Origin of the sequence: Spongiibacter marinus (genome assembly GCF_016906995.1) — a bacterium.
GTDB classification, from domain to species: Bacteria; Pseudomonadota; Gammaproteobacteria; order Pseudomonadales; family Spongiibacteraceae; genus Spongiibacter; species Spongiibacter marinus.
This window is the reverse complement of the sequence record NZ_JAFBBD010000001.1, coordinates 226,413-283,409: the sequence shown is the minus strand read 5'-3', so window position 1 is coordinate 283,409 and position 56,997 is coordinate 226,413. Positions and strand designations below refer to the sequence as shown.

Sequence of the window (56,997 nt, the reverse complement as noted above, 5' to 3'; positions counted from 1 at the left end):
GATTCCCGGGAGGTGTTTGGCTAGTTGTGGTTTAACCAGAGGGAAGTGGGTGCAAGCCAATACGATTGTGTCCAGCGCTTTTGCGCTGGGGTGTTGGTGAAATGCGGCTGCCACACTCTGCCAAACGTCAGGGGAATCCTCGTCCTGCCAGAATAACGTTTCCACCGCCGGTGCCAGCGCTTCTGCTCCTACCGATAGCACGGTGCAGTCGCTGGCAAAGGTGTCGATTAGCTCGGCAGTGTAGCGCCGTTTTATGGTGCCGGGCGTGGCGAGCAGGCCAATAACACGGCTTTTGCTTTGCAGGGCGGCAGGCTTAATGGCGGGCACGACACCCACAACAGGAAGGGAGACTTGCTGTCGTAAACTCGGTAGCACGGCAGTGCTGGCGCTGTTGCATGCGACCACCACGATATCGATGCGATGGCGCTGTAGCAAGGTGTGAATACGCTGGAGAATATGTTCTACCAGTGCATCCTCCTGCCACATGCCGTAGGGGAAGCCGCCGCGATCCATCGCGTAGAGCAGGTCAATATCGGGAAGCAAATGGTGGATTTCGGCGCCGATGCTCAGGCTACCGACACCGCTGTCGAACACCAGCACCTGGGGGCGGTGCTCAACACTATTCATTCCCGGGTCACAGCTGTTCAATAATCTTTTCAGCGGCGCTGACATCGACGCCACCGGCTGGCTCGACGGCAATAAAGCTTACGACACCATCTTCTGCAATTAACGCAAAGCGCTGGCTGCGTTTGCCCATGCCGTAGCCACTGGCATCCATTTCCAAGCCCAGTGCGGTGGTGAGTTCTGCGTTGCCGTCGGCAAGCATGAGCAGTTGTTCAGCGTTTTGGCTCTTACCCCAGGCATCCATCACAAAAGCATCGTTGACCGACATGCACACGATGCTGTCGACACCCTTGGCTTTAATCGTGTCGGCGTGCACGACATAGCCAGGTAGGTGGGTGAGGCTGCAGCCGGGGGTGAAGGCACCGGGCACGGCAAACAGCACAACTTTCTTACCGCTAAATATGTCGCCAGTGGTGATGTCCTGGGGGCCCTTTTCGCCCATAACTTTGAGCGTAACGTCGGGGATTTTATCGCCAGCTTGGATGCTCATATCGTTGTCCTTTAACCAGAAAAAAGAGGAGTTTGTGCTGCGCGACAAGTGTAGCAGAGCTAATAGCGTGTCGACATGCACTTGAAATATGCGACGCCAATACCCAGATAATGTTCAACAGCGAAAGCTGAAATTGTGTCGAAGTGTTATTGGAGGTGGTTTTATGAATAGCTATCTGCCCTTCACATTATTTGGAGACCTAAGCCGCAATTTTGATAGCCGCAGTGAGCCGGCTGAAAAGGCGCGTCGTGCGTGGGCGCCCGCTGTGGATATCAGTGAGGCGGACGACGCCTACCTGCTAAGTATGGATGTTCCCGGTATCAGCCGTGAGGCGATTGAGGTCAGCGTTGACAGTGGCGTGCTAACGGTTAAGGGCGAGCGCACTATCGACTATGCCGACACGAAATTGGCGGTAAACGAGCGCTGGCAAGGAGAATTTGTTCGCCGCTTCTCGCTGCCCGATACGGTGGATCAGGAGAAGATCGCTGCCAAGGTAGAAAACGGCGTCCTGGCGCTACACATACCCAAACTTGCGGCGGCCGAACCGCGTCGTATCACTGTTCAATAGGCCCGTTGTTAAGCCCTGCCCTTGCAGGGCTTAATTGCCTGTGCTGGAATCGCAGGGTTTTTAATCACTGAGCCCTCTCCTATGCCCCCCTTTGATAAAGCGTCACTGCGTCGCGAGTGGCAAATATTCCTGCTGGCGCTGGGCTTTTTGAGTCGTATTCCTGTTCCCCAAGACCCTGACTTCAGCCCCGAAAAGCTTGATGGTACAGCGCGCTACTTTCCTCTCGTGGGGCTGCTGATTGGTGGCGTAACGGCGATTGCCTTGCTGGTTTTTTTCGCGTTGTTTAATAACCCGCTGTTGGCGGTGCTGTTGAGTATGGCGGTGGGATTGTTGCTGACGGGCGCCTTTCATGAGGACGGTTTGGCCGACAGCGCCGATGGCTTTGGCGGCGGATGGCGCCGAGATGACGTGCTGCGCATCATGAAAGACTCGCGCATCGGCAGCTATGGCACCGCCGCGTTATTCATGGTGCTGGCCATTAAGGCGGCGAGCTTGGCGGCGATGCCGATCGCCCAAGCGGTTGGCGGAATCCTTATCGCGCAAGTGGTGAGCCGTTGGTTGGCCATCTCCTTTCTGATCGATATGCCCTATGTGAGCGGTGAAGGAAAGTCGAAGCCTCTGGCGACCGCGCTATCACTGCGTGACTGGCTATTGGCAGGGCTGCCTGTTCTGTTGTTATTAGGCTTTGCACAGGCCTCGCAGTGGCTGCTCTTGTTGCTGATTTTGGGGGGCTTTCGGCTGGGTTTTGGGCGGTATTTGTCGCGCCGTATACAAGGGTATACCGGAGATGCGCTGGGGGCGGCGCAGCAACTGAGTGAAATACTCATCTACTTAGTGATCCTACTGTAGTTGTCAGCAGGCAGAGATGTCGCTGAACCACAGCTGAACGGCGACTGTAAATTGTTGTTCCTTTTAGCGGCGCACTTTGTCGGCGCTCGCTGGTCAGAGAAGTATCAGTAAGAGGAGATAACAATGTCTAAGTTCGCAGTTGTTGCCGCTGGTGTTGGTGCGGTTGCGCTGGCCACGGCGGGTGGCTATGGCGGCTACCACTACCTGGAGTCGCAGCCGCGCTATGCGCAGGTATTGTCTGTTGAGCCAATTACCGAAACCTATTTTGTCCCCCGTGAAGAGTGTTACGACGAGGTGGTGCAAGAACAGGCACCGAGCCGCGACAGCAATCAAATAGCCGGCACGGTAGTCGGCGCTGTACTCGGCGCGGTTATCGGTAAGCAAGTGGGTGGCGGGAACGGTAAAAAGCTCGCGACAGTGGCGGGGGCGGCTGCAGGTGGCTACGCGGGCAAGCGTATTCAGGAAGATATGCAGAGCAAGAATGTGCAAACCCGCACAGAGCGCCGCTGCCAAACCTTGCAAGACCCTAAGCAGCGCGTCACTGGCTATGAAGTCAGCTATAGTCTTGATGGTGAGCCGGGCACCGTTACCTTAGCGCAGCGCCCGGGCGAGCAGATTCCTGTTGTTAATGGCGAGCTGGTGCTGGAAAACCCGGAGGGCTAGCTAGCACGTAACGCTGGACGAAATGGCGGAGCGTTTCACGGTCAGCTCTGCAGGTAATCTTTTTCGAAAAAAATGGGAGAGAGTATGAAATTTAATAAATCACGAAAGTTAGCCGCGATCTTTATGAGTGTATTGCTCTCGTGGATGGGCCTGGCCGCGACGACGGCCTCTGCGGCCATGGTCGATACGTCGGTGACGATCAGTGAGTACAGCCTTGCAGAGGACAAGGCGGCGTTGAAGTCGGCGCTCGACCGCGACGATGTTCGCGAGCGCTTGCTTGACCTCGGTATCTCTATCGACGATGTCGATGCCCGCATCGATGCGCTGACGGCAGATGAGCTGGCCAGCCTAAAAGCGAACATGGACGATATGCCCGCCGGTGCTGGTGCGGTGGGTTTACTCGCCTTTGTTGTGCTGGTGTTTTTCATTACCGATGTACTCGGGATTACCGACATCTTTCCCTTTGTGAACGCGGCCAACTAAAGAGCGTTGCGTTCTTTACTTGTTATATGGGCGCTGCTGCTGGTTGCCTGCAGCAGTGTTCCCACACTTCCCCCTGCCACCCTGAATGACTTGGCAGATAGTCGTAAGCTCGATGTTCCCTTCGTTGCTCAGCAGGCCTACTACTGCGGTCCCGCGGCGTTAAGCTCTGTGGCGAATTATCGCGATATTCACATTGATCAGCAGTCTGTCGCTGACATGAGTTTTGTGCCCGAGCGCAAGGGTAGTTTAACGGTCGATATGCAAGCCGCGGGAAGACGCATCGGCTTGTTGCCCTATCCTCTCGCACCAAAATTCGAAGACTTATTAAGAGAGCTCAATGCGGGTAACCCGGTTTTGGTGCTACAAAACCTCGGTTTGAGCTGGTGGCCGCAGTGGCATTATGCGCTGGCAGTGGGTTATGACCTCAGGTCCAGTACCCTGCTCCTGCACTCTGGCGAGAAGGCATATTATCGGCTGGATTTCGCAACGTTTGCTGCAACATGGGCGCGGGCAGAACACTGGGCGAGAGTGCTGGTTCCGGCATCGGTGATGCCGGTCACGGCAATGCCTGTTTCCTATTTGAAGAGTGCCCACGCCTTTGAGGAAACCGGTGATACTAAGCGTGCGATGGACTTTTATCAGCGCGCGGTAAATGAATGGCCAGGCAGCGTGTTGGCATGGCTGGCCCTGGCCAATGCCGCCTATACTCAGGGTGATTTCGCTGGTGCGATAAATAGCTATGAGCGTGCACTTACGATTGCGCCAGAACGCGCGCCAGTCTGGAATAACTATGCCTACGCCCTGCATGCGCAGGGTTGCTCGCAGCTCGCCCTTGATGCCCTGGAACGCGCATTGGCCTTAGCGCCGCAGGACGAAAATATTGCGGATAGTCGCAATGATTTACTGCAGCGGCCAGGGGGCAGCGCCCTGCGCGGGAGCTGCCCGGAGCGGCTCCCGCAATAGCCGCTACAAGCGTTTGCCCTTGCCCTGTTTTGCTTGAGCAAAGAGCGCTGCCATCGTGCCGCCGGGGGCGTTTTGCTGTTTTTTCTGCTGCTGTTTGACGTCGCGATTACTGCGTTCAGGTCGGCGGCCGCCCCTGCCCTCGGCTTGGTGATCGCTGGCCTGATCGCTCAGGCGCATGGACAGGGCAATACGCTTACGCGCGGCATCAACATCCATGACCTTCACTTTCACGATATCGCCGGCCTTCACAACACTGTGAGGGTCTTTTACAAAACTCTCTGAAAGCGCAGAAATATGGACCAAGCCATCTTGATGAACGCCAATATCCACAAAGGCGCCAAAGTTAGTCACATTGGTTACTACGCCTTCCAGCACCATATCGGCTTCAAGGTCAGAGATCTTTTCAATGCCATCTTTGAATTCGGCGGTTTTGAATTCTGGCCGCGGGTCGCGGCCCGGTTTATCCAGCTCGTTAATAATATCGCTGACGGTGGGGATACCGAAGCTGTCGTCGGCGTATTCGGCGGCGTTGAGGCTTTTCAAGAAGCGACTGTCACCGATCAGGTTACTGACCTCTCGGCCGCAGCGCTGCACAATTTTTTCCACTACGGAGTAAGACTCTGGGTGAACCGCAGAGCTGTCCAGCGGGTTTTCACCGCCCATTACGCGTAAAAAGCCGGCGGCTTGCTCAAAGGTTTTGGCCCCAAAGCGAGAGACTTCCATCAGCTGCGCGCGGTTGCGGAAGGCACCATGCTGGTTGCGGTAGTCGACAATATTCGCCGATATCGATTGATTGAGACCCGACACCCGCGACAACAGCGCAGGTGATGCGGTGTTCACGTCCACGCCGACGGCGTTAACACAGTCCTCAACGACGGCTTCCAGGCTGCGAGACAGCGCCGTTTGCGAGACATCGTGTTGATACTGGCCAACACCAATGGACTTGGGATCTATCTTCACCAGTTCGGCCAGCGGATCCTGCAATCGTCGGGCGATAGAAATGGCCCCGCGGATGGTTACGTCCAGGTCGGGGAATTCCCGCGCCGCGTACTCCGATGCGGAATAGATCGACGCCCCTGACTCGTTGACCATGATACTGGTACAGCCCAGTTCGGGGTGGGCGGAAAGCAGGTCTTTAACAAAGCGCTCGGTCTCGCGACTGGCGGTGCCGTTACCGATGGCGATCAATTCTATATTGTGAGTTTTAATCATCGCGAGCAGGCTGGCAGCGGCCTCTGCTTGTCGATTTTGCGGTGGGTTCGGGAAAATCGCGCCGTGATCCAATACCTTGCCGGTGGCGTCAACCGCTGCGACTTTAACACCTGTACGCAGGCCGGGGTCGAGCCCGATGGTCGCACGTGGCCCCGCTGGTGCGGCGAGTAGAAGGTCTTTTAAGTTTCTGGCAAACACTTCAATGGCACCGGCGTCGGCTTGCTCTCGAAGCCGGCCAAGCAGATCGGTCTCAAGGTGGGTGTAGAGTTTGATTCGCCAGGTCCAGCGCAGTACTTCCCGTAGCCAACTGTCGGCGGGGCGACCTTGATCCTGTAGGGACAGGTGTTCTGCCAGCATCAGTTCACAAGGGTGAATTTTGGCATCTGGCTCACCCGCGACCAAGCTCAGCGCCAGAATGCCCTCATTGCGGCCGCGGAACATGGCCAAAGCGCGATGAGAGGGGGCACTTTTTAGCGGCTCGCTGTGCGCGAAATAGTCGCGAAATTTTGCGCCCTCTTCTTCTTTGCCAGCCATTACCGTGCTACTCAGCTGCGCGTTTTCCCAAAGGTAGCTACGCAGCTTGGCGATCAAGTTGGCGTCTTCGCTGAAGCGCTCCATAAGAATATATTTGGCACCGTCTAGCACGGCTTTGCTGTCGGCAAGACCCTGCTCGGCGTCGATGTAAGCGACTGCCTCAGTGTTAGGGTCGAGGTTTGGGTTGTCGAACAGGGCATTGGCCAGCGGTTCCAGGCCAGCCTCTATGGCAATTTGGCCCTTGGTGCGGCGTTTGGGTTTGTAGGGGAGATAGAGGTCTTCGAGCCGATTCTTGCTATCTGCCGCCAGAATGTCTGCCTCAAGTTCGGCGCTGAGTTTGCCCTGCTCGCGTATGCTGTTAAGAATACTGTCGCGGCGCTCTTCCATTTCGCGAAGGTAGCCTAAGCGGCTCTCCAGCTCGCGCATTTGGCTATCGTCGAGCCCGCCGGTGACTTCTTTTCGGTAACGAGAAATAAAGGGGACCGTGGCGCCGTCATCAAGCAGGTTAACAGCGGCGCTAACCTGTGATTCTTTTACGCCCAATTCCTGGGCAATACGACTCGAAATTGCTTGCATAATGTGTGGCCTGATACCGCGTAAAAACGCCACATTATGCAGAAACTTCGCGCTCGCGGCGAGGTTTTAGGCGTCTTTGGTTAATACGTCGAAAAGGGTGCAGCACTCGTCGTAGAAGTAGCGGAAGTCCGCCGTGAGATAGGGGGCAACCAGCGACATAAGATGAAAGACGCCTCGGTGGATGGTGATCTCGTCGGCGCAATTTTTCTCTCTCAGGCTGTTGTAGTTTAGCCAGAATGTGAGATTGAGTACGACGTTGTCGCAGAGGCGCGAAAGTGGCGTACCGGTGGTGTCCAGAATTCCTGCGGCGACCAGCTCTTCGGCAACGGCTTCGGCAGCTTGTAATTTTAGATTGAGTAGTTTGCGGAAGCGACGGTCGATATCGGGGTAGCGCTGTAAAATATCGTTGAGGTTGCGGTATAAATAACGGTGCTTAAACAGTTGCTCAAAAACAATATACAGATAAAACCAAGCGTCTTGGGGGCTTAGGCTTTTTTGCAGCGGGGCTTGCAGAATATCGCTGAGCTCTAGCTCAAAGGCAGAGAACAGCTCTTCGATAATTTCTTCTTTGCCGTGGAAGTGGTAGTAGAGATTGCCGGGGCTGATGTCCAGCTCATTGGCGATATCGACGGTGGTGACGTTGGCTTCGCCCTCGTCATTGAACAGGGCCAAGCTTGCCAGCAGGATTTTTTCGCGGGTTTTCATCCCTGAGTTAACCACCCATATTCATCGACAGGGCGTTAAAGTGACACGCCTGTGGGCGCTTGTCCAGAGACGACGCGACCCGCTAAAAAGCGGGTCGCGAAGGGCTTACTCGGCAGCTTTCTTTGCAGCGGCCTTTTTCGCGGGCGCTTTTTTGGCTGCAGTTTTCTTCGCGGCAGCTTTCTTAGCGGGGGCCGCCTTTGCTGGCGCTTTGCTGGCCTTGCTCAGTGCATCGACTTTCTTGCTCAGCGCATCCAGTTTTTTCTCGAGACGCTCGAGGTCGTCGGCGCTGGCAGTGTGACCAAAGCCCAGGCTTGCGCGCATTTTGCTGATGCGCTCTTCAATGGAAATAGTCTTGCCAATATTGCTGGCTTCGCCCAGTTTTTCGCGAGCTTGCACTTCCAGTTTGTTGCCCTTGTCGACCAACTCTTTGAACAGGCGTGGGCTGTCTTTGCTTGCTTTTTCGTAGACTTCTTGTGCTTCGTCGTAGGCGCGGCCGTATGCACCAAGGCCAGCCAGCCAAATGCTTTTTGCCAGTTCACTGGCTTGAGAAGAAACGTCTTTCAGGCTTTTCTTGCTGTCGTTGCTCATAAGATTCTCCAATGTGCGAAACGTTTTTGCGCAGCAGTGAGAGTGGAGCTCCGCACTGATGCAAAAAAGCACGATGACCAAGTTGGCGCATCGTGCAAAGCATAGTTAGGGTAAGGACCTAGGGGGGTAGGCGGTCAAAGTGACCGCCAAAATGCTCAATTACGATGCAGCAGCTTCTGTTGCTACAGCATCTTCACTCTTGCGAGAAACCAAGCCTTTTACCTTTTCGAGGTTGCTTTCCAGGCTTTCACGCAGCTCTTTAATACGCACGTCTACAGCTTCGCTTTTTACTGACTCAAGCTTGGCAGTCGCTTCGGTTTTTGTTTCGTTGATCTTGGCAACAACTTGCTCTTTGCTTTCTTCAAACTTGGCAATGGCGCTGCTTTGTACTTGCTCGCCACGGCTTACCAGGCCTTCAAAAATTTCGTTGCGCTTTGCGTACAGATCTTTGTACTTAGCTTCAGTTGCCTTGATTTTTTCTTCGGTCAATTTAGCCAGCTCTTGGCTTTGCTCAAACGCTTTACCAGCCAAGCCCAGTTGAGCCAAAAATACATCTTTGGCAACAGTGTTTGCTTTCTCAACGAAGTTAGTTTTTGCGTCGCTCATAGTACGTTCCTCTCTTGGGGGATGCCCCGTAATGTGTGTTATCAGCGACGGCGCAAACTGCTGGCCGCCGGTCTCGCTGTATGGGGTGAACGTTACGCATAAAAATTAGAAAGGGCATACTAAAGTGCACGTTTCCAAACATTGTGTCGCAGAGGGTCGAATTATCTCATGGCCGGCAGGAGGTGACGGAAAGGATTGCCAGTGCCGCCGAATATTGTTTAGATAATATGACAGGGTCGCTGTTACGAACCCGAATAATAAGAGAGAAAAAGATGGAAACTAGCACTAATGCTGCGGCCTCACGCAGTACCGCGAAAGAGTTGCGTTCTCTTGCAGAGATTTTTTCGGCAGTCTCCATGCGCGGTTTTCACCGCCATTTATCTTCAGGCGACGGTCACCCAGTGGTGATTGCGCCGTCATTTATGACCAGCGATGTCGCAACCTCGGTAATGCGACGAGCTTTGCGTCAAGCTGGGTTCGATGCCTATGGTTGGGAGCAGGGGCTGAATACAGGGCTGCGCGAGCAGGTTTACCTGAATTTCGAGCGCCATGTAAAGGATTTGGCGAGCCGCTATGGGCGTAAAGTCAGTCTGGTGGGTTGGAGCCTGGGTGGCATATATGCTCGCAGCCTTGCCCAGCGGAATCCCGACTTTATTCGCCAGGTGGTGACACTGGGCTCGCCGGTAAATATTCCGGAAATGCGCGGTGTATCCGGCCCTGTGTTGAAGTTATACGAAATGCTTAACCCTGGGGCGATGGATGACCCCATGCTGAATTGGCGGGAGGAGTGGTGCAGTGCGCCGCCAGTGCCTTCTACGGCGATGTATAGCGCCAGTGACGGTATTGTGGATTGGAAGTACTGCGTTCATCAGGAACCGGGCGAACAGAGCGAAAATTTACGGGTACCAGCGAGCCATATGGGGATGACCCATAATTTGGCAGTGCTGTATGCCTTGGCCGACCGTCTCTCTCAACGAGAGGGTCAGTGGCGGCCTTTTGAATTGACGGGCCTGCGCCGCCGGTTATTCCACGTGAGTGAGCACTTGGCCGTCGCGTAGTGCGCTAACAGAGAAGTGCCGCAGTGACGGGCGGTTTCAGTACGAAACCGTCGCGCATAAAAAAGGGCAGCCCTTGGGCTGCCCTTTTTGCTATCCGGCTATTATTCGCTTAGCTTTTCGGGCCAGCGGCTACGATAGCGTCAGAGACGTCAAACTTGGTGATGTTCTCTTGGAACAGTTTCGCCAATTTGCTGGCTTCCTGGTCGTAGGCTGCTTCGTCGCCCCACGCCTTGCGTGGGTTGATGTATTTGTCGTCTACGCCCGGAATTGCCTTGGGGATAGTCAGGTTCAGAATATCCAGTTGCTCGGTTTCTGCGCCGATCAACGCGCCACTTTGTGCCGCGGCAACCACAGCGCGAGTCACTGGGATGGGGAAGCGCGAACCGGTGCCGCCAGCAGCGCCTGAGCCGCCAGTCCAGCCGGTGTTGATCAGGTAAACCTGAGAGTCGAAGTCTTCAATGCGCTTCATCAACAGCTCGGCGTATTCGCCTGCGGGACGCGGCATGAAGGGCGCACCAAAGCACGTGGAGAAAGTGGGGTGGATACCTGCTTCTGCGCCCAGCTCAGTTGAGCCAACGCGGGCGGTGTAGCCGCTCAGGAAGTGGAAAGCCGCCGCTTCTTTGGACAGGATAGAGATCGGAGGTAAAACGCCTGACACGTCACAAGTCAGGAAGATAACGGTTTTCGGTTCGCCGGCGGCATTCTCGATAACGCGTTTTTCAACGTTTTCCAGTGGGTAACAGCAGCGGCCGTTTTCCGTCAGGCTTGTGTCGTCGTAGTCTGCGGTGCGGCTGTTTTGGTCGATTACTACGTTTTCAACGATGGCGCCGAAGCGGATGGCGTCCCAGATGATGGGCTCGTTCTTCTGGCTCAGGTTGATGGTTTTAGCGTAGCAGCCGCCTTCAATATTGAATACTGAGCCCTTCGCCCAGCCGTGCTCGTCGTCGCCGATCAGGTAGCAGCTAGGGTCGGCAGACAGGGTGGTTTTACCCGTGCCAGACAGGCCAAAGAATAAGGTGGTGTTGCCTTGCTCATCGACGTTCGCTGAGCAGTGCATTGGCATAACGTCTTTCTCTGGCAGCAGGAAGTTTTGCACAGAGAACATGGCTTTCTTCATTTCACCGGCGTAACGCATGCCTGCCAGCAGTACTTTGCGCTGGGCGAAATTGATGATGACGCAGCCGTCAGAGTTAGTGCCGTCGCGCTCGGGGTCGCATACAAAGCCCGCGCAGTTCAGAATTGTCCACTCTTCCTTGGCTTTTGGGTTGTACTTCTCAGGGCGTACAAACATGTTGCGACCAAACAGGCCTTGCCAAGCGGTTTGCGTGTTAACGACAACGGGAATGTAGTGATCTTCGTGGGCGCCAACGTGCAAGTTAGAAACGAAGCGATCGTGGTCGGCGAGGTAGTCTTCTACACGGCTCCACAGCGCATCAAATTTGGCGGCGTCGAAGGGGCGGTTAACGCTGCCCCAATCGATGCTGTCAGCCGTTGATGGCTCTTGAACAACAAAGCGGTCACCGGGAGAACGGCCGGTACGCTTGCCAGTGGTTACCACCAGCGCGCCTGTGTCGGCCAGTTGGCCTTCGCCGCGGGCCAGCGCTTGCTCGATTAATTGGGCGGGGGTTAAATCTTTATAAACAGTTGTTTCAGCACTCATTCTCGGTATTCCTGTCACGTCGTCCCTGGGGACATTAGGAGGTCACAGTTGATCGGGGTAAACCCCCCGCGCGGGTGGCCAGATTTTAAGGCGGCTATTATTGCAAAAATCGCCAAGCGGCGCTAACCCTGATCGCCGCCGATCTGCGGCGATTTTGGTTTTTTTTCACTCAATGTCGAGTGTTGGGCGCTGGGTCACCAAAGAGATTGGCAATATCCCCGGTGTTAAAGTGGAATTGGCGGTGGCAGAACTCGCAGTGGCTATCTATTTTTCCCTGCTCGCTGAGAATGCTCTCCAGCTCTTCTCGACCCAGAGAAACCAGTGCAGATTCCATGCGTTGCTGGCTGCAGCTACAGACGAATTTTAGCGACTTGGGCTCGAATACCCGCACCGTTTCTTGGTGGTACAGGCGGTGCAGCAAGCGGTCTGCGCTGAGTGTCAGTAGCTCTTCTTGTTGAACGGTATCGGCCAGGGTGGTGAGGTGCTGCCAAACGGCGGCATCACTTTGTTGCTCCGGCAGCTCTTGTAGCAGGATGCCCGCGGCGGTTTCGCCATCGGCGGATAGCCACAAGCGGGTGGCCAATTGCTCGCTCTGGCGGAAGTAGGCCTCTATACACGCGCCGAGATTCGCGCCATCTAAGCTGACAATTCCTTGATAACGTTGCCCTTTTTCAGGGTCGATAGTGATGGCTAGCTGGCCGTTGCCCAGCAGGCTATGAAAGTCCTCGCCGATCGCCTGGCCGGCGTCGCGAGCAATGCCGCGAATATCGCCGTTGGAATTTGCCTCGGCCATAATGAGTGGGACTTGACCGTCCCCGCGAACCTGCAGAATCAGGCTGCCGCGAAATTTAATGGTGACACTCAGCAGGGCTGCGGCAACCAAGAATTCCCCCAGCAAAGCCGCGACGGCTGGCGGGTAGTGGTGGTTTTCCAGCATCTCGCGATAGCTTTGCTGGATCTGGATATGCACGCCTCGCACATCACTGCCGTCGAAAATGAAGCGGTGAACTTGATCACTCATAAGGGGCTGTTTAGTCCTGTTGTTCGCGGAATCGATGAATTTGGCGGCGCTGTTTCTTATTGGGGCGCTCGCTGCGCAGCACCCCCGCTGCAGCCCCCAGCGCTTTCCGGTCGGCCGCATTCTGCTGGCGCTTGGCGATACTGGCGTCGGTTTCGCGGTAGAGTAAGGCGGCTTCGGGCGCGCCACGCCGCTGGTCGGAGATAGCGATAATCTCTACTTCGCGCTCGTCCCAGCCGGTGCGCAGCGTTAGCATGCCGCCCACTTCTACTTCCTTGCTTACCTTGCAGCGGGCGCCATTATAATGCACTTTGCCGCCCTCTATGGCCTGTTTTGCGATGCTGCGGGTTTTGTAGAAACGGGCGGCCCACAGCCACTTATCCAGGCGAAGGCGTTGTATGTCTTTGCTCAATCTCGGTCTCGCGGTGGTATTGGCAGAATTTCGTCAAAATGCTCAATAGCGGGGTAGCATAACCCCTGGCGCAGGGGCGCGCGACTGTCGGGGCGCTTCATGGTAATTAAGTGGCGTATACCGTGGCGAGCGGCAGAGTCTAACACGGTGGCGGTATCGTCAATCAGTAGGCTGCGAGCGGGCTCGTAATGCCAGTGTTGGGCGAGCTTTTGCCAGAAGGTGTCGTCCTCCTTGGGCAGGGCGAGTTCGTGAGAGGTAATGATGCGCTGAACCCACTGACCAAGGCCGGTTTTTTCCAGCTTGATATCGAGGCCGCCCTGGTGGGCATTGGTGACCAGCCAAACATCCCGGCCGCTGCGTTGCAGGGCATTCAAAAATCGTTCTGTGCTGGGGTGCATGCGAATCAGGTGGCTAATTTCGCGTTTGAGCGCAGTGATGTCGAGCTGAAGCTCTTCAGACCAGTAGTCGAGGCAGTACCAGTTCAGTGAGCCGCGCTCAGCCATGATGCGCGCGATCAGTTCTTCGCTAACGGTTTGGAGGTCGCCGCCATGAATCTCGGTGTACCGGCGGGGGAGGTGCTGTGTCCAGAAAAAATTGTCGTAGTGCAGGTCGAGTAGTGTGCCGTCCATGTCTAACAGAACGGTGTCGACGTCTTGCCAGTTAATCATAGTGCCGCGCCCTAATTGCGCGGCGAAAACTAGCGCGCCGCGTTGACTCGCATTGCCTGGTGGCTAATGGCATCTTTCATATCAATGGTTTCAGCGTAGTTCACATTGAGCCACCACTCATCGCGGTTGCTACGGAATTGATCGATAGGGCGGCCGCGATGCTTATTTTCGCTGAAGATAGAGTTTGTGCTGTTCGCTGCTGTTGCCATCACTGTGTCCTCTGCTGTGCGCTTAAGTAGTTGCGCTGTTCGAGTGTTAACCATAGTGATAGCGGCTCGGCAGCAGTATAGGGAAAAGCCCGTAATCAGTGAAGTGCTGTAGAAAAATGTGCGCTGTGCACGGTGTTAGCACACGTTGCCTTGGTTGATGTGTCACCGCTTATCGGTGTTGATAATCACGTGAATTGCTGAGCCTAAGCGCGAGCGGTGTTGGCGCTGGCGTCGATGAATTCCGCGTAGTCCACGCTCAGCCACCATTCGCTGTGGTTGAGGCCTAGGCGAGAAAGGCGGCGGGCGGCGGCCCGAGGTCGGAAAATGCTGTCGGTGTCTTTTTTTGCCGATAATTGCGCGTTGGAGCGGCGCTTTAAAAATTGCGTTGCCATGGTAGCCCCCAGTGATTCGGTATTTTTAATACTGGAGTGACTGTAGCAATGTCATATCTTCCTGCGTATACGCAATAGTCGGTAGCGGCATTTACCTAGGGCCTGTTAACAGGCCTGGCCGCTACCGACGATCACTTCCGTACATGCTGGCTAAGCAGATTGGTTGCCGGATGGGATGTCTTTGAATGCCATGCCCTTATCCGCTCTTGGCTCCTGAGGCATGCCTAATACCTGTTCGGCAATGATATTGCGCATGACTTCATCGGTACCACCCGCTAGGCGAATACCGGGAGAGAACAGGGCGGTTTTCTGGAAGTGGGCCTGCTGCGGCGCGAAGTCGGGGTTCATCACCGGGCCGCTTTCACCGAGCAATTGCAGGGCATAGTTGGCAATGTCTTGATTCATCACGGCACCGACCAGTTTTCCGAGCGCGGCTTCGGCGCCGGGCATTCCCCCTTTGGCCACAGCGGTGAGCATGCGGTTGGTGGAGGCCTTGATCCCGGCGTGCTGGCAGTACCAATCGGCCAAGTGCTCGCGCACAGAGGGGTTGTCGGATACTGGCTCGCCGTCTATCTGCAGCGTTTTGACTAATTGCAGGAGCTCTGGGAAACCGTCCGGCTGGACGCCGGAGATCGCCAGGCGTTCGTTCATGAGCACTAACAGCGCAGCGCCCCAGCCGCCGCCAATCTCGCCGAGCCGCTGGCTGTCTGGAATCTCAGCGTCATTGAAAAATACTTCATTAAAATGCGCGTCGCCATCCATTTGCTTGATGGGTTTAACGTCCACACCGGGCTGGCGCATATCGATGTAAAACATTGTCATGCCACGGTATTTAGACACCTCGGTATCGGTGCGGCACAAAATAACACCGTAGTCCGAGTGCTGGGCGCCAGAGGTCCAGATTTTCTGGCCGTTTACTACCCATTTGTCACCTTGCTTGACTGCACTGGTGCGCAGCCCGGCGACGTCGGAACCGGCACTCGGTTCTGAAAACATTTGGCACCAAACATCTTCAGCGCTGGCCATTCTTGGTAGCAAGTGCTGTTTTTGCTGCTCGCTGGCGAAGTGCATAATCGCCGGGCCACAGTTGCCTATGCCAATAACAAAGTAGCCATCGGGCTCGGCATAATTGGCCACTTCTTGAGACCAAATCACTTTGTGGATCTGGCTCAAGCCGGCGCCGCCATACTCTTTAGGCCAGTCGAGACAGGCAAATCCCGCGTCGGCCACTTTTTTGTACCAGCGTTTGGCATCGTCATAGCGTTCGGCCTGGGAGGGGCGACCCGCGCCGCTTTGTTTTGGGCGCGCATTGGCAGTGAGCCATTGGCGTACTTCTGCGCGAAATGCTGCTTGTTCGGGGGTATCTTTGAAGTCCATTGTCAGCTCCGGTGCTTAAGCAGTTAGCAGTTGTTCGGTGAGGCGGTTTTTCCAGACGGGGGCGCTGCCGATAACGCTTGAGAGTAGCTGGGCGCGTCGGTAGTAAAGGTGGCAGTCAAACTCCCAGGTAAACCCCATGCCGCCGTGGGCCTGAATGTTCTCTTTGCTGCACAAGTAGTAGGCGTTTATCGCGCTGACGCGAGCGGTGGCGGCGGCCAGAGGCAATTCACGTTCGCCATCGGTCATGGCCCACGCCCCATAGTAGGCGTTGGATTTCGCCAGCTCCTTTGCCACAAACATATCAGCGAGCTTGTGTTTAATCGCCTGAAAGGAGGCAACTTGGCGACCAAATGCGTAGCGGCCTTCGGTATAGGTTTTTGCCATATCAATTACGGCTTCACAGCCACCTATTTGCTCAAAGCTGAGCAGTACGGCGGCGCGATCAAGTAGCTGTTGATAGCAATGGGAGAAACCTTCGCCATTGCCCAACGGCTCAGAGGGGGCGTCGGTAAATTGAAGTGTGGCCATTGCCTGACTGGGGTCGATTGTCGGCTGGACTTGGCGTTGTATGGCACTGTTGTTGAGGTCTGCCTTATAAAAGGCCATGCGGCCGGCGTCATCGCGCGCAGCAACAATGGCGAAATCAGCGGCGTGGCCGTGCAAAACAGCCTGAGCCGTGCCGTTCAAGATGGCGTCGCTAGCCGTAACGGTATTTATCGCGCCGTGGTTGATACTGCGCGTTTCGGGCAGGGCAACACAGGCTATGGCGTCGCCGCTGGCCAACTGAGGAAGCCATTCAGCCTTCTGGGTGTCGCTGGCGCAGAGTTTTACCGCTTCGGTGGCAAGGTAGACTGAGGCGGTAAAGGGCAGTGGTGCCACTGCGCGACCCAGCTCCTGGGCGATGACGCACAGCTCCAGGTAGCCCATGCCGAGCCCCCCGAATTCTTCGTCGATCGCGATGGCGGGCCAGCCAAGCTCGGCCACCTGTTTCCACAGTGTTTCGTCATAGGCTCTCGCGTGCTCAAGGGCCTGTCGCGCGCGGTCTGGCGGGCATTCTCGGCTCAATACGAGACGAGCTTGGTCCTGAATGGTTTTTTGGTCGTCGGAAAAATCAAAATTCATAGATCGGCTCCTACTATTTTTATCTAATACGGCCGTATTAGTTTGTTGGATTCGCGTGCGCAATGCAGCAGTGATATGAGCCAACTAACTATAGAAGAGCGAGAAATAAAAAACGGCCACTAGAAGCTAGCGGCCGTTTAGATAAAGCGGGGGGAGCTGAGATTAGAAGCGCAGTGCGCGCATGCTGGCGTGGAATTCAGCTTTGCTAACAGGGTGCTGACGGTAAATCAGTGCCAAGCGTCCAGTTAGCGGCACGAGGTCATCAATGCTCAGACTCTTGCCGGTTTGCGCATTGTAGTTGCGCAGCGGCTCGATGAGCAGTTCGCGCCACAGGCGGTCGGACTCATCGTTGTCGATGTGCGGCATGATCTCTGCGGAATTGCGGCCGCTGGTGATTTCCAGGCGGTTGTCCTCGGCGGGGCGGTAGTTGGCAGTAAACCAAATACACTCTTCCAGCATACGAGGGAAATCCTCTTTGTATTCTGCAACGACATCCTTGAGCTGTTCGAACATGCGATTGCGCTCAATATCGGCAAGCGAAGAGATGATGTCGGATTTGCCGGTGAAGTAGCGATAAACCGTCCGCCGCGTCACGTTGGCGACATTGGCAATGTCTTCGATGGTTGTAGACTTAACGCCTTTCGCTGCAAAGCAGCTTACGGCCGCCTCAAGCAGGAGTTTCTTGCCGGTTACCAGATCATCTACTCGGGCGCCATTGCCCCAACGTTTGTTCGTTTTCATACTTACCACGCTCTGAATTTACAACACGGTTCTTACAGCTTGTTTGTGTGTCACTATGCTAGCACGCTGTAATCTTGCAGATGATCAGAAAAAGGCCCAATCGACTAAGGGATTATACGTATAGCCTGTGAAGTAGTGATCATTTTGGTGCAAAACGGCCCTGCTTGCCTCTCTATATCCCGTTGGATGCGCGGCGTGACAGCAACGATCTGGCTCGGCATAATGCCGCTCATCACTGAAGAGGATACCTGTGCATGCCATACGCGACGATAACTGGATGGGGTAAATGCGTTCCCCCCGCTGTGCTGAGTAATGAAGACCTGACAACCTTCCTCGATACGTCTGATGAGTGGATCTCGACGCGTACCGGGATCAAAGAGCGCAGAATCTCTCATGTGTCCACCGCGACTCTGGCAAGCATGGCGGCAAAGCGCGCCCTGGCCGCCGCCGACCTCGACCCTGCCGAGCTGGACATGATCATTATGGGAACCGCTTGCCCGGATACGCTGATTCCGAATTCGGGGTCGTTCGTGCAGGACAGTATCGGCGCGACCAATGCGGCGGTTTTTGACCTCAATGCGGCCTGCACGGGTTTTGTTTATGGTCTAAGTGTGGGCACGGCCATGATCCGTTCTGGTGCAATGAAGAAAGTACTGGTAATCGGCGCGGATCGAATCCCCTATTTCCTCGACTACAGTATGCGCGATGTAGCGGTGCTGTTTGGCGACGGTGCGGGCGCAGTCATCCTTGAAGCAGGTGAAGAAGAAAGCGGCATGCTTGCGGAGCGTTTGGGTTGCGATGGCGACGCGCGCGATATTCTGTCGGCGCGTGATTCCGGTACCGTTCGTGAGCGCTTTGCCGGTATCGATGGTTATTACGATATCAATTTCGAGGGGCCGGAAATATTTAAACGCGCGGTGCGCGGCATGGGCCAAGCGGTAACGGACGTACTTGATAAGTGCGGGCTGGCTGCTGAAGACGTGGATGTTCTGGTCCCGCATCAGGCGAATATTCGTATTATCGAAACGCTGATGAAGCGTTTGAAGGCGCCGGAAGAAAAGGTCATCGTTAATATTGAAAAATATGGCAACACTTCTGCCGCGACGGTGCCGATTGCGTTGTGTGAAGCGCTTGAGCAGGGCCGCATCAAGCCCGGCGACCACATTTTGACAGCCGCCTTTGGTGCAGGTCTAACCTGGGGGGCGGCACTCATTAAATGGGGTGATCGCGTGACGCCGCTGCGTGAATGCGAAGAAGATCTGCCGCCCTGCGATAAAACAGCGTTGGAGCTGCTGAAACCCTGGATTGACGGCAGCAATGCTGCAGCAGCCAAAAAAGCAGCCGAGGTAGATAGCTAACAGGCGCTGGCCAACCACTGTTTTACCCGCTGTACCGCGAAGGTGGCGCTGCGTAGCGCCCCTTCCGCATTGCCTCCAACGCAGTAATCCCCCGCCAATGCTATTTTCAAGCTGTCGTCAGCACGCTGTGAGTCGCTGATAACTGCTGTTTCCGGTCTGGCGAAACGCCAGCGCTGTATGTCGCTGTGTAGCAGTGGTGGCGTGGGCGCTATCGATGCCAGCTCGGTCATCACTCTATCGATAATTTCGTTATCGCTGCGTTGTTCAAAGTGGTGGCTGGCATCGTCGGTCAGCTCGATGGAATAGCAGTGCTGATGGTCCCGCCCTGGCGCGGACGACAAGCAAACAATTCGGCGCAGTATCGCGTGCGATTCAATATCGATTATTTCGCTCGGCGCCCACGCACCGTCAAATTGAACAATCACCGTCCAGCCCGCTTGCCAGGGTGTTTCGGCAATGGTGAGAGAGCTGGTTGTGGGTATCAGGTCTCGCGCCTGGGGGGCGGGGGTGGCGAGAATCACTGCCGAAAAATCACCGAGATCCTCCCCTTTGTCATCGCGCAATGACAGCGTTGTTGATGTTGGGTGAATGGCGGCTACTCGTTGCCCCCGGCGAACCTCAATGCCGTCAGCCAGAGCATGGCATAGTCGGTTGTTGCTGCCCGCAGCCGTGTAGTGTGTTTGCGTCGCTTGAGGCAGTAATTTACCGTCGCGCCACTGCGCGGTGGTATATGGTTGGGCGCTGATGGCGTCCCTAGGGAAGTATTGCAACTGCTCTGGCGTCAGGGCAAGTAAGGGGGCGCCGATATCAACGTTACCCCAGGGGTGCCTGCGCCGGGCGAGTCGCCCGCCCAGGCCGCGCGACTTTTCAAAGACGGCGACGGGTAGGCCGCACTCATTGAGCATTTTTGCGCAAAGCAGGCCGCTCAATCCGGCGCCGATGATGGCTACGGGGCTCAATGGGGCTTCTCAAGCACGAATTGATAAACATCTATCGAGCCCGCGCGAAAGCCGCCTTCGCAATAGCCAAGATAGTATTGCCACATGCGTTTAAAGCGTTGATCAAACCCCAGCGGGACGATGTCTTCCCAGCGCGCATTAAACGCCGTCGCCCAGTGCGCCAGGGTTTTGGCATATGACAGGCCGAAGGGCAGCTCGCTTTTTACGTCGAAGCCCGCTTTGCTGGCATGGGAGCGGAAGATGTCAGGGCTGGGCAGCATCCCTCCAGGGAAGATGTAGCGCTGGATAAAATCCGGGTTGTCGCGGTAGCCTTCGAAACGTTTTTCTTCAATGGTGATCACCTGTATTGCCGCTCTGCCGCCTGGTTTGAGTCGGGCATACAGGGTGTCGAAATAGGTTGGCCAGTACTGTTCACCGACAGCCTCAAGCATTTCTATGGAAACAATGTGGTCGTATTGATCGCGGGTGTCGCGGTAATCGGTGAGGCTAAATTTGGCTCGGCTGCTAAGGCCGGCGTCCGCGATACGTTGCCGGGCATAGCTCAGCTGTTCTTTGGATAGGGTGATGCCGTGGAGGGAGACATCCTGTTGTTGGCAGAGTTGTTCGGCAAAGCCGCCCCAGCCGCAGCCCACTTCCAAAACGCGGTCGCCACTTTGCACCGCCAGTTCGTCAATTAAACGCTGATATTTTCGGTGCTGGGCGCTGCGCAAATCATCAATGCCCTCGTCGAATAGTGCTGACGAGTAGGTCATGCTGTCGTCCAGCCAGTGGCGATAAAAGTGATTGCCCAGGTCATAGTGGTAGGCAATATTGCGCTTGCTGCCGCGCTTATTGTTGGCGTTACGCCGGTGTTGCAGGCGTTGCAGCCACTGCTTGGTTTTGCCGCTCGCCAGCATATCGCCGAAGTGTTCCTCGTTGACCACGATCCACTCCACTAGCGCAGCCAGGTTGGGGCAATCCCAATCGCCATCCATATAGGCTTCGCTCCATCCGACAGAGCCGCCGCTAAAGGCTTTACGCAATCCTTTCCAGTTATTAAGAATCACACTGGGTGCCAGCCGCTCGTCACTTTGATCACCAAAGCTGAGCTGACTTTTGTTGGGCAAGGTGACCGTGAGTGAACCGATTTTGGCATTGGCGAGCGGCGCAAGCACCTTTGCCAGCAAGTTCCGTTGGCGTTTTCCCCACCAGCTGGTGCCAAGCTGGTGTTGTAATTCTATGGCGGCTGTCTTCATCGCGTATCCCGTTAACGATTACGTTTATGGTTTACGAATCATTACGAGAGACAGGGTGTTTTGGTTCAGCGGGGCGGGGAAGTATTCGCATACCCTTGATATAGAGCTTAAGCGCCTGCCAGTGAATGGCAACCATCACGCTGGCGGTCATGAACGGCAGGCGGAAGAAACTGCCCAATAAATTCCAGTCGTTTAGTGTATGGCGAACACCCTGAAATACAGCGTGCAACAGCGCTTTGCCGCCCTCGGTCTCACGTATTGCAACAGCCAATCGGGGGCCTGGTTTGCGCAGCCGGAAGTGGTAAGTTGCCTCCATAGGAATAAAGGGTGAAACGTAAAACGCTTTATCGCAACGCTGACGAATAATCTCTTTCTGGCCGTCACCTGTGGCAGTAATTAAGTAGCTATGACGCTGCCCGAAGGTGTTGCTGACCTCGTACAGCACCGCGAAGATGTCATTACTGGCGTTGTAGCAGTAGTAAACGCTGAGGGGGTTAAAGGTGTAGCCAAGGATGCGCGGGTAGCACAATAATTCTGCACGATAGAGTGGCTCCTCAATACCGTGCTCGCGAAGCGTTTGTTGGAGGTAGTCTTTAGGCGCCCGGCCATCGCCAGCGCCGAAGTCACGATAGTGGAAGCTAAACAGGTTAAACCGGTTCACCGACAGCAGGCGACAGCGCGAGGCGTCTTGCTCGAGTTTATCCAGGTCAAACAGAAAGCTGTCGATACGGTAGCGAAAGCGGTGCTTTACTGGCCGAAAGCGATGGTGGAGCACTTCGCCTCGATACAGGGCGCTGCTTGCGTCACTCATGCTGCTGAACTGCTAACCTCAACAGGCAGCGGCAGATTGATACGATCGTCCTCCGGTTTTACCTGCCAGGGGCGCAGGCCGCCACCGAGGCGCTCTGCCACTGCGAGCCCCGATTGGATGCCATCCTCATGGAAGCCGTAGCCAAAATAACTGCCGCAGAACCAGCTGCGTTGCTGACCTTGCAATGCCCAGAGGTCTGTTTGCGCTGCCAGTGCCTTGCCATCGAATACCGGGTGCTGATAGCTGAACTCGCGAAAAACGTGGCGAGCGCGGGGCTCGGTCAACGGGTTCAACGAGACGACGATGGGCTCTGCGCATGGTAAATGCTGCAGGGCGTTCATCCAGTAACTTACCGAGACCTTGGTTTCACCTTGCTGGCGGTCTCCCATGTAATTCCAGCTTGACCAAACAGTCGGCCGCTTGGGGAGCAAACGAGGATCGCAATGCAACACTGCGCGATTCTCCTCGTAACGGAAGGCGCCGAGCGTCTTGCGCTCCGCCTGGCTGCTTTGGCTGAGCATCGCGAGCGCCTGATCGGCGTGGCAGGCAAAGACCACCTGATCAAAGCGATGAGACTCTCCAGAGTCATTGACAACAATCACGTGGTCCTCGAAACGGTCAACGCGGGAAACGCCGCAGTTGAGCTTGATGTGCTGCTCGAACGGCGCAGACAGCCGTTTCACATACTCGATTGAACCGCCAACCACGGTACGCCACGTCGGCCGATTTTTTACCTGCAGCAATCCGTGGTTTTCACAAAAGCGCAGGAATGTTTTGGCCGGATAGGCGAGCATTTGGTTTACCGGCGTTGACCAGATGGCGGCACCCATTGGCAGTAAGTGGTCGTCGCAGAAACCCGCACCGAAGCGCTCTCGTTTCAGTAGTTCTCCCAGCGACATGCTGTCAGGCAAAGTTTCCATCCAGTTTTCGCTTTCTCGGTAGAAACGCAGCAAGTCCGAGAGCATTTTCCAAAAGCGAGGGCGCAGCAGGTTGCGCTTTTGCGCGAACATAGTGGCCAGTGAGTTCGAGCCGCTGTATTCGAGTCTGCCGTCGTCAAGCGACACGCCGAATGACATGTCTGTGGCGAGGCTGTCGACGCCGAGCTGCTTGAAAAGGTTAACAAGGTTGGGGTAGCACTTGTCGTTGAACACGATGAAGCCGGTGTCCACCGCCGTGGTGCCCGCGGTTGTGGAGATTTCCACGGTGTTACTGTGACCGCCCAGGCGATCGTCTTTTTCAAATACGGTGATGGCGTGGCCACTGCGTTGCAGAAGCCAGGCACAGCTCAGCCCCGAAATACCTGAGCCGATAATGGCGATGCTTTGTTTGATTGTCATAGTGCGGGCAATTCTGATCTTATGAGTTATTAGTTACGTATTCCCTCACTGTTGCGATCACTTTTCCTTGTTCATATGTCACTTTATACGGACTTCGGGAAATGATTAACAGGGTGTTGGCTGTGCCGGTCCGTGCTCAGCGATCTAAGGAGATACTAGCATGTCCCAATCCCGAAGGCTGTTTCGCTATGCCTTGCCCGGCTTGCCCCTGTCCGCCCTTGGGCTGCCCTTTTACATTTACGTGCCATTGTGGCTGGCTGAGCAGGGCAATTATGGTTATGCCTTAGTCGGAGCGGTCTTCTTTTTAGCGCGACTTGCCGATGTTGTCACAGATTTGCCCGTTGGCGCGCTGGTAGACCGGCTCGGTGCGCGAAGAATATTGTGGCTCGCTGGCTGGGTGCTGATGACACTGAGTGCGGCCTCGCTGTTATTCCTGCCTCATCCTTGGCCGACGGTTAGCCTGCTGCTGGCATTAGTAGTGTTGATGCTGGGGTGGACGCTGATTACGGTGCCCTGGCTTGCGCTACCAGTGACGCTTAGCCGGGATGACGACCAGCGTTTAGCGTTTAATAGCGCGCGAGAGGCCATGTTGCTGTTTGGCACGCTACTGGCCATGTTGGCGCCCGCGGTGTTTGCACCGGAGTACCTGATTACGGTGGCGGCTTTCATGCTTCTCCTGCTTTTGGTGGCAGTTTTATATCAGGGCAGTCATCGCCCGCCGCCGGGCACTGAAGCGGCACCTTTTCGCCATCTGTTGGCCGAGCCGCGCGTGTCGGCATTGGCGGTACCCTGGTTTTTAAACATGTTGGCGAATGCGATTCCCGGTACCGTGCTGGTGCTGTTTGTGCGCGAGGTGTTGGAGGCCGAGGCAATGATTCCGGCCGCGCTACTGAGCTATTTCCTCGCGGGTCTGCTTGCCGTGCCGCTGTGGTACGGTCTCGCGCGGCGGTGGGGTAGCTTGTTCTGTTGGCGCCTCGGGTTGGTGCTGTCGGCGGTTTTATTTAGCTTTGCCATACTGCTTGGGGCAGGCGATGCGTACTGGTTTATATCGATTAGTGTGGGCACCGGTTTGATGCTCGGTGCGGATCAGGCAATTCCCTCAGCGATGCAGACAGGTCTGGCAAAGAAGCTGATGGCAGAAAAACCGAATACCGCGATCGCGGCCAGTCTATTTGCACTGTGGAGCATGCTGGGTAAGGCGGCGATGGGGCTGGCTGTTGGTGTGGGCTATTTATGGCTGGGTAGCCAGCTTGAACCAGAATTAGCGTCGGTGCCGCCTGATTGGGCGATCACGGCGGCTTATGTTGCGGCGCCGGTGGTATTGAAGCTGGTAGTGTTTTTCTTACTCGGACGCAAACAGCTGCGTTACTTAAGCGAAGAGGTGCACGATGCGTAAATTAGCAGGCGGTTGGCGATTTGTAGTGGTAATGACCCTGCTTGCCGGGGTGGCGGGGACTGCCCAGGCCTTGAACTGGCAAACAGTGGCCGCTGACACCTATAAATTGCTCTGGAAGGAAATTACCTACACTGAGTTACAGGTGGACGGTGAGCAAGCGATGCCCGCGGAGGGAGACATTCTTACGCCCAGCTATGCCAAGCAAATTATTATTCGCTACGGCTTGTCGGTGTCTGCCGAGCGTTTTCGCAAATTGACTGATGACAGCTTGGCGGACGGCTATAGCGAGGAGGAGTTAGCACCTCATCGTCGCGCTATCGATACCTTTAATAGTTGGTATCTCGGTGTTGAAAAGGGAGACAAGTACCGGCTCAGCTGGCAGCCCGGTGTTGGCTTGAGTTTGCATCACAACGAGGCTCACCTTGGCACCCTGGCTGACGCACAGGCTGCGCAGGTGATCTTGAGCGTGTGGCTGGGACGAGCGGCGATTAGTGAGGATCAGCGAGATTCCTTTCTGCGGCAATGGCGCAGTGCCACGAATCGCCTAGCCGAGAATTAGTTATATGGATATAACGCTTCGGTCTATATAAAAAATCCAGCTTTACGACACATTTTGCTAGCATTCGCGTCATTTTATGCCGCGCAACCGTCGCGGTGTTAGCAAAAGGTGATTTTTGTGGCTCGTCAAACGCCCTCTCTGCTTCCTAAGTTTTTATTCCTTGTCGCATTTGGTCTGAGCGAACAGGCCCAGGCGGTGACGCCCAGTCGGGGCTTGGACATTGAAGAAATTATCGTCACCGCCCAGAAGAAAGAGGAAGGGGCCAACAGTATCCCGCTGGCGATTGCCACCTACACCGGCGAAGATTTGACTGCCCTCGGTGTGGCCGATACGCGCGACCTGGGTCGCTTGCTGCCAGGGTTTTCCTACGCGGATGGCGGGTTTAACGTTCCTATTTATACCCTGCGTGGGGTCGGCTTTAACGAAAACAGCCAGACTGCCAGCGCCACAGTGGGTGTGTACGTTGACGAGTTCAATCTGCCGTTCCCGGTAATGAGCAAAGGCAGCAACCTCGATCTGGCGCGCGTTGAGGTATTGAAAGGCCCGCAGGGCACGCTCTACGGCCGCAATACCACTGGTGGCGCGATCAATTATATTGCCAATAAGCCCAGTGAAGAATTCGAGTACGGCGGCGACCTCAGTTACAGCCGTTTCGATACGCTGGCTGCCGAGGGTTTTGTGTCGGGCCCGGTCACCGATACCGTGTTCGCGCGACTGGCTTATACCACCACGCAATCGGGAGAGGGTTGGCAGCGCAGCCGCACGCGCTATGCGGGCAGTGATGCCTACAATGGCAAAACGGGGCGCGACCCCGGCAATGAATATGACCGCTTCGGCTACGACCGTTTAGGAGAGATTGATCGCGATGCCGCGCGGTTGTCGCTGCGCTGGGAAGGCGGCGAGCAATGGAGCGTGAATGCCCACCTGTCGGGCTGGCGCGATCGCTCAGAACCGCAAGCGCTTCAGGTCATTGCCATTGAGTCGCAAAACGCCATCCTCGGCGATTTTGGCCTGCACCCTGACGTGGCTAATTACCCCGTTAATGATCCGGATACTGACGATGCTCAAGCGGCCGACTGGCCGAACAATGGGCTGAACTTTCGCCTGAACGATAGCTTTGTCTCGGGTGGGCTGCGCCTGGATTATCAGTTGGACGAGCGCCACGATATGGTGCTGTTGCTATCGGCGGGTCGGTTTGAGTCTGACGGTAGCTTTATTCCCCAGTCGGGTCTGGATACCGTGAATACAGAACGAAATGTGTTCGCAACAAGCGATTTTTACAACGCGGAACTCCGTTTTTCCGGCGAATTGGGTGACGACCTGTTTTGGCAGTTAGGCGTGAACTACAGTGAGGACGAAGTCGATGAGTTCCAGCGTCTTCACCACGAAAACGTCAGTATCGTCTTCCCGGTTGGCCCGCTGGGCGGCCTTCTCGGTGACGGCTTTGCACTGCTGGACAATCGCTCCGGCTTTGGTGGGAATCAAACGGCAGAAGTGGCGGCGATTTTTGCCAACACCGAGTGGCAATTCGCTGAGGACTGGAAGCTGACTCTTGGTGCGCGCTATACCGACGAGCTGCGTGAGTTTAACGGTTGCTCCCGCGATGTTGATGTGGAGGACAACCCCGGTGCAGATCAGGAAGCACCGGGAGCCCAGAACAGAGGGATAGGCTTGGCCAATGCGATAACGCTGATCAGCTTGGCGCAGGCGCCGATGGCCGGTTATGCACCGGGCAGAGCAGAGCGCGGTGGGTGTTTTACCCTCGACAGCGAAACACGTCGCCCCGGCCGGTTTTTTGGTGAGCTGCACGAGGACAACGTGTCCGGGCGCATCGCCGTGGACTGGGAGTTCGCGCCGGAGAAGCTGGTGTTTTTGGGCTTGAGTCGGGGCTACAAGTCGGGAAGCTTCCCGCTGATCAATATTTCGGACTCGGTGCAGTATGCGCCTGCGACGCAGGAACGCCTGGATGCTATAGAGCTGGGAACGAAGTTGCGCTTATTTGAGCGCATGCAATTGAATGCCTCGGTATTCGACTACCGCTACCGAGACAAGCAGCTGGTAACGAACTTTCGCGACCCGATTTTCGGGGCGTTGCCAGCGCTCCGCAATGCGCCCAAATCCTCCGTGCGCGGCGCTGAGCTGGACTTGAAAATGACACCCTTCGCGGGCCTGTTCCTCGCCCTTCAGGCCTCCTATCTGGACACTGAAGTAGAAGAGTTCATCAGTGGCGATCGCAACGGTGAAGAGTTTGACTTCAGCGGCAAGCCCTTTAATTACAGCCCGCAATGGGAATACTCCGTTGTTGCTGAATACACCTTGCCGCTGTTCGACGACTATGAGCTCTCCGTAGGTGGCGATCTGAGCTATCGGGGAGAGACCAATGCCTCTTTGCAGAAAGATCCACGCTTTTTCATGGAAGATTATACGGTAATCAATGCGCGCTTAGGCTTTGCGCCGCTGGCGGGGCCTTGGAAGGTGCAGCTGTGGGGGCGCAACATTACCGATGAGTACTACTACAATAACGTGACCAACCAGCTCGATACCATCGGTCGTTATACCGCTATGCCGGTGGTGTGGGGGGCAACAATTAGCTGGCGCCGCTAGCGTCAATCGCTGGTAGAATTCGCCAACTGCGCTATATATCTAACAAGTTGCCGTGGCGGTACTTGCTGGTGAGGAACACGCTATTAGCCCTGAAGCCTTTCTACTGAACGTCCAGAGTAGTTTGAACTACCCGCTTATCACGCTGGGTGAGCGGCCCATTACACTGGGGACATTGCTCGCCGGGGCAGTGATTGTCGTTGCTGCGCTGGTGATTTCCAAAACACTGCGTCGAAGCCTTAGGGGTATTGCCTCGCGGCGCAGTGGTTTGAGTCCCAGCTCCCTCTACACCATGGAACGCTTAACGCACTATGTCGTGCTGGTGTTGGGCAGTTTTTTCGCACTCTCTGTTGTCGGTATCGACTTTTCTAAGCTGGCCCTGGTTGCCTCTGCGCTGTCTGTGGGTATTGGCTTTGGGCTTCAGGCGATATTCAGTAATTTTGTTTCCGGTTTGATCATTTTGGTCGAGCGTTCACTAAAGGTCGGTGACTACGTTCAGCTGGAGAGCGGTGTGATTGGCGTGGTCAGCGAAATCCGCGTTCGGGCAACCTTAATTACGACTCTAGAAAACGCAGAAGTGGTGGTGCCGAACTCGGAGTTTGTGAACGGTAAGGTGACCAACTTTACATTGAGCAATAACTTCTGTCGCCTGCGTATTCCCTTTGGCGTTGCCTACGGAACCGATAAAGAACGCCTGCGAGAGGTTGTGTTGGCAGCGGTAGCGGCGCAGCATCAGACCCTGTTGGATTCGCCGTCGCATCAACCCACCCTTCAAATGAAAGGTTTTGGCGATTCAAGCTTGGATTTTGAGCTGTTAGTTTGGGTTAAGCCTGAATTTGCTGCGCAGCAAAGCTCAACGCGCTCTGCCTACCTATGGGCCTTGGATACCGCGCTGAATGAGGCGGGTATTACGGTGCCATTCCCGCAGCGAGACCTTCATCTTGTGTCGGGCCTGCACCCTCAGGTTGCAGAGGACAGCGGCTGAAAAATCGGAGTGCTGTGGGTAATTTTCCACTAAACGTCGCCGTTATTTGCGGAATTTGAGGGTAATTTCTTTGCGTTGACTGAAAAAAATTAAAAAAAAGTAATTCATGCCAATGGTATGCACATGAAGATTGTGCATGCTTCACCCTGCGGGATGCTATAGAGGTTCGGTTTGCAGAGAGCGAGAGCATAATTCGCCGAGAGCGAACGTCCAAGTAAAAAAACAGGAAAACAACATTCTTGCCGCCTTACCGATAACAACAATATCGCCGGGTTTTCGTGGAGCTCGGTAACAGCTTTAACTTCTTGAAAAACGAGGGTCACAATGAAGAAACGGATCAGCGCCTTATTACCGTTAAGCTTGGTGGGTGGTCTCGCCCATGCAGCGCCGGTGCTAGAAGAGGTTGTCGTCACCGCTCAACTGCGCGAGCAGAGCCTGCAAGACGTGCCGGTATCGGTGAGCGCCATTGGTGGTGAGAAAATGATGGAGGCGGGCCTGGCGAAGATAGAAGACCTGCAGGCCTATGTCCCTAACTTTACTATGTCTGAGTCCGGCATCGGTACCGATATTTACATTCGCGGTATCGGCTCTGGTGAGAACCAGGGCTTTGAGCAGTCGGTAGGTATGTATGTCGATGGTATCTACTTTGGCCGCGCTCAGTTGGCGCGTGCACCATTCTTGGACTTATCTCGGGTGGAAGTGCTGCGCGGGCCGCAGAATATCCTGCTAGGTAAAAACAGCATCGCTGGTGCGATTAACATCAAAACAGCGGATCCCACCGAAGATTTTGAGGGGAACGTTCAGGTTACCTACGAGCCAGACCAAAACGAGCGCATTGTCGATTTGGTTGTCAGTGGCCCCATCAGTGACCGCTGGTCTTACCGCTTCGCTGCGCGTAAGCGCGAACTCGATGGTTTTATGGAAAACCTCGTCCTGGATCGCGACGAAGCGCAGCGCGATGAAGAAACATTCCGCTTGAAGCTAGGCTGGGATGTCACCGATAACGTTACGGCGATGTTTAAAGTTGAAGCGGGTAGCTTCGACGTGGTGGGCCGAAACTCGGAAATCATCACTAACTACGAGTCCAACTCCGATGTATTCCTGTTCCAGGGACGTACCTACGGCGAGATTATGGATCGTACCGTCTTTCCTGACGTGGGTGGACTGGGTGGTTTGGTTGGTCTTCTGCCGGCGCCAATTCTCAATATTCTTCAATTGCAGCCGAATGGCTCCTTGGTTGATATCGACTCGGATGAAGGCGTACTGAACAACAAAGCAGATCGCAAGCGCCACAGCAATGGCGACTTTAGTTACAACGATACCTACAACTTTACCGCTAACCTGGATTGGTATCGTGACGACCATCAGTTCACGTCCATTACCGGCATCATGGGTTATGAGTACGACGAAGACTGTGACTGTGACTTTACCGGTGCTCCGCTGTTCCAGGTAGAGTTCCAGGAAGAATACAAGCAGTTCAGCCAGGAGTTCCGCTGGATCTCGCCCGCTGGCGAGACCTTTGAATTTATTGGTGGTGCCTACTTCCAGTACAGCGAGCTGGACTTCTTCGATTCGCTCTACCTCCCCTCAGATATTATCCCGCAGCTTGTTAACGCGGCCGATTTGCTGGAAGGTGGTGCACGCGGTGACCTCGACCCACTAGCCGGTGCAACAGGCTTCGAGTTGTTGGGTGTGGGTGATGCCGGTAACGCACTGCGCGGTATTCGTACCCCACGTAACTTCTACAGCGAATCGAGCATCGCGTCGACCTTCCTGCAAACCACTTGGAATATGGCGGACACTTTCCGCATGACCTTGGGTGGCCGCCTAACCTGGGAGAATAAAGAAGCATCGCGTAACCTGAACTTTGCCTTAGACGATGGCTCTATCCAGCCTATTGGTGAGGTGGATACGGCTGCTGCGGTCAGCTTCGCTGCCGAGCGTCACGACCTCAAGGGCGAGCGCGAAGAGCTGCAATTCGCACCGTCGATCAACTTCCAGTGGGATGCCACCGATGAGTTGATGGCGTACTTCACGGCAAGTAAGGGCTTCAAGTCCGGTGGCTTCGACGCTCGTTCGAATTCTTCACCCAGCGCTGATCCCACGCCGATCAATCCCAATGCGCCAACAGGCACTAACCAGCAAGTGCTGATCGGTAGCTTCGAATTCGAAGAAGAGGAAGCATTGAGTTACGAACTGGGCTTTAAGTCGACACTGCTCGATGGCGCCGCAGAGCTGAACGTTGCGCTATTCCGCACCGAATTCGACAACCTGCAGGTCAGTGTCTTTGACGGCACCCTTGGCTTCAACGTGGGTAACGCGGCGAGCGCAATCTCACAGGGTATCGAGTTGGACGGCCGGATGGCATTGACCGAGAACCTGATGCTTGCCGGTGGTTTGGCCTTCCTTGATTTCGAGTTCCAGGACCACAAGTTCGGTACCTGTGTTCAGGATCAAATTCCGGACAACCCCAATGGCATCAACTGTGACTACAGCGGCAAGACCAACCAGTATGTTGCCGACTACTCCGGTAACTTGTTGCTGTCGTACGAGCGCCCGCTGTGGGATTTCCTGATGTTCCGCGCCAACGTGGATGCGATTTTCACCGACGAGTACCACCCCTCGCCGAATATGGATAACCGTATTAAGCAAGAAGCGTACATTACCTATAACGGCCGCTTGGCAATCTCCTCTATCGAAGGCGATTGGGAACTGGCCCTGCTGGGTAAAAACCTCAGTGATGAGCTGATCGTTGTCTACGGTGTTGATGCGCCCACCGCGAAAACCATCACCGGGGCGACCACGCACCACGGTTTGATCAACAACCCCCGCACTTTCGCCTTACAAGCCAGCTATCGCTGGTAGGGGCGCTCTCTCTCGCGCAGTGGCTTGCCGCTGTGCGAGAGGCATGTAACAATCCTACTCTCTGGACTGTGGTAACTGCGTATACCAATTATTTCCTGCTCGTCTAACGTATAACAAACGCCGAAAATCGGCGAATCCGAGCGAGAACAAGGTATACCGTTATGACACCCGGACTATTTTTACTTGCGTTCGCAGTCGCGCTTGTTGCCTGGCACTCTTTGATGCCGGTGCGCAGCGTTAAAGCGGCGAGTGCGCAAGAAAACGGCGATGCAAAGGATATTGATACGCGTCAGTAAGCTGGAGCAAGGATGTGCCGTCGCAGTTTTGGGACGGGTGACATCACATGACGGGACACTGCCGAAATGGGCGGCGGTGATCGAATACGATGACACCAAATTTACGGGGCCTTTTTAGGCCCCTTTTTTTATCCGCATTTTTCTTCTTTCAGTCCTCTACGGCATCAATTTATTAATTTATGTATTAGTGGGTATCTGATAGCCTTTCGGGCAAATTGCTGCTGAGGTGTGCAGATGTAGCTGCTATGGCACACCTAATGCATTAATGAGAATAACTATATTGGCCATAGGTAGTGAGTGATGATGCGGTATCTCGCGGGAATACTTTTATTATTAACGGCGCTGACAGGGTGTGGGGGCTCCGGTTCGAGTTCGTCGGGTGGCTCGGGCGATGTTCCGGGCGACAATGGTGGCGGTGACCAGGAGCCCGTTGTCGGCCGAACGTTTGTCATTGAGCCGGGAGAGTCCGCCACCAATGATATGGTGACGGCGATGATCGCCGCCCGCCCCGGTGACACTATCGAATTTAGCGAAGGTTACTTTGAGCTGCGCTCAGGGCTGCAGATTTCCTCCACGGAAAATATTCACATCAAAGGCCAGGGGATGAACGAAACGATCCTGTCCTTCAAGGAGAGTAGCTCGCAAGAGGGCTTTTTAGCCAATACGGTCCGCGGGGTGGTTGTCGAGGACCTCACCGTTCTGGACTCGCCGGGCGACGCTTTTAAGCTTCAGGGGGTTGATCACGGCACCCTGCGTCGGGTGAGGGCCTTTTGGTCGAGTGGCCGCAATACCGCCGACGAAGACCCGGTGACGGCAGAAAATTACCGAGAAAAGCTCCAGGTTGCCTGTACCGATCCGGCGCGGCATAACCCGAATAACCCAAACCCCACTGAAACCGATACCACATCGCCGGATTACACCGTCAGTATTCTGTCGGGGCGCTACGGTATATACCCGGTCAATTCGCAGAATATCCTGGTTGAGAATGCGGAGTCTGTCGGTGCTTCGGATGCCGGGATTTACGTTGGTCAGACCGATAATGCGATCATTCGCAACAGTCGCGCGGCATTTAATGTCTTCGGCTTTGAGATCGAGAACGTGCGCGGCGGTGAATACATGGGCAATATTGCCGAGTGTAATACCGGCGGTTTCCTGATCTACGACCTGGATGGCCTAACTCGCTACGGCAGCCGCACGCGCATGTATCAAAATATTGCCCGCAACAATAACACGTACAACTTTGCTGAGCCGGGCAGTTTGGTTGCAAACGTTCCCCGGGGGGTCGGTATGATCACCCTCGGCTACGATAAAATCGACGTGTTCGATAACGTTTTCGAAGATCACGGCACAGCGGGTATCGTACACACCAGCTACGAGTTGATGGGGCCACCCGGTGATCGGCGCCTGGATATGTACACCGAGGGTGTGCATATTTTCAACAATACCTTTAAGAACAACGGTAATGATGTTCCCCAGCCGGATTTCGCGACAATCTTGGCGACAGAGGGCGAGCAGGTAACATCGGCGTTTCCTTTGCTGGTCGGCTTGAAGGTGGCGGCCGCTACGGGCCAATACCGCGGCGCGCATATTGTTTGGGATGGCTATGCAGACAGCTACAACGAAAATTGCCCCTATCCTACAGATGATCAAGGCCAGCCTATCCCTCGGGATGAAGAGGGCAAGCCCATCTCCGGTAACCACTACCCCAACCCGGATTGCCGCTACAACGCTTACAAGTTTGATACTGCGACTGTCGAGCGCAAAAAGCCCCAGTGGTGGTTCTCGTGTATCGATGATGACAATAACTTCGATGGTGACAGCTTAGCCTACGCCAACTTCCACGGTACCGAGGGCCTGGAGTTACTGCTTAATGCGCCGCCAGAGTCACCGGATGACCTTATCGAGGTGGTGCAGGGGCTGCAGGGTTTCGCTGCAGATACCGATATTAGCCCCCATAAATGTGACGATCAGTACGGCAGTAACTTGCCGTTATTACCGCCTATTGTCATTCCTGAGTTTGAGCCGTCAGTCGCCGTTGATCCCGCGCCTACTCAGGCTGAGATCGACGCACTGTGCGAGGCATCCACCCCCGCGGGCGAGATCAACGCAGCGGCCTACCGCGTCAACTGTCCGCAGTTGGATCAGTATCAGCTATTCGCTGATGCGGAGGATCCTCGGAGCATGCCCAACGGCCGCGGTGTGCCATTTGTCTTAAACAGCAAGCTGTTTTCCGACTACTCCACCAAGTATCGCGCAGTGTTTATCCCAGAGGGAGAGCAGGCCGTTTACCGAGATGGCGCCGATGGCAGCAATGCAACGATCCTGTTCCCGGTGGGAACAATCATCGCGAAGAGCTTTGCTTTCGCCGATGAAACCACCAACAGCGAAGAGGTAGTGGAGACACGTTTGCTGATCAAGCGTAAAACCAGCAGCGAACAGGTTTACTGGGACGGTTTGGAATACATCTGGGAGCAGGAAAATGGTAAGCGGGTTGCCCGCCTCGCCCAGGGCGGAGGGGTTGCCAGCGTGTCGTGGAATTACCACGATGTAAACAGCGGTGAACTGTATAACGGCGCCACCGACGAATACCTACTGCCCAATGCGAATCAGTGTCTGAGCTGTCATTCGAATGACGATGCGGAAACCGGTGCGGCACCGATCGGGCCCAAAGTGCGCAATCTGAATCGCCCGTTTGCCAGTGAATCGCCGATCAATTCTGGCATTGAGCAACACCCGGTGAATGGTGAAAACCAGATCTTGTATTGGTGCCGCAACGGCCTGATGAAAAACTGCCCAGCGGGCTTGCAGCTCGATCCAGTCACTAGCTACATCACCAATATTGAAAGAAACCCAATCTTTAACGTTCCCGGCGACTCCGGTGCCGATGCGGATAGCGATGCCGATATCGAAGCCCGGGTGCGAAGCTATCTGGAGGTCAACTGCGCCCACTGCCACAACCGTCGCGGTTTGGCTCAAAATACCGGCTTCTATCTGGATGTCTTCCGTGAGGTGAATGACACCTATGGGATTTGTAAGGGGCCGACTGCCAGTGGAACCGAGGGGCGCGGCGGCCGAGAGTATGACATCGTACCGGGAAGTGCCGCGGAGTCTATTCTGCCTTATCGGCTAGGGCCCGAGGCCACCAGCCTGGCAGCGAAGATGCCGCCCATCGCCAGAAGCACTGTCCACAGCGGCGCCTTTACGCTGGTGAGCCAATGGATCAATGACGTCGTTGATAGTAGTTACGACAATGCCGATGCCTGTAACGGCAGTTCAGATGAGCCGGATGACTCGCCGACGTTACCGTTGTGTGCACCGGATCAAGTGCCGGGCATTGGTGGCGAGTGCCTGCCGCTGTAGTGATGAGCAAGGGGGCAAAAGGCCCCCTTTTTTATGAGGCGGTTACGCGGCGAGCGTTAATTTCTTAGCGTATTTTTCGCGTTTGCCTGGCAGCACATTGATCTTTTCCAGGTCTCCGCCGGCCCATTCAATAACGCGTTTATCCATCACTTTGAACCACAGTGGTGGAATATATGCGAGCAAGAACATTTCGTAATAGCCCCATGGCAGCTGAGGCACGTCGTCGAAGTGGCGGAGGCATTGGTAGGAGCGGCTGGGGTGTGCATGGTGGTCAGAGTGGCGCTGCAGCTGGAAGGTAAACAGGTTTGATACCAGCGCATTTTGATTCCAGGAATGCTGTGGGCGAGGGGGCTCATAGCGGCCACTGCTGTCTTTGCCGCGCAGCAAACCATAGTGCTCAATGTAGTTGGCCAGTGATAGGTTCATATGTCCCAACCATGCACTGAACAGAGCAAAGCCAAGAATCACAGGGCCAAACAGCAGGCCTATCGCCGTGAAAAAGCTGAGGCCGATGATCACGCCGGGTAGGATTTCATTTTCCAGTGACAAAACGGACTTGCCTTTCTTAGCCAGGCGCTCCGCTTCCAGCTTCCAGCCACGGTACCAGGTTAAAGGCTGCTCCCTGAGAATAAATTGGTAGAAGGTTTCGCCCATTTTTGATGAGGCGGGATCGTCAGGTGTCGCGACATAGCGGTGGTGACCGCGATTGTGTTCAACATTGAAGTGCGGCAGCGCGGCGATACCCAAGGCTAGGCTGGCCGCCCAGCGATCGCTGCGATTGCGCTTGTGGCCGAGTTCGTGGCCCAGATTGAGCAGGCCGCCGCCAAAGCCCATGCAGGAAACGGACAGTGCTGCCAAACCCCAGATCGACAGATCGGCCCACCACGCATAATAGATACCGGCGCAGAGCGCAGCGATAGAGCCGCCGAGTGCACAGAACAATGCGGCTTTGAAATAGCCGTCGGCCTCCAGTGCTGGAACGTCCTCTTCTGCATGGTTATTCGGATCTTGGCCGAGTAAGCGGTCGAGCAGGGGGACGCCGATGTAAAACAGCGGGTAGCCGATCATCAGCCACGCGACGTTGCCGGTGAGCTCGGCGGGGATAATGCCAATTAGTAATACCCAGGGCATCACGGTCGCGTTGACTAGCCACAGCCAGCGCAGGCGTTGTGTAAGGTCGGTAATCGACACGAAAGATGTGGTGTTTGCCATGAGATAGGTCTCCGCCTTGTTATTATCTTCGCCCAGCTTAGTCCGCCTTGTTAGAGCTGCCCATGTTGCGACTGACCTCTATTATTGTTAATTTCGGCCATCATGAATAAAAATAACAATTATGGGTCGGCAAACTACCATGCGCTGCGCCCCGCGCTGGGGCTACTCGTGTTGTGCCAGGCGCTCGATGAGCTGGCACTGGATACCGATGCCGTATTGGTCGCCACTCACCTGACTCGGGACTTTTTGGAAACGCCCGACGCGTTGATACGTCGGGAGCAGGAAATCGCCTTTATCGAGCATGTGCTGGCCAGTAACCCGCGTGCCGACCTGGCGTTTCGTGTTGGCCTGCGCTACCACTACGGCGCCTTTGGTGTGTGGGGCTTGGCGCTGACCAGCAGCGAAAATTTAATACAGGCCTTTGAAGTGGCTCATGAGTTTATCGAGCTCACCCACAGTTTCGCGGGCCTGGAGCTGAAGCTTGATGGCGACATTGCCACGGTTGAGGTGCATGCTGATTACCCGGCCGGTCCGGTGAGAAACTTCGTTATTGAGCGTGATTTGGTGATCACTTTGATTATTGCCGCGGAAGCGGCAGGTCGACGATTGCCGGTCATTGATGTGGAGATCAGTTTGCCGAGGCCAGACTACGCGGCGGAATTGGAGCGAATGGCCGGCGTGCAGATTCAGTGGGCGGCGGAGCATACTCGCGCCCACATTCATCGCGAGGAATTACTGAAACCCCTGCCTCAGGCAAACCCGATTACCTGGTCCGCCTGTGTGCGCCAATGCCGGGACCTGATTGCTCAGCAGCATGGTGAGCGGCCCTTCGAGATTCGCTTGCGTCAATTGATTGCCGAGAGCCATTTTGCGGGGATCAAAGTGGTGTGCCGCCGTTTGGGTGTTTCCGAGCGCACATTGCGGCGCCAACTGCGCGATGAGGGCCACAGTTTTCGACATCTTCAAGAAGATGTGCGCCGGGAGCTGGCCGAACAATGCTTAGCCGATCCGGCACTCAGCCTGGAAGCCATTGCTGAGCGCCTTGGTTACAGTGAAACGGCGAATTTCTGCCACGCCTTTCGTCGCTGGACCGGGCGTAGCCCGGGCGCCTACCGACGGGGGCTGCAGCCTTACTGACTACTTGGCGGTGAGCGCTTCGCCCTCAAAGGCGATGCCGGTCCAGCCGCTACGCATAAAGTTGCGGATATTGGCGTGATCATCGCCGTTGGGGTGCTGAAGTACATCGATGCGATAATAGTCGCCGAAAGCCTGAAGTGTGGCCTGCTCGCTCAGCCCTTCGCGCAGGGCAAAGGCAAAAATTTTGCAGGAACCATTATTGCTGTTGGCGGCATTGTGCGTATCGCCGTTGCGAAAAGCCGTGGGCGTAAAGTCGAAGTTCGTGTCGATATACTCGATAACATCAGTAAATTGGGCGCTGCCGGCCTCCAGGGCCGCGAGCAAAGTGTCTTTGTTCATGGGGGTTCCGAAATATGGCTAAACGGGGCCGGGAAGTATAGCGGGCCTGCTTCGATGAGTCAGTGCAAGGCAGGCCCGGGTCAACGTAGGGCTACAGCATGACACAGGGCTACAGCATTTTGCGCGCCAGTTCCTGCATCAAGGCTTCCATTGCCGCTTCGCGGTCGCCGAGCAGGTCTTTGTAACCGGCCAACAATTCGCGCTTTTCTTGCAGTTGGTTGAGCTCGCTGCCGTATTTGTTTTGAATATCAGACTTTAGCGAGGCCTCCAGCTCTTTCAGTTGGCCCTTCAGTTCTTCACCCAGAACGTCGCCCAAAATGCTGTCAAGGTTGGACTTGAGCTTAACGATGGGGTCGTCGACGCTGCCATTCACGCGCATGTCCATCACCAGCTTGCTGACACCCTCCAGCGCGCGAGCCAGGCGTTGCGCGGTTGGGTTTTCGTCGCCCGCACTGGCCACGAGAATTTTAGCTTGGTTGACCAGGCCTTTTACCGAGCCGCTAAGGTCGTCGCCATTGAGAGAGAAGTTCGCGGCAATATCGGCCAACCCCTGCTCGAGCTGGAGCGGCAGTTGCGGGCTTTGTGAGAGCGCGATACCTGACAGCAGTAACTGCTTGAGGGTCATGCTTACGTTGGCGCTCATGGCATCATTTTGCTGCTTAAACAGACCGTCGATGAGCAATTGCGCCTGCTCCTCAACACCGCCTTGCAGTTTCATGGCAATGGGCTTTTCAAGCTTGTCGGTTATGTTTTCAATTTTTCCGTTGTAAGCCAGCTTTTGCTCGCCAACCATTTGGTAACCGTCGATCAGCACTTCGCGAATCAGTATGCTGACGGGCAGTTCGCTGCTGCCGGCGGGCTCGCTGGGCGCAGAGGATTCCTTAGCGGCGAGCTCTCCCATCGTTTGCTTATAAAGCGTTAGGCCGCGCTGCACGAACTTTGTCGCATCGTCACCCAGCAGGAAGCGCAACATGCCGTCGGTGCCTTGGTCTACGCCATACTTGCTCATAATGCGCTGCGACTGTGCAGCGGGCAGCCGGGCTGCGCGTGAACTTAAGGTTTTGGCGGTATCCACGTCGGCGGAAATTTCCTTATTCAGCCCTTTGAATTGTTTGAGCTCGTCTTTGATGTCATCGCGTAGCTGTTTGGCACCGGCAATGCGCTCAAAGGTGTTCTTCTCTTTCAGTGCCTCCCAGCGCGCTTTAAATTCGTCGAGGCGCTCCTGTTGAGGAAGCGTCTTTGATTTCTCTTGCCACTTTTCCTCCAGGGTTTTGAAGCCGTTTTCGATCTCCTCCACCTCTGCCTGAATAATCGCCTGCTCTTCGGCCATAATGGCATTGGCGTCGGGCAGCTCAATGCTGGGCAATCCGCCTTCTTCTTTGGGCTTGGCGGGCGGCATGCTGCCGTCGAGGGTACCCGGCGTGCTGCGTTCGGTGGCCATCTGCAACCCGGACAATAAAACCTGATCGGCGATAAACTGACGCTTGATCAGCGCCGTGCTGTCGACGTCGGCCGACACCTTCTCGCTTTCCAGTAGGTTGCTCATCGGTTCATTGGGGTTGGCGACGGTCAATCCGTACAGGGCGACATGGGTCGGATAGAGCTGGATATCAACGTCGTCGACATTGACTTTGGCGCCGACGGCTTTGCTGCCTTCGCTCTCTATCGCCCACTTGGCGATAGGTTCCAGTGCAAAGGCCACTGTGGCGACGATAATAACGACCAATAGTAATAGGCCGCGCAGTATCCATTTCATCATGCGCTTACACTCCTTATTGTGGTGCGGGCAGGTGTTTACCCAGTAGTGGTGACAGCATAGCGATTCCCTTGTGACCTCGAAACCGCCATTTTGCTCAATTGTGACGCGGAGATAGCCGCCGGTTCGCGGGCGTGGCGGTCAGCCAATGTGGCGGGGGGCTGCTTAGCTGCCGCCGAATTCGGTGGGCAGGCGCTTCACCAGCTGAGAAACGGCGAGGCCGCGGTGACTGAGGCGGTTTTTTTGCTCGGGGGGCAACTCCGCCGCGCACTTGTTTAGCGCGGGGATAAAAAAATGGGGGTCGTAGCCAAAGCCGTTTTCGCCTCGTGGTGTATCCACAACCTCACCCAGCCAGCGGCCCTCGCAAATGATCGGGGCGGGGTCTTCCGGGTGGCGAACAAATACCAGCGCGCAGTGGAAATGGGCTTTGCGTTGGCGGATGTCAGCCAGATCGCGCAGCAGCTTGGCATTGTTGTCGGCGTCTTTCGCGCCGGCACCGGCATAGCGGGCCGAATAGATGCCGGGTGCGCCGCCCAGCGCGTCGACACAGAGCCCGGAGTCATCTGCCAGTGCTGGCAGGCCGGTTTGCAGGGCGGCATTGCGCGCTTTAATCAGGGCATTCTCAACAAAGCTCAGGCCGTTTTCCTCAGCCTCTTCAACCTGCAGGTCGCGCTGACTGATCAGTGAAAAACGCTCACCCAAAAGCTGGCTGAATTCGGCGAGTTTGCCAGCGTTGCCTGTGGCGACGACAATTTTTAAGGTCATGCCTTAATTCTCTATATGCAGGGTTTTATTGAACTGAATATCGTAGGGCTGGGGGCGAGTGGCGGTGTTCACGCGCAGGCGGAAATCGCGGGTTTCCTGTTTGCCATCAATGGACAGCTCGGCGATGTAATAAATAGCATCCTGCTCGATGACTTCTCTAAAGTTCAGCGGCGTTCGGTGTATCAGGTCTGAGCTGCTGCCACTGACTGTGGCCCGGATAGGCTCGCTTGTGCCATCGCTGGCATGTCGAACCGATACATTGACGAGGAATTTGTCCTTGCCGCGCGTAATGCCATAGCTTCGGGCAACCTCAGGGGTGAGAAAACCCGTGTTGAGAACATTGAAGTAAACGGTGTCAGCGCCGAAGGTTTGCGACGTGGGCGGCGACACCGGCGCGGCGGCGTCTTGGGCGAGGCTGGGCCATGCACACAGGCCTACAATCATCAGCATTACGAGTTGGCGGGCTGCGCTCATGTTCATTTCCTTGCCGTTTGCAGTGGTTTATTTACTAATATGGTAGACCGCCGTCACCCCGAGCACATTGGGAAAGCGCTGGGCGAGGGCCCCTTGCGTGTTGTCTCCGCTGACTACGCTGCTGTTGAGAATGCGGATGAATTTTTCTTCGCACAGGGCTTCAAAGTCGCGCACGGTACAAAAGTGGATATTGGGCGTGTCGTACCACGTGTAGGGTAAAAACTTACTCACCGGCATTCGTCCGCGGCCCGTGAGGTGCCAACGGCTGCGCCAGTGGCCAAAGTTCGGGAAAGTGACGATACACTCGCGGCCGACCCGCAGCATTTCGTCGATAACGAGATGCGGATAGCGCAGCGTTTGCAGGGCCAGCGTCATCACCACAACATCGAAGCTGTCGTCGCGAAAATTCCCCAGGCCGGTGTTGAGGTCGTGCTCGATAACATCCACGCCCTTGCTCAGCGCTTCGGTAATATTATCGGGGTCGATTTCCAGGCCCAAGCCGGAAACTTGCTTCTCTTCAGCCAGGGTTTTGAGCAGTGTGCCGTCGCCGCAGCCCAGGTCGAGGACCCGGGCGCCGGGCTTGATCCAGGGCTGGATCAGGGTCAGGTCAAAGCGCATCACAGGCCCTCCGCTACACGTTTCATGTAGGCGTTGAATACCGCCATATAGCGCGGGATGGGAATCAAAAACGCATCGTGTCCGTGATTCGCCTCAATTTCTGCATAGCTAACGGATTTGCCCGCCGCGACTAAGGCATCGACGATTTCTCGCGACCGGTCCGGGGCAAAGCGCCAATCCGAGGTAAATGACATCACCATAAATCGGCACTTGGCGTGGCTGAATGCCGCGACTGGATCGTCGTCGTACTCGCGGGCCAAGTCGTAGTAGTCCAGAGCCTTCGTCATCAATAAATAGGTGTTGGCGTCGAAGCTTTCGGCAAAGCGCGAACCCTGATGGCGCAGGTAGCTTTCTACCTGGAACTCCACGGGCCCTTGGGAGCCGAGTTTCAGGTCTCCGGCCTTGAGGTCGCGGCCGAATTTTTCCTTCATGCCGTCGTCGGACAAATAGGTAACGTGGCCGATCATTCTGGCCAGTGCCAGGCCCTGGCGGGGCAGCGTGTCGTGCTCTAGATAGCGGCCCTGGTGAAAGTTGGGGTCGGAGCAAATGGCATTGCGAGCGATCTCGTTGAAGGCGATATTCTGCGCCGACAGCTTCATTGCCGAGGCGATCACGACGCAGTGGCGCATGGCATCGGGGTACTCCAGTGCCCAGCGCATCGCCTGCATACCGCCGAGACTGCCACCGATGATGGCGGCCCATTGCTCAATGCCAAAGTGCGCCATCATCAGGCGTTGGCTCTCCACCCAGTCGCGACAGCGCAAAGGCGGGAAGTCCGGCCCCCAGGGCTTTCCGGTTTCCGGGTTGGTGGAGGTGGGGCCGGTGGAGCCGTGGCAGCCGCCGATATTGTTAATGCTGAGTACGAAGAACACATTGGTGTCGATTGGCTTTCCAGGCCCAATGCAGCTGTCCCACCAGCCGGGCTTACGCTCATCAGGGTGGTGTCGCCCCGCGGCGTGATGATGGCCGCTGAGTGCGTGGCAGATCAGAATGGCATTGCTGCGCGCGGCATTTAGCTCGCCGTAGGTTTCAAAAACGATATCGTGTTCGGGCAGGCTGCGACCACAGGAGAGCGCCAGTGGCTGATCAAAATGCAGGGTCTGTGGCGTGACGATGCCGACGCTGTCTTGTTGCTCTGGCTGGTGTGTCACCTTCCTGAATTACCCCTTGTTAACGGCGGTGATGTGCAAATTTTCCGGCAGCTTGCCGGGTGTTTGAATTCTAAGGGTTTTTTGTCGACTTTGCGCGCCTGACGACAGGCTGACCTGGGCTTTTTTTACCCCGAATTGGGCTGCGAGAAAGGCGCAAAGTGCCCGATTGGCTTTGCCGTCTACCGCCGCTGCCCGCAATCGCACCTTCAGGCGCTCGCCATGATGCCCGGCAAACTCTTCGCGACTGGCCCCCGGCTGCACGTGGCAGCGCAATATCAGCGTATCGTCCTGCCAGGAATAAAAGTCTGCCACTGGGCTGCTACAAACCCATTACCAGTGCGGGGTGAAGGCCGACAGACGCCCCCATGTGGCGGAGCAGAACTTCCAAAACATTAATACTCAGAAACACCAGTATTGGTGAAAGGTCGAGTCCGCCGAGTGGTGGTATTAACTTGCGAAACGGCGCCATAACCGGCTCGGTGATTTGGTAGAGCAATTGCGCGCCGGGGTTATAGCTACCCTGAGCCACCCAGCTAAGGATAATGCTGCCGATGATGGCGAAGAAATACAGGTTAAGAACCATCGCGCACAGGCCAATGACTGACCAGAGCAGAATTTGCGCAGGGTTTGGGAATACGCCGAACAGAATTTTGCACAGCAGCGTAATGCCTATTGCCTGCACCGCAAAGGCGAGTAGCAACGATGCGCTGTCGATGCGGCCCAGCGGCGGCAGTAAACGGCGCAGGGGCAGCACTAGCGGGTTGCTGAGTTTCACAATGGCCTGAGAGATCGGGTTGTAAAAGTCGGCCCGCACCAGCTGCAAAATTAACCGCAGCATAAATACCAGCAGGGTCAGGCTGATAAGCGTGTTAAGCAGTAAATAGGAAATATCATTGAATGCTGACATGGCTGGTTTTATTCCCCTTCGAGCTCTCGGCCCAGTTCTTCGGCCCGCAAGGCCGCACCGCTGAGTGCGGCGTCGACGAGTTGGCGAAAGCCGCCGTCTTCAAAAATAGTGATCGCGCGCTCAGTCGTGCCCTTTGGTGAGGTGACGCGGCGGCGTAGCTCGGCGACATCCACATCGCCCTCCAGTGCCATTCTGGCGGCACCAAGGGCCGTTTGCTGGCTGAGCTTAGCGGCTAGTTCGCTGCTTAGTCCCAGCTTTTCACCGCTGGCTTGCATCGCTTCCATCAACAGGAAGAAATAGGCCGGGCCACTGCCAGACACCGCGGTAACGGCGTCCAAATCCGCTTCGCTGTCTACCCAGAGCGCCAGGCCCGTGGCCTGCATAATTTTTTCTGCCAACTGGCGCTGTTGCTCGGAGACGGCATCATTGGCATAGAGCCCTGTTGCGCCGCAGCGAAGTAGAGCGGGGGTGTTGGGCATGCAGCGCACGATTGCTAAATCGCCGCCAAGCCAACGGTTTAGGCTGTCGCTGGTGATGCCTGCTGCAATACTGATGACCATTGGGCGATGTTGCTGCACCAGTTTGCTGATTTCGCTGGCAACGGTTTTCATAAGTTGCGGTTTGACCGCCATAACGATCACATCACAACCGGGAATGATCGCGTGGTTGTCTTGGCTGGTTTGAATATTGCCCAGCGCTGACAGCTTGGACAGACTGTCGGCGTTGGGGTCGCCCGCGCGAATATTCTCAGCGTCGATGCCACTGGCGAGCAGTCCGCCGATAATGCTGGCAGCCATATTGCCGCCGCCAATGAATCCGATTGTTGCTGTGCTCAACGAGAACCTCCGGTGCTATCTTGCCGCGCTGGCAAGGCGAATAGGCCAGCGAGTATATCAGGCTGCAAATGGGGGCTGAAGTTAGGGGCTGTTTACACTCACTAAATTATCGCTGCTGGCGCTGACTTTCAGCCCGACTTATGTCCTTGACCCATTCCAAATAACTTCGGTTACGTGATGAATGTGGGCGCGCCTTAATTCGTGGCGGGTGTTCGCGGGCCAAAGATGGCGGTGCCGACGCGCAGCAGAGTAGAGCCCTCGAGAATGGCGGCGTCAATATCACCGGACATCCCCATCGACAGCGTGTCGAGGGTGAGCCCGGGTAGCGCTGATGCGATTTGATCGCGAAGTTGCCGAAGTTGCGCAAACGCTTGCCGCTGCTCGGCAAGGTCGGTGCTGGCGGCGGGGATGGCCATGAGGCCGCGGAGTGTAAGCCCCGGCAGTGCAGCGACGCCTCGGGCGAGATCCAGTGCGTCGCTGGGTAATACCCCCGACTTTGTGGTTTCCTCGCTAATGTTGACCTGCAAGCAAATATTCAGTGGGGCTAGTGATGCTGGCCGCTGATCGCTGAGTCGACGGGCGATCTTGAGTCGGTCAACACTGTGCACCCAAGAGAAATGTTCGGCGATCTCGCGGGTTTTATTGGATTGTATCGGGCCAATGAAGTGCCAGCAGATATCGAGGTGGCTCAGTGCTTGTTGTTTTTCCCTGGCCTCTTGTAGATAGTTTTCGCCGATATTATCCAGGCCGTTGGCCACCGCGTTGGCAACTTCGTCGGCATTGCGGGTTTTGCTTACCGCTAGCAGGGTAATTTCTGCTGGATTGCGCCGCGCATCAGCGGCACATTGAGCAATGTGCGCTCGCAGGGATGCTATATTTGAAGACAGTACCTGGGAGTGAGTCATCGCTATTTTTTGCTCCACGTCGCGTTGTGGTTGATAGGGTGCTGCCATAATAAAAGCATTGTGTTGGCGCGCTGCGGTAACGCATTATCCTACTACGCATAATAATAGAGAGCGGCAGCCTGCCCATTGCTGTAACTAAGGAGAATCATGGATATTACAGAGTTGCTGGCGTTTAGCGCCAAGCAAAATGCCTCGGATTTACACTTGTCTGCCGGCCTGCCGCCGATGATTCGTGTCGATGGCGATGTGCGGCGCATCAATGTGCCGCCCATGGAGCACCGCGAAGTTCACAGCTTGATTTACGAGATTATGAACGACCGCCAGCGGCGTGACTATGAAGAATTCCTCGAAACCGACTTCTCCTTTGAGGTGCCCGGTGTTGCCCGCTTCAGGGTAAATGCCTTTAACCACAACCGCGGCGCTGGCGCGGTATTTCGTACAATTCCGTCGAAGGTGCTGACCCTAGAAGACCTGGGTATGGGCAAGGTCTTTCAGGACGTATCCATGTTGCCGCGCGGGCTGGTGTTGGTGACCGGCCCCACGGGTTCGGGTAAGTCGACGACACTCGCGGCGATGATCGACTATATCAACGACAACAAGTTTGACCATATTCTCACCATCGAAGACCCCATAGAATTTGTACACGAGTCGAAGAAATGCCTGGTGAACCAGCGCGAGGTGCATCGCGACACACACGGCTTTAACGAGGCACTGCGCTCGGCGCTGCGTGAAGACCCCGATATCATCCTGGTGGGGGAGCTGCGCGACTTGGAGACCATTCGTTTAGCACTGACGGCCGCTGAAACCGGGCACCTGGTATTCGGGACCCTGCACACCACCTCTGCGGCAAAAACCATTGACCGGGTTGTCGACGTATTCCCTGGGGAAGAGAAGTCTATGGTGCGCTCCATGCTTTCCGAATCGCTGCAGGCAGTTATCTCGCAAACACTGCTGAAGAAACCGGAGGGCGGACGGGTTGCTGCCCATGAGATTATGATTGGCACGCCCGCCATTCGTAATTTGATTCGTGAAGACAAAGTCGCGCAAATGTATTCAGCCATCCAGTCCGGGGCGAATGTTGGTATGCAGACGATGGATCAGTGCCTGAAAGAGCTGCTGTCCAAGCGGCAGGTCACGCGCGATGCGGCTAAATTAAAAGCGCGCTTCCCCGAGAATTTTTAGAATAAGAGGGCGCGAGCGCCGAGGAGAGTAGGGTGGAAATCGAGAAGCTGCTGCGCATCATGCAGGAAAAAGGCGCTTCAGACTTATTTATTTCGGCAGGGGTGCCACCTTCGGTGAAGCTCAATGGCCAGCTGATTCCCATGAGCAGTAATGCCCTGAGCCCCGAGCAGGCTCGGGAAGTTGTGCTGGGCGTGATGAATGAGCAACAGCGCCGCGAGTTTGTTCGCGATAGAGAGTGTAACTTCGCCATCAGTTCGCGGGGCATTGGTCGCTTCCGTGTCAGTGCCTTTTACCAGCGTAATCTGGTGGGGATGGTATTGCGCCGAATTGAAACGCGCATTCCCACCACCGATGAGCTTGGGCTGCCGGATACGATCAAGGATCTGGCGATGACCAAGCGCGGGCTAATTATCTTTGTCGGTGCGACGGGAACGGGTAAATCAACGTCGCTGGCATCGATGATCGGTCACCGCAACGAAAACTCGCGCGGCCACATTATCACCGTGGAAGACCCCATCGAATTTGTGCATCAGCACCGTGGTTGTATCGTTACTCAGCGCGAGGTGGGCATTGATACGGAGTCCTTTGAAGTGGCGCTGAAGAATATGCTGCGCCAGGCGCCGGATGTCATCATGATCGGTGAGGTGCGCTCGCGGGAAACCATGGAGCACGCCATCACCTTTGCTGAAACCGGGCATTTGTGTCTCTGCACCCTGCACGCAAACAACGCCAACCAGGCACTCGACCGAATCTTGCATTTTTTTCCGCCAGAGCGTCACAGTCAGCTATGGATGGATTTGTCATTGAACCTGCGGGCGATGGTGGCGCAGCAGCTGCTGCCGACCCGCGATGGACAGAGCCGCCGCGCTTGTGTGGAAATACTGCTTAATACACCCCTGGCTGCTGACTTGATTCGCAAGGGCGAAGTGGCCGCGCTGAAAGACCTGATGCGCCAGTCCACCGAGCAGGGGATGCAAACCTTTGATCAAGCCTTGTACGACCTGTACGTGGCGGGTGAAATTACTTACCAGGATGCCATCGCTCACGCGGATTCGGCGAACGATCTGCGGCTGCTGATCAAGCTGGGTGCCGACAACGACGTTGACCAGATGCACAGTGCGGCGGGTAACTTGACGATGCAAGAGGTGGAAAAGGACACCCCGGGCGGCATTGGCCGCCGCTAGTTTGCAGGGGACTAATTTTGCCCCTGCTCCCGCATCCAGCTTTCCAAGATGATCGCAGCACTAAGTCCGTCGACGCCGCGGTCTTTGAAAGCCTGATTGCCTGCCTGCTCAATCAGCTCCCCTTTGGCTTCGAAGCTGGACAGTCGTTCGTCAGCAAAGTCGACTGCAACGCCAAAACGACCGTGAATGCGGTTGCCGAACTTTCGCGCGCGCTGACACATTTCTGACTCGCTACCATCCATATTTAACGGCAGCCCGACGACCACGGTTTGCGGTTGCCATTCTTTCAGTAGCGCCTCGATTTCATGCCATTGCGGAATGCCGTCTTTGGCGCGCAGCGACTTCAGTGCTGACGCGCTGCCGGTGAGGCTTTGGCCCACGGCGCAACCAATCCAGCGGAGTCCATAGTCAAAGGCGAGATAACGTTGTGCTGCACTCATAAGGGTAGTTTTCTATTGGGGAGGCGGCATTGTAGCGCAGCGAAGGGCCTTCTTCAGGCGTGGCCGCTATCGGAGCCGAGCTGGGCGAAATTAATGCCGAGTTTCGCCAGTGCAGCATCGACACGTTGATCGGCAGGCGTATCGAAAATAACTTTATCGTCAGCGGGTAGTGACAGCCAGGCATTGTCGGCGAGCTCTTCCTCTAATTGGCCGGGCGCCCAGCCAGCATAGCCAAGGGCAATGAGTGTGTCAGCGGGGCCGCTGCCACGTGCGATAGCGTCGAGGATGTCCAGTGAGGTGGTAAGCGCCAGTTTGGGGCTGATTTCAAGGCTGGCATCCCAGCGCTGTTTGTCGCGGCGATGCAAAACAAAACCGCGGTCTGTATGAACGGGACCGCCGGCAAAGACGGGCTGTTTGCGGTGTTGCCCGGGTTCGTCGAAGTCGAGCTGGGCCAGAATTTCCTCAACATCCATATCCAGCGGCCGGTTGACGATTAAGCCCATAGCACCATTCTCGTCGTGCTCGCAGAGATAGACCAGGCTATGGGCAAAAATGCCTTCGCCGAGGTTGGGAAGGGCGACAAGGAAGTGATCCTGCATTGACGAAAAGGTGGGCTCAGCCATAACAGCTCCGAGGCAAGCAGTTAGCGCAGTAAGTTTTAGTATGGGGTAATTTTTGCCAATCTCAAGCGCTAGCGGCTGTTCGCGCGCAGACTGTTGCGCTCGAAGCGCCAGGTGCGAACGATGCCCAGGCGATTTTTGCCATCGAGTACGTCTTTGGGAATGGCTTCGTAGGGGGCCGCAAGTCTGACGATTCGGTTCGCCGCCTTGTCGAGCTCCGGGTGGCCAGAGCTACGCATAATTCTCACTTCATCGATACGGCCGTCAGGGAAAAGCATAAGCAGCATGCGTAGCTCGCCAGTCAGGCCTTGTTTTCGGGCGCTTTCCGGGTAGTGCAGGTTTCCAATATGCTCAACATGTGACTCCCAGCGGTCCAGATACAAGGCGTCGGGTGAGCCGCGGGTTGCGACGGAGGTGATAAATTTCGGCCTGGGCATGCTGGCATAGGCCTGGTTTAGGTGGTCAAGTTGGGCTTCGAGCGCCGCGATGTTCTCGCTCAGCTCGGTCATGTCGTCATCGCCATTGAGAGGCTGCGGCTGGCGCTTATCGGCGTTTTGGTCCGTAGTGATGTGCTGCGCACTGGCGTTGCGACTGTGGAGAATGGCGCGATTTTCACTGGCCTGCTGGGCCTTCGCTTGTTTGAAAACGTGTTCAGGTGGCGCGCTATTATCGTGGAAGGCGCTATCTATCCGGCTGCTAAGCTCTGCTTTGTCCTTCAGGCTGCCGCTGCCTAATTGGTCGTGCTGGGCAATATAGTCGGCCTTTTCCGGCGCATTTTCGCTTTGATATTGCGCGAGCGTGACCTCGAGGCTGGGGAGTTTTGGGTCACTGCTCAGCGCAGAAAAGCTGATGCCCAAAATAAGTGCTGCGTGCAGCGCCGCTGCGAAACAGAAAATAAAGCCGAGGCGCTCGGGCGAGTCCGAACGCTCTTCGTGAATAGGGAAGGCGACGGCCATGGATTACCGGGCCCGCTTGGCTGCCAGTTTATTCGAAATTGCATCCATGAGCTGGCCGCCAATGTCGGTGCCAAACTGCGCATCGATTTCGCGGATACAGGTAGGGCTGGTGACATTGATTTCCGTCAGCGAGTCGCCAATAACGTCCAGGCCGACAAAAAGAAGACCCTTTTCGCGTGCTACCGGAGCGACCTGGGCGGCTATCCAGCGGTCGCGTTCGCTGAGCGGCTGTGCCCGCCCACTGCCACCTGCTGCCAAATTACCGCGGCTCTCTCCGGCGGCGGGAATCCGCGCCAGGCAGTAATCGACCACCTCGCCGTCGACCAGCAAGATGCGCTTATCTCCCTCTTTAATTTCGGGGAGGTAGCGCTGTGCCATGGTCATGGTGCGGCCGTGGTTCGTGAGGGTTTCAATGATCACTGAAACGTTGGCATCGTCGGGGCGCAGGCGAAAGATAGAGCTGCCGCCCATACCGTCGAGTGGCTTCATGACGACGTCGCCGTGTTCGCGGTGGAAGGCGCGCAAGCGGGCGGGGTCACGGCTGACCAGCTGGGTCGGTGTGCACTGGGGGAATTGCAGTGCGAACAGCTTTTCGTTGCAATCACGCAGTGATTGGGGGCGGTTCACCACCATGGCGCCCTGGCGTTCGGCCAGTTCCAGTATGTGAGTGGCGTAGAGAAACTCGTTATCGAATGGGGGGTCCTTGCGCATCAAAATGACGTCAAGTTCTCCAAGGTCGATGTCTTGGGCGTCGTCGAGCTGATAAAAGTTGTCGGGGTTTTTGAATGGGGTGATCTTGCGCACCTGCGCGCGCGCAGCCCCTGCGGTGATATACAGGTCGCTCAGCGTCATGTAATCGATATGCCAGCCGCGCTCGTCGGCGGCCCACAGCATGGCGAGAGTGGAGTCTTTTTTGTAGTTGACCTGTTCGATCGGGTCCATGACCACGCCTAAGCGAATCGTCATTTAATCACCTGTGGCAAATATGTGAGACAGCTCCCAAACCCTTAATGAATATGGGGACGCGACCCGAAGGCCTTGCGATGATGGCGAGGTATTTGGGTAGGGGCCTTCATGAGGGAGGCGCTATCTACGGGTAAACGCGCTATGCTCTTTTGTGGAGCATGCTCTCATCGCTCAACTAAAATACCGTATTCCCCGTGCTTACGGCAATTGGTGTTGCGGTAAAGCCGCCTGCCAGTGGGCGCTTTTACATAATTAAGATGATGGCGGGTGCGAGCATTCCGTGGTAAAAATTTCGCTCTGAAAATAGGTTGCGACGCACCGTCGCGACGCTATCGGATTGGCACAGAATAAGGTTGTGAGTTTATGGAAGCCAATTTTTCTGACCTGAAGGTCATGATCATCGATGACAGTAAAACCATTCGCAGAACGACGGAGACTTTGCTCGCCAAGGCGGGCTGCACCGTGGTGACGGCAATAGATGGCTTTGATGCGCTGGCAAAAATCGCCGATACCAAGCCCGATATTATTTTTGTCGATATCATGATGCCTCGGCTCGATGGTTACCAAACCTGTGCCTTGATCAAGAACAACAGCGAGTTTAAGTCGACGCCGGTGATCATGCTCTCAAGTAAGGACGGCTTGTTCGACAAAGCGAAAGGCCGTATCGTTGGGTCGGATCAGTATCTGACCAAGCCCTTCAGTAAGAATGAATTACTCGATGCCATTCAGGCACACGTATCAAACTGATAATAAATATAAACCACATAAAAGGGCCGCACAGAAAGGCCTGCTATAAACCCCTGAATCTACAAAACAGGGGTGCTACTGCGAGAGGGATGTAATGCCACGTGTATTGATCGTTGATGATTCGCCCACAGAAATTGTGAAGATTCGCCAAATTCTCAGTAAAAACGGCTACGACGTGATTACTGCAGAGAGTGGCGAGCGGGGCATTGAGCTGGTGCGAGCGGAAAACCCCGACGTTGTACTGATGGATATAGTGATGCCGGGCCTCAATGGCTTTCAGGCAACACGTCAGCTCAGCCGGGACCCTGATACCAGCAGCGTACCGGTGATTATTGTTACCACGAAAGATCAAGAAACGGATCGCCTCTGGGGGCAGCGTCAGGGGGCGAAGGGCTACCTGACTAAGCCGGTAGACGGCAAGCTGTTGATCAAAACGATTGAGTCAGTTCTGAATTAAGGTAGCCCGTCACCATGACCGAAGCGCAGAGCGCCTTTCGTTATCTAAGTGAGCTGGCCCGTCGCAGTCGCCGTGCCGACGGCGACGTTGTCGAACAAACCGACAGCCAAGAATCCCTGTGGAGCGGTATCGGTTTCGCTATTGGTTCCCAGTACTGTGTGGTGCCTATGGGCGAAATTGTTGAAGTCCTCAGCGAGCCTCCGGCAACTCGGCTTCCGGGTGTGAAAAGCTGGATCAAAGGCGTTGCCAATGTGCGGGGACGTCTGTTGCCGCTGCTGGATCTCGCACAATTCCTTGATGACACATCCGCAACGGCCAGTGGTCAGCGCCGCGTATTGGTGCTTGAGCGCGGCGAGATCTATACCGGCCTGGTCGTGGATGACGTTTTCGGTATGCAGCATTTTCACGCGGATGCATTCAGTGAAGAGCTCGGCAGTATTTTGCCGCCAATGCAGCGCTTCAGCGACGGTGTTTATCGGCAGGGCAGCCGGGAATGGGCGCTATTCAGACCACTAAAACTGATGGAAGTCAGAGACTTCTACGACGTCGCCGTATAGGCGCGACAACGACAAGAAAAACATGGAAATATCCTGGAGTCGGGGCAAATGAAAGCAGCAAGAAAAGGCGATGCCGCTAAGCTAAAAACGGGGCGTGCGGCCAGTGTTATTGTCGCATTGATGCTGGTTGGGTTTATCGGGGCAGGCTTTAACACCTATGTGATACTGCGCGATGCCGGCTACGATCAGCGCTACTTGGAATTGACGGGTGAAATGCGCCTCTATGCGCAGCAGCTGGCCAATGCGTCGCGCGAGGCCGCGCTGGGTGACACCGCCTCCTTTGATACGCTTGCCAGGGCGCAGCGGAATTTTGGTGCGGTGCGTCGCGAACTAGTGGAGGGGAGCAAAGACCTGCCCTCGCCGGCGGACATGCTCGGCGGCGACATTGCTCAGCTCAATCGCTTGTGGGCACAGGTAGACAGTGCTGCAGAAACCATCGTTAGCAACCGCGAGCGCATCGTTTTCCTCTACGAGGTCGCTGCAAACCTCAACCAACTCATTCCCCAGCTTCAAGATGCCTACAACAAAGTTGTAGGCATTATGCTCAAGAGCGATGCCTCGGCTAACCAAGTGGCCATTGCTCAGCGCCAGTCGCTGCTACTGGAGCGGATTGCGCGCAACGTAGACCGCATGTTGGAAGGCACCGATGCGGCCACCGCGGCAGCCGAGCAGTTTACGGTCGACGCCAATGAATTTGGTACGGTACTGCGCGGCATGCTGGCGGGCAATAAGGCGATCGGCGTGGCCCCGGTTGCCGACAAAAATGCGCGCAACCTGCTGATGCGGGTCGGGCAGGACTTTCAGATGATTAGTGGTTCGGTGGACGAAATTTTCCAAGTGTCTCCGGAGCTACTGAAGTCGGCAGAAGCGGCAGGCGTGATTGTCGTAAATGTTCCGGAGATTATGCAGGTCACCAGTAACCTTTCCAGTCGCATTAGCCGGCTTGATGAAGAGCGCCCACTGTCGGTGGTTACCGCGATTGGCTTTGTGGGCGTCGTTGTTATTGCACTTGGCCTTTTGGGTATGAACTCCATCCGCACTGCGCAGCAGCGCTTGCGGGCAACGGCGGAAACCAACGAGCGAAACCAAACGGCAATCTTGCGCCTGCTTGATGAATTGGCTGACTTGGCCGACGGTGATTTGACAACGTCGGCAACGGTGACCGAGGACTTCACCGGGGCGATTGCCGACTCGATTAACTACACCATCGACCAGTTGCGGGTCTTGGTTTCGCAGATTAACGAAACCGCGCAGGAGGTGTCGCTCGCGGCCCAGGGGTCACAGGCCACCGCGCTGAACTTGGCCGAGGCCTCAGAGAGTCAGGCCCGCGAAATTGCCGGTGCCTCGGCGGCCATCACTGAAATGGCGGTAACGATCGACAAAGTATCTAGCAATGCCCGTGAATCTGCTGCGGTTGCCCAGCGCTCGGTAGCGATCGCAAATACCGGTGCTGAAGTCGTACAGAACACGATAAAAGGCATGGACAATATCCGTGAGCAGATTCAAGAGACATCCAAGCGTATCAAGCGACTGGGTGAGTCGACGCAGGAGATCGGTGACATCGTCTCGCTGATCAACGATATTGCCGATCAGACCAATATCCTGGCACTGAATGCTGCTATTCAAGCCTCGATGGCCGGTGATGCGGGTCGTGGTTTTGCGGTGGTCGCGGATGAAGTTCAGCGTCTTGCTGAGCGCTCGTCGGGTGCGACAAAGCAGATTGAGGCCCTGGTAAAAACGATTCAGTCCGACACCAATGAAGCGGTTATTTCCATGGAGCAAACCACCTCGGAAGTGGTCCGGGGGGCACGCCTTGCTCAGGACGCGGGTGCCGCACTAACAGAGATCGAAACGGTATCTCAGGAATTGGCGGAATTGATCGAAACGATCTCAAACGCAGCGGCCGATCAGGCGAAGTCGGCGGGGCAAATCTCGTCAACGATGAAGATCATTCAAGAAATTACTTCGCAAACCTCAGCGGGTAGTACCGAAACAGCGAATTCGATTGGGGAGTTGGCCACCATGACCGACGACCTGCGCAGCTCGGTGGCCGGTTTCACCTTGCCGAACCAATAGCATAAGCCCTGAGCGCTGGCCGACAGGGGCTGTCGGTGAAAAATAGGAACAAAGGCTGACGGATATGAGTGACCGCCGAGATTTTATTGCGCTGGAGTGGCTGAGCGAAGAGCTTAAAGCCACACTGCTGCAATGTGCTGCGATGATTCGCGATTCTGCGTTACACAGCAGTGAGCCGGCAACGCTTGAGCCACTCAGCGGTCAGCTGCACCAAGTGCAGGGCTCGCTGCAAATGATCGAGTTCAGCGGTGCCGCGCTGTTGCTGGCAGAAATGGAAGCTGCCGTAACCGGAGTGATAGAGCGCGACGTACCGGTGGCGCAGCGCGGAGACCTGCTGGAAGCAGTTGCCGTTGCCTGTGAGGCGTTACCTCGATATTTCGACTCTTTGCGCAATGCGCGCAGCGAACTGCCGGTCGATCTTATTCTCGTTTTCAACGAATTGCGCGCGGCGCGCGGTGGTCGCCTGCTTTCCTCGGGGCTGCTGTTTGAGGCCTCGCAAACACAGCTCGCGGCGGAACCCTCGCTGCAGCGCGATGACTTGGCTGAGTTAATGGCCAAGCTTCACAAAATGTACCAAATTGCCCTTAAGGCCTACCTCGACGGTGGCGACGACGACAAAAATCTCGCCTATCTGCATAAAGTCTGTAGCCGCGTTGCGCGCTTACAGAGTGAGCAGGCCAGCTATTTGCTGTGGCAGTCTGCGAGTGTACTTATTGAAGCGATTCAGGCTGATCGTCTCCCCGCGGGTGCGGTGCGCATCGACTTCCTGCACCGCTTGGGGCATGAAATTCGCACCCTTGCCAACGGCGCACCCTCCGATGCGTCGCGACATGCCTTGCTCGACGATATTGTGTTCTACGCACTGTGCAGTGCCAACGAGAGCGAGGCGCTGAACCGGCTTCGCAAGACTCAGGGTTTCCCCACCGGTCTCACCTCTTTTGAGGGCCAGCAGCAGTTTATCGCCACCGCCCAGCCGCGCTTGGTTGCGGCATTGCGGGATTTATCGGCAGAGCTGGATAGCGGCGTTGAAGCCAGTCGCTTAAATGAACGGGTCGAGGTTTTTGCCGACGCCATGGCGATATTGGGCTTAATCCAGCCCCTGTATGCGCTGCGCAGCGCGGCTGCCGGTATTGAATCCGGGGTTGAGAGTGCACAGCTTAGCTTGAGCCGCGTGCTTGCGAGAGTGGCCGAACAGCTCGATGTTGAGCCAGAGCCTGTTGCACCCCAACTGCCGGCGAGTGGTGAGCAGCAGTCGACGATTGGTGCAGCGCGCGCCGAATTGGCAGACATTCAGGAAGCCCTCGTCAACTATGTGGCAGAACAATGCCAGCATCACTATTTGCAGGGCTTGCCACAGCGTATCAGCGATTTGGCGCTCGCGCTGCAGGCCAGCGAACACGCCGATGCCGCTGCGGTGATGGGACGGGCGGCGGATTATATTCGCGAGCAATTAGTGGACGCCGAACAGGTGCCAGAGTGGCCGATGCTCGACGCGTTGGCCGATGCAATGACCTCCGTCGATTACTACCTGGAGCGCAGTGCCGACGGGCCGAGGGTAGAAGACCAAGGGCTGATTCGGGTCGCTGCGGAGTGTGTGGCAAGGCTGGGCTATCCCGTCGACCAAAGCGCGCCAGATAATATCGTTGCCATGCCGGTTAAGGCGGCTGATGAGGCATCCTTAGCTGAGGACGAGAGCGAAGAGTTTGTCGATCCCGTCGCCACCTCAGAAGAGCTGGCTCTGGATCCCGATGTGCTCGATATCTTCATCGAGGAAGCTGGAGATGTTCAGGCAAGCCTGGGCGAGAAGTTACCTCGCTGGCGCGATGGCCTGTCATCGCCGTCACTGTTAGCGGACGTGCGCCGAGCCTTCCACACCCTGAAAGGTAGTGGGCGAATGGCGGGGGCGGAGCAGTGCGGCGACTTTGCTTGGGCGATTGAGAACATGCTCAACAAGGTTGTCGACGGTTACTTCACGATGGACCCGCTGCGCCTTGGTGTGGTTGAACGAGCGGCTCAAATACTCCCCGAGCTGATCGAAGAGCTGTCTCATAAAAGGGCCTTACCACCGTCGCAGTTGCGCGATTTACTTGCCGACGCTGAGTTGTTGGCAAAGGAGCAAAGTCCGGAGCTGAGTGCGCCGGCGCCTGCGGCCAGCGACGGAGAACAAGCCGAGCTAACCGCCGTGTTTATCGGCGAGGCGGAAGTTCACCTGCGCCAGGTTGAGCAGTTTCTTCAAGGTGTTTACAGCTATCCCGTTCATCTCAGCGATGAGTTGCAGCGCGCCCTACATACCTTGAAGGGCTCGTCGAAAATGGCCGAAATATGGGCGGTGGCCAGTATTATTACGCCGCTGGAAGGGCTGGTAAAAGAAGCCCGCTCGATGCGCATCGCGGTGGATGAAGCGTTCATACAGTTGGTCGCTGATGTGCTGG

56 protein-coding genes (2 of these 56 running past the window's edge) are annotated in these 56,997 nt (G+C 55.8%); 22 read left to right on the top strand and 34 right to left on the bottom strand.

Annotation, left to right across the window (positions count from 1 at the left end; genetic code table 11):
* Positions 1-627, bottom strand: the 5' portion of a protein-coding gene (gene murI, locus HNR64_RS01340) for a glutamate racemase (RefSeq protein WP_204994821.1). Its footprint begins 177 nt before the window's first position; only the first 627 of its 804 coding nucleotides appear in the window; the start codon lies at positions 625-627; its stop codon lies off the left edge, out of view.
* A 7-nt stretch (positions 628-634) separates the two neighbouring features.
* Positions 635-1,114: a peroxiredoxin gene (locus HNR64_RS01335; RefSeq protein ID WP_204994820.1), complete on the bottom strand. Its 480-nt coding sequence runs from the start codon at positions 1,112-1,114 to the stop codon at positions 635-637.
* Positions 1,115-1,277: 163 nt separating this feature from the next.
* Here HNR64_RS01335 and HNR64_RS01330 point away from each other — a divergent pair, with 163 nt between their 5' ends.
* From HNR64_RS01330 to HNR64_RS01310, 5 genes are all read left to right on the top strand, one after another.
* Complete coding sequence (locus tag HNR64_RS01330; protein ID WP_204994819.1) at positions 1,278-1,682, top strand: Hsp20/alpha crystallin family protein; 405 nt, start codon at positions 1,278-1,280, stop codon at positions 1,680-1,682.
* A gap of 81 nt (positions 1,683-1,763) precedes the next feature.
* The gene (locus HNR64_RS01325; protein WP_239547413.1) at positions 1,764-2,531 is read left to right on the top strand and encodes an adenosylcobinamide-GDP ribazoletransferase; all 768 of its coding nucleotides are present in this window, start codon (positions 1,764-1,766) and stop codon (positions 2,529-2,531) included.
* 123 nt (positions 2,532-2,654) lie between these two features.
* Positions 2,655-3,194 (top strand): glycine zipper 2TM domain-containing protein, encoded by a 540-nt coding sequence (locus HNR64_RS01320; protein ID WP_204994818.1) that lies wholly within the window; start codon positions 2,655-2,657, stop codon positions 3,192-3,194.
* 84 nt (positions 3,195-3,278) lie between these two features.
* Positions 3,279-3,677 carry a PA2779 family protein gene (locus HNR64_RS01315; protein WP_204994817.1) on the top strand — a complete coding sequence of 133 codons (399 nt, stop codon included), beginning with the start codon at positions 3,279-3,281 and terminating at the stop codon, positions 3,675-3,677.
* A 6-nt stretch (positions 3,678-3,683) separates the two neighbouring features.
* Positions 3,684-4,640: a PA2778 family cysteine peptidase gene (locus HNR64_RS01310; protein ID WP_204994816.1), complete on the top strand. Its 957-nt coding sequence runs from the start codon at positions 3,684-3,686 to the stop codon at positions 4,638-4,640.
* Between the two features lie 3 nt (positions 4,641-4,643).
* Here HNR64_RS01310 and HNR64_RS01305 read toward each other — a convergent pair whose 3' ends face one another.
* The 4 genes from HNR64_RS01305 to HNR64_RS01290 form a co-directional block, all read right to left on the bottom strand.
* Positions 4,644-6,962, bottom strand: a complete 2,319-nt coding sequence (locus tag HNR64_RS01305) for a Tex family protein (protein ID WP_204994815.1) — start codon at positions 6,960-6,962, stop codon at positions 4,644-4,646.
* Between the two features lie 66 nt (positions 6,963-7,028).
* Positions 7,029-7,667 (bottom strand): TetR/AcrR family transcriptional regulator, encoded by a 639-nt coding sequence (locus HNR64_RS01300; RefSeq protein ID WP_204994814.1) that lies wholly within the window; start codon positions 7,665-7,667, stop codon positions 7,029-7,031.
* Positions 7,668-7,772: 105 nt separating this feature from the next.
* On the bottom strand, positions 7,773-8,255 hold the full coding sequence (locus tag HNR64_RS01295) for a phasin family protein (RefSeq protein ID WP_204994813.1): 483 nt from the start codon (positions 8,253-8,255) through the stop codon (positions 7,773-7,775).
* 159 nt (positions 8,256-8,414) lie between these two features.
* Positions 8,415-8,861, bottom strand: a complete 447-nt coding sequence (locus HNR64_RS01290; protein WP_027873297.1) for a hypothetical protein — start codon at positions 8,859-8,861, stop codon at positions 8,415-8,417.
* Positions 8,862-9,133: 272 nt separating this feature from the next.
* Between HNR64_RS01290 and HNR64_RS01285 the strand changes: the two genes are divergently transcribed.
* Positions 9,134-9,919, top strand: coding sequence for an esterase/lipase family protein (locus tag HNR64_RS01285; protein ID WP_204994812.1), 786 nt, complete (start codon positions 9,134-9,136; stop codon positions 9,917-9,919).
* A 109-nt stretch (positions 9,920-10,028) separates the two neighbouring features.
* On the opposite strand, the gene HNR64_RS01280 is transcribed toward HNR64_RS01285, so the two are convergent.
* The 9 genes from HNR64_RS01280 to HNR64_RS01240 all read right to left on the bottom strand — a co-directional run bounded on the left by HNR64_RS01280 (position 10,029) and on the right by HNR64_RS01240 (position 17,518).
* Positions 10,029-11,579, bottom strand: coding sequence for a phosphoenolpyruvate carboxykinase (locus HNR64_RS01280; protein ID WP_204994811.1), 1,551 nt, complete (start codon positions 11,577-11,579; stop codon positions 10,029-10,031).
* A gap of 169 nt (positions 11,580-11,748) precedes the next feature.
* Positions 11,749-12,600: an Hsp33 family molecular chaperone HslO gene (gene hslO / locus HNR64_RS01275; protein WP_204994810.1), complete on the bottom strand. Its 852-nt coding sequence runs from the start codon at positions 12,598-12,600 to the stop codon at positions 11,749-11,751.
* Positions 12,601-12,610: 10 nt separating this feature from the next.
* Entirely contained in the window at positions 12,611-12,997 is a 387-nt protein-coding gene (locus HNR64_RS01270) for an RNA-binding S4 domain-containing protein (RefSeq protein ID WP_027873293.1), read from the bottom strand.
* 8 nt (positions 12,998-13,005) lie between these two features.
* A complete protein-coding gene (gene yrfG, locus HNR64_RS01265; RefSeq protein ID WP_204994809.1) occupies positions 13,006-13,677 on the bottom strand; it encodes a GMP/IMP nucleotidase in 672 nt (223 codons plus the stop codon).
* 29 nt (positions 13,678-13,706) lie between these two features.
* Positions 13,707-13,886, bottom strand: a complete 180-nt coding sequence (locus HNR64_RS01260) for a hypothetical protein (protein ID WP_204994808.1) — start codon at positions 13,884-13,886, stop codon at positions 13,707-13,709.
* A gap of 203 nt (positions 13,887-14,089) precedes the next feature.
* Positions 14,090-14,278, bottom strand: coding sequence for a hypothetical protein (locus HNR64_RS01255; RefSeq protein ID WP_204994807.1), 189 nt, complete (start codon positions 14,276-14,278; stop codon positions 14,090-14,092).
* 150 nt (positions 14,279-14,428) lie between these two features.
* Positions 14,429-15,655: an acyl-CoA dehydrogenase family protein gene (locus HNR64_RS01250; RefSeq protein ID WP_204994806.1), complete on the bottom strand. Its 1,227-nt coding sequence runs from the start codon at positions 15,653-15,655 to the stop codon at positions 14,429-14,431.
* Between the two features lie 15 nt (positions 15,656-15,670).
* The gene (locus HNR64_RS01245; RefSeq protein ID WP_204994805.1) at positions 15,671-16,777 is read right to left on the bottom strand and encodes an acyl-CoA dehydrogenase family protein; all 1,107 of its coding nucleotides are present in this window, start codon (positions 16,775-16,777) and stop codon (positions 15,671-15,673) included.
* Positions 16,778-16,939: 162 nt separating this feature from the next.
* Positions 16,940-17,518 (bottom strand): TetR/AcrR family transcriptional regulator, encoded by a 579-nt coding sequence (locus HNR64_RS01240; protein ID WP_204994804.1) that lies wholly within the window; start codon positions 17,516-17,518, stop codon positions 16,940-16,942.
* Positions 17,519-17,772: 254 nt separating this feature from the next.
* Between HNR64_RS01240 and HNR64_RS01235 the strand changes: the two genes are divergently transcribed.
* Positions 17,773-18,876, top strand: a complete 1,104-nt coding sequence (locus HNR64_RS01235; protein ID WP_204994803.1) for a ketoacyl-ACP synthase III — start codon at positions 17,773-17,775, stop codon at positions 18,874-18,876.
* Here the strand turns inward: HNR64_RS01235 and HNR64_RS01230 are convergent.
* The 4 genes from HNR64_RS01230 to HNR64_RS01215 are packed head-to-tail and all read right to left on the bottom strand — an operon-like array spanning position 18,873 to position 23,218.
* Positions 18,873-19,835: an NAD(P)/FAD-dependent oxidoreductase gene (locus HNR64_RS01230; RefSeq protein ID WP_204994802.1), complete on the bottom strand. Its 963-nt coding sequence runs from the start codon at positions 19,833-19,835 to the stop codon at positions 18,873-18,875. The genes HNR64_RS01235 and HNR64_RS01230 overlap by 4 nt on opposite strands.
* A complete protein-coding gene (locus tag HNR64_RS01225; RefSeq protein ID WP_204994801.1) occupies positions 19,832-21,070 on the bottom strand; it encodes an SAM-dependent methyltransferase in 1,239 nt (412 codons plus the stop codon). The genes HNR64_RS01230 and HNR64_RS01225 overlap by 4 nt, the downstream gene beginning before the upstream one ends.
* 31 nt (positions 21,071-21,101) lie before the next feature.
* Complete coding sequence (locus tag HNR64_RS01220) at positions 21,102-21,881, bottom strand: DUF1365 domain-containing protein (RefSeq protein WP_204994800.1); 780 nt, start codon at positions 21,879-21,881, stop codon at positions 21,102-21,104.
* Complete coding sequence (locus HNR64_RS01215) at positions 21,878-23,218, bottom strand: NAD(P)/FAD-dependent oxidoreductase (protein ID WP_204994799.1); 1,341 nt, start codon at positions 23,216-23,218, stop codon at positions 21,878-21,880. The genes HNR64_RS01220 and HNR64_RS01215 overlap by 4 nt, the downstream gene beginning before the upstream one ends.
* Positions 23,219-23,378: 160 nt before the next feature.
* Between HNR64_RS01215 and HNR64_RS01210 the strand changes: the two genes are divergently transcribed.
* The 7 genes from HNR64_RS01210 (at position 23,379) to HNR64_RS01185 (ending at position 35,280) form a co-directional block, all read left to right on the top strand.
* Positions 23,379-24,614, top strand: coding sequence for an MFS transporter (locus HNR64_RS01210; protein ID WP_204994798.1), 1,236 nt, complete (start codon positions 23,379-23,381; stop codon positions 24,612-24,614).
* Entirely contained in the window at positions 24,607-25,173 is a 567-nt protein-coding gene (locus HNR64_RS01205; protein ID WP_204994797.1) for a chalcone isomerase family protein, read from the top strand. Before HNR64_RS01210 ends, HNR64_RS01205 begins: the two co-directional genes overlap by 8 nt.
* A 117-nt stretch (positions 25,174-25,290) precedes the next feature.
* Positions 25,291-27,777, top strand: a complete 2,487-nt coding sequence (locus tag HNR64_RS01200; protein ID WP_204994796.1) for a TonB-dependent receptor — start codon at positions 25,291-25,293, stop codon at positions 27,775-27,777.
* Positions 27,778-27,829: 52 nt separating this feature from the next.
* Positions 27,830-28,759: a mechanosensitive ion channel domain-containing protein gene (locus HNR64_RS01195; protein ID WP_204994795.1), complete on the top strand. Its 930-nt coding sequence runs from the start codon at positions 27,830-27,832 to the stop codon at positions 28,757-28,759.
* Positions 28,760-29,083: 324 nt separating this feature from the next.
* Positions 29,084-31,624 (top strand): TonB-dependent receptor, encoded by a 2,541-nt coding sequence (locus tag HNR64_RS01190; RefSeq protein WP_204994794.1) that lies wholly within the window; start codon positions 29,084-29,086, stop codon positions 31,622-31,624.
* A gap of 161 nt (positions 31,625-31,785) precedes the next feature.
* Positions 31,786-31,920, top strand: a complete 135-nt coding sequence (locus HNR64_RS17295) for a hypothetical protein (protein WP_275587286.1) — start codon at positions 31,786-31,788, stop codon at positions 31,918-31,920.
* A 300-nt stretch (positions 31,921-32,220) separates the two neighbouring features.
* Positions 32,221-35,280: a parallel beta-helix domain-containing protein gene (locus HNR64_RS01185; RefSeq protein WP_204994793.1), complete on the top strand. Its 3,060-nt coding sequence runs from the start codon at positions 32,221-32,223 to the stop codon at positions 35,278-35,280.
* A gap of 42 nt (positions 35,281-35,322) precedes the next feature.
* On the opposite strand, the gene HNR64_RS01180 is transcribed toward HNR64_RS01185, so the two are convergent.
* A complete protein-coding gene (locus HNR64_RS01180; RefSeq protein ID WP_204994792.1) occupies positions 35,323-36,492 on the bottom strand; it encodes an alkane 1-monooxygenase in 1,170 nt (389 codons plus the stop codon).
* 102 nt (positions 36,493-36,594) lie between these two features.
* Here HNR64_RS01180 and HNR64_RS01175 point away from each other — a divergent pair, with 102 nt between their 5' ends.
* Complete coding sequence (locus tag HNR64_RS01175) at positions 36,595-37,629, top strand: AraC family transcriptional regulator (protein WP_204994791.1); 1,035 nt, start codon at positions 36,595-36,597, stop codon at positions 37,627-37,629.
* On the opposite strand, the gene HNR64_RS01170 is transcribed toward HNR64_RS01175, so the two are convergent.
* The 10 genes from HNR64_RS01170 to HNR64_RS01125 form a co-directional block, all read right to left on the bottom strand.
* A complete protein-coding gene (locus tag HNR64_RS01170) occupies positions 37,630-37,968 on the bottom strand; it encodes a HopJ type III effector protein (RefSeq protein ID WP_204994790.1) in 339 nt (112 codons plus the stop codon).
* 109 nt (positions 37,969-38,077) lie between these two features.
* Positions 38,078-39,727 (bottom strand): TIGR03545 family protein, encoded by a 1,650-nt coding sequence (locus tag HNR64_RS01165; protein ID WP_204994789.1) that lies wholly within the window; start codon positions 39,725-39,727, stop codon positions 38,078-38,080.
* 162 nt (positions 39,728-39,889) lie between these two features.
* Entirely contained in the window at positions 39,890-40,489 is a 600-nt protein-coding gene (rdgB, locus tag HNR64_RS01160; RefSeq protein WP_204994788.1) for an RdgB/HAM1 family non-canonical purine NTP pyrophosphatase, read from the bottom strand.
* Positions 40,490-40,492: 3 nt separating this feature from the next.
* A complete protein-coding gene (locus tag HNR64_RS01155) occupies positions 40,493-40,963 on the bottom strand; it encodes a DUF4426 domain-containing protein (RefSeq protein WP_204994787.1) in 471 nt (156 codons plus the stop codon).
* 27 nt (positions 40,964-40,990) lie between these two features.
* Positions 40,991-41,581 carry a methionine biosynthesis protein MetW gene (metW, locus tag HNR64_RS01150; protein ID WP_204995023.1) on the bottom strand — a complete coding sequence of 197 codons (591 nt, stop codon included), beginning with the start codon at positions 41,579-41,581 and terminating at the stop codon, positions 40,991-40,993.
* Positions 41,581-42,732 carry a homoserine O-succinyltransferase MetX gene (gene metX / locus HNR64_RS01145; protein ID WP_204994786.1) on the bottom strand — a complete coding sequence of 384 codons (1,152 nt, stop codon included), beginning with the start codon at positions 42,730-42,732 and terminating at the stop codon, positions 41,581-41,583. Before metX ends, metW begins: the two co-directional genes overlap by 1 nt.
* Before the next feature lie 9 nt (positions 42,733-42,741).
* Positions 42,742-43,044, bottom strand: a complete 303-nt coding sequence (locus tag HNR64_RS01140) for a DUF167 domain-containing protein (RefSeq protein WP_204994785.1) — start codon at positions 43,042-43,044, stop codon at positions 42,742-42,744.
* Between the two features lie 7 nt (positions 43,045-43,051).
* The gene (locus tag HNR64_RS01135) at positions 43,052-43,639 is read right to left on the bottom strand and encodes a YggT family protein (protein ID WP_204994784.1); all 588 of its coding nucleotides are present in this window, start codon (positions 43,637-43,639) and stop codon (positions 43,052-43,054) included.
* Positions 43,640-43,647: 8 nt separating this feature from the next.
* The gene (gene proC / locus HNR64_RS01130) at positions 43,648-44,475 is read right to left on the bottom strand and encodes a pyrroline-5-carboxylate reductase (RefSeq protein ID WP_204994783.1); all 828 of its coding nucleotides are present in this window, start codon (positions 44,473-44,475) and stop codon (positions 43,648-43,650) included.
* 194 nt (positions 44,476-44,669) lie between these two features.
* Entirely contained in the window at positions 44,670-45,428 is a 759-nt protein-coding gene (locus HNR64_RS01125; RefSeq protein ID WP_275587285.1) for a YggS family pyridoxal phosphate-dependent enzyme, read from the bottom strand.
* Between the two features lie 99 nt (positions 45,429-45,527).
* Here HNR64_RS01125 and HNR64_RS01120 point away from each other — a divergent pair, with 99 nt between their 5' ends.
* Positions 45,528-46,562, top strand: a complete 1,035-nt coding sequence (locus HNR64_RS01120) for a type IV pilus twitching motility protein PilT (RefSeq protein ID WP_027873266.1) — start codon at positions 45,528-45,530, stop codon at positions 46,560-46,562.
* A 59-nt stretch (positions 46,563-46,621) separates the two neighbouring features.
* Positions 46,622-47,746, top strand: a complete 1,125-nt coding sequence (locus tag HNR64_RS01115) for a PilT/PilU family type 4a pilus ATPase (RefSeq protein WP_239547484.1) — start codon at positions 46,622-46,624, stop codon at positions 47,744-47,746.
* An 11-nt stretch (positions 47,747-47,757) separates the two neighbouring features.
* Here HNR64_RS01115 and ruvX read toward each other — a convergent pair whose 3' ends face one another.
* The 4 genes from ruvX to gshB form a co-directional block, all read right to left on the bottom strand.
* Positions 47,758-48,186: a Holliday junction resolvase RuvX gene (gene ruvX / locus HNR64_RS01110; RefSeq protein WP_204994781.1), complete on the bottom strand. Its 429-nt coding sequence runs from the start codon at positions 48,184-48,186 to the stop codon at positions 47,758-47,760.
* Between the two features lie 53 nt (positions 48,187-48,239).
* Complete coding sequence (locus HNR64_RS01105) at positions 48,240-48,809, bottom strand: YqgE/AlgH family protein (RefSeq protein WP_204994780.1); 570 nt, start codon at positions 48,807-48,809, stop codon at positions 48,240-48,242.
* A 68-nt stretch (positions 48,810-48,877) separates the two neighbouring features.
* Complete coding sequence (locus HNR64_RS01100) at positions 48,878-49,762, bottom strand: energy transducer TonB (protein WP_204994779.1); 885 nt, start codon at positions 49,760-49,762, stop codon at positions 48,878-48,880.
* A 3-nt stretch (positions 49,763-49,765) separates the two neighbouring features.
* Positions 49,766-50,728, bottom strand: coding sequence for a glutathione synthase (gshB, locus tag HNR64_RS01095; RefSeq protein ID WP_204994778.1), 963 nt, complete (start codon positions 50,726-50,728; stop codon positions 49,766-49,768).
* Between the two features lie 363 nt (positions 50,729-51,091).
* Here gshB and pilG point away from each other — a divergent pair, with 363 nt between their 5' ends.
* The 5 genes from pilG to HNR64_RS01070 all read left to right on the top strand — a co-directional run.
* Positions 51,092-51,475: a twitching motility response regulator PilG gene (gene pilG / locus HNR64_RS01090; protein ID WP_027873260.1), complete on the top strand. Its 384-nt coding sequence runs from the start codon at positions 51,092-51,094 to the stop codon at positions 51,473-51,475.
* Between the two features lie 94 nt (positions 51,476-51,569).
* Positions 51,570-51,932: a response regulator gene (locus HNR64_RS01085; protein ID WP_204994777.1), complete on the top strand. Its 363-nt coding sequence runs from the start codon at positions 51,570-51,572 to the stop codon at positions 51,930-51,932.
* Between the two features lie 14 nt (positions 51,933-51,946).
* On the top strand, positions 51,947-52,489 hold the full coding sequence (locus HNR64_RS01080; protein WP_204994776.1) for a chemotaxis protein CheW: 543 nt from the start codon (positions 51,947-51,949) through the stop codon (positions 52,487-52,489).
* Between the two features lie 48 nt (positions 52,490-52,537).
* Entirely contained in the window at positions 52,538-54,565 is a 2,028-nt protein-coding gene (locus tag HNR64_RS01075; RefSeq protein WP_027873257.1) for a methyl-accepting chemotaxis protein, read from the top strand.
* A 64-nt stretch (positions 54,566-54,629) separates the two neighbouring features.
* On the top strand, positions 54,630-56,997 hold the 5' portion of the coding sequence (locus HNR64_RS01070) for a hybrid sensor histidine kinase/response regulator (protein WP_204994775.1). The gene runs 2,894 nt beyond the window's last position; the window shows 2,368 of its 5,262 coding nt (coding positions 1-2,368); it begins with the start codon at positions 54,630-54,632; its stop codon lies off the right edge, out of view.

Coding starts and splice junctions, on each gene's coding strand:
- HNR64_RS01120 (WP_027873266.1), top strand. CDS start 45,528: ATGGATATTACAGAGTTGCTGGCGTTTAGCGCCAAGCAAAATGCCTCG.
- HNR64_RS01100 (WP_204994779.1), bottom strand. CDS start 49,762: ATGGCCGTCGCCTTCCCTATTCACGAAGAGCGTTCGGACTCGCCCGAG.
- HNR64_RS01260 (WP_204994808.1), bottom strand. CDS start 13,886: ATGGCAACAGCAGCGAACAGCACAAACTCTATCTTCAGCGAAAATAAG.
- HNR64_RS01255 (WP_204994807.1), bottom strand. CDS start 14,278: ATGGCAACGCAATTTTTAAAGCGCCGCTCCAACGCGCAATTATCGGCA.
- metW (WP_204995023.1), bottom strand. CDS start 41,581: ATGCGCTTTGACCTGACCCTGATCCAGCCCTGGATCAAGCCCGGCGCC.
- HNR64_RS01165 (WP_204994789.1), bottom strand. CDS start 39,727: ATGATGAAATGGATACTGCGCGGCCTATTACTATTGGTCGTTATTATC.
- HNR64_RS01220 (WP_204994800.1), bottom strand. CDS start 21,881: ATGAGTGACGCAAGCAGCGCCCTGTATCGAGGCGAAGTGCTCCACCAT.
- HNR64_RS01290 (WP_027873297.1), bottom strand. CDS start 8,861: ATGAGCGACGCAAAAACTAACTTCGTTGAGAAAGCAAACACTGTTGCC.
- HNR64_RS01235 (WP_204994803.1), top strand. CDS start 17,773: ATGCCATACGCGACGATAACTGGATGGGGTAAATGCGTTCCCCCCGCT.
- hslO (WP_204994810.1), bottom strand. CDS start 12,600: ATGAGTGATCAAGTTCACCGCTTCATTTTCGACGGCAGTGATGTGCGA.
- HNR64_RS01295 (WP_204994813.1), bottom strand. CDS start 8,255: ATGAGCAACGACAGCAAGAAAAGCCTGAAAGACGTTTCTTCTCAAGCC.
- HNR64_RS01170 (WP_204994790.1), bottom strand. CDS start 37,968: ATGAACAAAGACACTTTGCTCGCGGCCCTGGAGGCCGGCAGCGCCCAA.
- HNR64_RS01105 (WP_204994780.1), bottom strand. CDS start 48,809: ATGGCTGAGCCCACCTTTTCGTCAATGCAGGATCACTTCCTTGTCGCC.
- HNR64_RS01245 (WP_204994805.1), bottom strand. CDS start 16,777: ATGAATTTTGATTTTTCCGACGACCAAAAAACCATTCAGGACCAAGCT.
- rdgB (WP_204994788.1), bottom strand. CDS start 40,489: ATGACCTTAAAAATTGTCGTCGCCACAGGCAACGCTGGCAAACTCGCC.
- HNR64_RS01315 (WP_204994817.1), top strand. CDS start 3,279: ATGAAATTTAATAAATCACGAAAGTTAGCCGCGATCTTTATGAGTGTA.
- HNR64_RS01305 (WP_204994815.1), bottom strand. CDS start 6,962: ATGCAAGCAATTTCGAGTCGTATTGCCCAGGAATTGGGCGTAAAAGAA.
- HNR64_RS01225 (WP_204994801.1), bottom strand. CDS start 21,070: ATGAAGACAGCCGCCATAGAATTACAACACCAGCTTGGCACCAGCTGG.
- HNR64_RS01190 (WP_204994794.1), top strand. CDS start 29,084: ATGAAGAAACGGATCAGCGCCTTATTACCGTTAAGCTTGGTGGGTGGT.
- HNR64_RS01080 (WP_204994776.1), top strand. CDS start 51,947: ATGACCGAAGCGCAGAGCGCCTTTCGTTATCTAAGTGAGCTGGCCCGT.
- HNR64_RS01075 (WP_027873257.1), top strand. CDS start 52,538: ATGAAAGCAGCAAGAAAAGGCGATGCCGCTAAGCTAAAAACGGGGCGT.
- HNR64_RS01115 (WP_239547484.1), top strand. CDS start 46,622: ATGCAGGAAAAAGGCGCTTCAGACTTATTTATTTCGGCAGGGGTGCCA.
- HNR64_RS01205 (WP_204994797.1), top strand. CDS start 24,607: ATGCGTAAATTAGCAGGCGGTTGGCGATTTGTAGTGGTAATGACCCTG.
- yrfG (WP_204994809.1), bottom strand. CDS start 13,677: ATGATTAACTGGCAAGACGTCGACACCGTTCTGTTAGACATGGACGGC.
- HNR64_RS01330 (WP_204994819.1), top strand. CDS start 1,278: ATGAATAGCTATCTGCCCTTCACATTATTTGGAGACCTAAGCCGCAAT.
- HNR64_RS01240 (WP_204994804.1), bottom strand. CDS start 17,518: ATGAAAACGAACAAACGTTGGGGCAATGGCGCCCGAGTAGATGATCTG.
- HNR64_RS01155 (WP_204994787.1), bottom strand. CDS start 40,963: ATGAGCGCAGCCCGCCAACTCGTAATGCTGATGATTGTAGGCCTGTGT.
- HNR64_RS01335 (WP_204994820.1), bottom strand. CDS start 1,114: ATGAGCATCCAAGCTGGCGATAAAATCCCCGACGTTACGCTCAAAGTT.
- pilG (WP_027873260.1), top strand. CDS start 51,092: ATGGAAGCCAATTTTTCTGACCTGAAGGTCATGATCATCGATGACAGT.
- HNR64_RS01180 (WP_204994792.1), bottom strand. CDS start 36,492: ATGGCAAACACCACATCTTTCGTGTCGATTACCGACCTTACACAACGC.
- HNR64_RS01300 (WP_204994814.1), bottom strand. CDS start 7,667: ATGAAAACCCGCGAAAAAATCCTGCTGGCAAGCTTGGCCCTGTTCAAT.
- HNR64_RS01175 (WP_204994791.1), top strand. CDS start 36,595: ATGAATAAAAATAACAATTATGGGTCGGCAAACTACCATGCGCTGCGC.
- HNR64_RS01250 (WP_204994806.1), bottom strand. CDS start 15,655: ATGGACTTCAAAGATACCCCCGAACAAGCAGCATTTCGCGCAGAAGTA.
- HNR64_RS01185 (WP_204994793.1), top strand. CDS start 32,221: ATGATGCGGTATCTCGCGGGAATACTTTTATTATTAACGGCGCTGACA.
- ruvX (WP_204994781.1), bottom strand. CDS start 48,186: ATGAGTGCAGCACAACGTTATCTCGCCTTTGACTATGGACTCCGCTGG.
- HNR64_RS01125 (WP_275587285.1), bottom strand. CDS start 45,428: ATGGCAGCACCCTATCAACCACAACGCGACGTGGAGCAAAAAATAGCG.
- gshB (WP_204994778.1), bottom strand. CDS start 50,728: ATGACGATTCGCTTAGGCGTGGTCATGGACCCGATCGAACAGGTCAAC.
- HNR64_RS01280 (WP_204994811.1), bottom strand. CDS start 11,579: ATGAGTGCTGAAACAACTGTTTATAAAGATTTAACCCCCGCCCAATTA.
- HNR64_RS01085 (WP_204994777.1), top strand. CDS start 51,570: ATGCCACGTGTATTGATCGTTGATGATTCGCCCACAGAAATTGTGAAG.
- HNR64_RS01215 (WP_204994799.1), bottom strand. CDS start 23,218: ATGACAATCAAACAAAGCATCGCCATTATCGGCTCAGGTATTTCGGGG.
- HNR64_RS01285 (WP_204994812.1), top strand. CDS start 9,134: ATGGAAACTAGCACTAATGCTGCGGCCTCACGCAGTACCGCGAAAGAG.
- HNR64_RS01320 (WP_204994818.1), top strand. CDS start 2,655: ATGTCTAAGTTCGCAGTTGTTGCCGCTGGTGTTGGTGCGGTTGCGCTG.
- HNR64_RS01325 (WP_239547413.1), top strand. CDS start 1,764: ATGCCCCCCTTTGATAAAGCGTCACTGCGTCGCGAGTGGCAAATATTC.
- HNR64_RS17295 (WP_275587286.1), top strand. CDS start 31,786: ATGACACCCGGACTATTTTTACTTGCGTTCGCAGTCGCGCTTGTTGCC.
- HNR64_RS01210 (WP_204994798.1), top strand. CDS start 23,379: ATGTCCCAATCCCGAAGGCTGTTTCGCTATGCCTTGCCCGGCTTGCCC.
- HNR64_RS01135 (WP_204994784.1), bottom strand. CDS start 43,639: ATGTCAGCATTCAATGATATTTCCTATTTACTGCTTAACACGCTTATC.